Source organism: Avibacterium sp. 21-586 (genome assembly GCF_026226775.1).
Lineage (GTDB): Bacteria > Pseudomonadota > Gammaproteobacteria > Enterobacterales > Pasteurellaceae > Avibacterium.
Map to the genome: position 1 here is coordinate 1 of NZ_JAKKOD010000001.1, position 57,671 is coordinate 57,671.

Below are 57,671 nucleotides of genomic sequence, written 5' to 3' on the forward strand. Positions count from 1 at the left end.
TATGCGTGCCGCTCTTTTTGATGCAAAATAGTCGAAAATTTGACCGCACTTTAGGTAATAAAATGAACAAACAATTAGAACTGATTAAATCATCGATCAAATCCATTCCAAATTATCCGAAAGAAGGCATTATCTTTCGCGATATTACAAGCCTTGTCGAAACCCCTGCGGCGTTCAAGGCGACCATTGATTTAATCGTGGCACAATACAAAGACAAAGGCATCACTAAAGTGATTGGTACAGAAAGCCGTGGCTTTATTTTTGGCGCGCCAGTGGCATTAGCATTAGATATACCTTTTGTATTAGTGCGTAAACCGGGGAAATTGCCGCGTGAAACTATCGCGCAATCCTATCAGTTAGAATATGGGCAAGACACCTTAGAAATTCACACAGACTCCATTCAATCAGGTGATAACGTATTGGTTATTGATGATTTATTAGCCACGGGCGGCACAGTAGAAGCCACCGTGAAGTTGGTTGAACGTCTTGGTGGTGAAGTGAAAAATGCGGCGTTCGTGATTAATTTGCCAGAATTGGGCGGCGAACAACGCTTACGTAATTTAGCGGTAACCCCGTTCTCATTAGTGAATTTTGAAGGCCACTAATTATCCTAAGCGAGCAAGGAATGAGTTATCAAGTTTTAGCAAGAAAATGGCGGCCGCAAAAGTTCTCCAATGTGGTAGGGCAAAAACCTGTTCTTACCGCACTTGCTAACGGATTAAATGAAAATCGCTTACACCACGCCTATCTTTTTTCCGGTACGCGTGGTGTGGGGAAAACCTCCATTGCTCGTTTATTCGCGAAAGGGTTAAACTGTGTTGAAGGCGTAACTGCCAACCCTTGTGGTGTTTGCGAACATTGTAAAGCCATTGAAGAAGGGCGCTTTATCGATCTTATTGAAATTGATGCTGCTTCACGCACCAAGGTGGAAGACACCCGTGAATTGCTCGACAATGTGCAATACAAACCTGTGCAAGGGCGTTATAAAATCTATTTGATTGACGAAGTGCATATGCTTTCTCGTCATTCTTTCAATGCCTTGCTGAAAACCCTTGAAGAACCGCCTGAATATGTAAAATTCCTGCTGGCAACCACTGATCCGCAGAAATTGCCGATCACTATTTTGTCTCGCTGTATTCAATTTCATCTTAAAGCGCTCAATCAGCAACAAATCGCTGATCATTTGTCCTTTATTTTGCAGCAAGAAAAGATCCCCTTCGAACCATTAGCCATTGAAAAATTAGCCAAAGCGGCACAAGGTAGTATCCGCGATAGCCTAAGTTTAACCGATCAAGCCATTGCAATGAGCAACGGCAATATAACCCTTGATGCGGTAAATACAATGCTCGGCTTGCTTGATGACAGTCAGTCCATTGATATTTTGTACGCGTTACAGCAGGGCAACGGCGAAGCCTTAATGAAAGCCATTCAAGCGGTGGCGGAAAAAGGCAGTGATTGGAATGAATTACTAAAAGCGGTGGCTGAAAATCTGCATAAAATTGCGATGTGCCAATTATTACCACAAGCGCAAATGAGTGATGAAAGCCACATCGGCTTTTTGGCAAAACATCTTCCACCAGAAGATGTGCAGTTTTTTTATCAGATTATTTTAAACGGACAAAAAGAGCTTGCCTTCGCACCGAATCAGCGAATGGGCGTGGAAATGATTTTATTGCGCGCCTTAGCTTTCCACCCTAAATTAATTCAAGCGGCTCCGACTATGCAGCCTGTGGAACAAGCGAATGAGCGCAATCATACTGCGCAAAGTGCGGGGCAAAATCCGGCAAAATTGGTGGAAATGCCTGTTGTATCACAACAGATCAAAGCAAATTCACTGCCAGAAACTAAAACAATGCCCTCTGCTAGACAGCCAGTTCGTTCCACACAAAGTCATTCATCTTCGCCAGTAAGCGATTCTACTTTCGATATGCTTGATGCGCTAGATCAGCTTTCTAAGCCTACAACGAGCGAAAAAAAAAACACTAACGCCAATAACGCGAAGTTAGCTTCAGAGCCGACGCTTTCCCATTCGCAAGAGATCAGCTTGCCTGTGGTAGAGCACAAATTTACTCAGCAAAAAAATACGGCACGAGCTACTCATAAGGCTGTTTCTCAATCCGCTATTTCTCAACCCACGCCTCAATTAGCAACAGACATTTCCCCAACGACTGCACCAGTGGCTGAAAGTGCGGAGCTAAATCAGCCAGATTTTTCTGCCGATGTTGATCAGGAAGATGAGCTCAATTTGCCAGAAAATTACCGTTGGAGTTGGAGCAATCCCGTCATGGCGGAAGAGCAGGATACCGCTAGTCCATCAGAAATCCGCAAAGCTATTTTGGAAAACAGCACACCAGAATTAAAAGCAAAAGTACTAGCAATGGCAAAAGCACAGGATAAATGGACGGAAATTATTGAACAAACAGGTGTTTCAGGGTTAGCTAAACAAATGGCGATGAATAGCTTTATTATGCATCAAGATGAAAATAAAATGGTTTTAGCTTTACGTTCGCCTCATCAATATCTCAATGAAGAAACTACGCGAAGCGAATTGCAAGAGGCGCTAAGTCATTTTTATCAAAAAAAGATTGACATTATTATTGAAACGAGCGATGACCTAAATCGGCTCACGTCAATGGAGCATCGGAAACAAATTTATCTCAAACTAAAAGCAGAAGCACAGGACGCTCTACAACAAGATCCTAAATTACAACGTCTATGTGAGGAATTTAATGGTGTGTTAGAGATAGAAAGCATTAGACCAGTATAAATTGCGCTAATATTTGGGGATGTATTAGATTAGCAGTTATGTTAGTCTATAAAAGTGAAGATAATTCATTGTAAAATCAAGAATTTTATACAGAGAAAACTGCTAGAATTTTTTTGCGTGACGTGACAGCTCGTTCTGTAGCAAATTTGCAGGGTACTAAATTAGGGTTAATCTAATACTGTAGTGGTACACTAATTTTACAATCCTAGATAGGTGGTAAACTATCATAAAAAGAGGACACTAAAAGGAAAAGAGTATTTAACCTTGCTTACAAAGTAGCCCAGTAAAATTAATCAGTGAGCAAGATTCTTCTGCTGCCTAAGCTTGTTTGGAATTAGGTATAGACAAAACGGTATTGCGTCATTGGATAAAACAAACCCAAGCAGAAAAATAAGGCTATCTATTACCTAGGTCTAAGCCCTGTTACCAGAGCAACGACGGATACGAGAGCTTGAACAACGAATTAAAATACTTGAAGAGGATAAAGAAATTCTAAAAGGCTACTGCAATTTTTATGTCACTCGAGCACAAGGCTACCAAGCGGTAAAGACATTAAAATCGTATGGAATAAAACGTGTTTGTACTCGATTTGCTCTTTCTGAACGAGCTTATTATACCCAGAGAAAGCGACAAGTTAAGCCCAATAAACATTTAGGCTTGGTGGTAGAGATAAAGAGCACTTATTCTTCATTAGATGAAGCTGAGGAATATATTAAACGTTATGTGTTTTACTATAACAGGGTGAGATCACCGCATAGCAATAATCAAGGATTACCGCCAATTTTAGCGGAAAAACCCATCAAGAATCACTAATTTAGTGGAACAATACAATAAATTTATCTCTAATTGTTCCCTCGTTTTCGCCCAAAAGCAGGCGAGGGAACAATGAGGGAACAATCATTAAAAACTAAGGTGAACAACAAAAAAAGTTAAATGATTGATTTTATTGAATTGTCAAAACAGAAAAAACACAGAAAACACTAAAAAACAAAGAATTGGTGGAGCTGGGGGGAGTTGAACCCCCGTCCGAAATTACTCTACCTTCAGCACTACACGTTTAGTCTAGTCTTTAATTTCACTTAACCACTGCGGACAGACACGCGATAGCTAAGCTAGCTTGGTTTAATTTAACGTTTCGATCCTCAAGCGGGGGCGTCCACGCGATCTCGTTTGGGTTTGACTCCTCTTTATCCCCGTCTTACGAGCGAAAGCTGGGGAGAGAAGGCTATGAGCAGGTTATTAAGCTGCTAAAGCGTATTGTTCGTCGTTTGCGACTATTTTTTTGCGGTTTATTTACGAGGCCAACCGCACCTCGACGTGCACCTTGGGCTTCGCTAATCCCGTCGAATCCAGAATCAGCCCCAAAACTTGGTTATTCTAGCAAGAAGTGCGGTAAAATTCAAAATAGTTTTATGGTGATGTGTGTTTATTTATTTGGATTTTAAATGATTTAGGCTAGAAATTATTAAAAAAGTCAAAATTGTCTACTTTCTATCTTTCATCTCAAATTATCATTGTCTGCAGACATAATCCTACGATGAGCAATAAAGTGAAAAGCAATACGTTTTTGCAGTTTATTATCAGAGCAAAAAAATTTAGGCATTAAAGAATGCCTAAATTTTTGTATCAATATCAAAAGCTCTTATCAAACAACAAATTGATATTTTTACTTTGGTAGGCATACATTGAAGGAATATTACTTACTTGTTTCTTCCAACTAAATTGTAATTTAGGGGTAATGCCCCATAAATGCCAATCTCGTTTCCATAGCATTAATTGGGTTTAGTAAATTTTGTCAGAGCGTATTTTCCCTAAGGGCAATATGCCACCTAATTTGGCTTCCGCTTTGTATTGGCGTTGCACAAAAGAAAAAGATAAGCGTGAGGAAATACCTTTTCCCCATTCTTGCCCCTAGCCATTTAGGGCGACCACCTGCCTGAAAGTTTTGTAGTGGTACACTAATTTTACAATCCTAGATAGGTGGTAAACTATCACAAAAAGAGGACACTAAAATGAGAAGAACATTTAGCCCAGATTACAAAGTGGCCGCAGTAAAATTAGTCACCGAGCAAGGTTACTCTATTGCCCAAGCCTGTTTAGAATTAGGCATAGGCGAAACAGCCCTGCGTCGTTGGATAAAACAAGTCCAAGCAGAAAAACAAGGCTATGTATTACCAGGAACTAAGCCACTTTCACCCGAGCAACAACGGATACGAGAGCTTGAGCGACGCATTAAAATACTTGAAGAGGATAAAGAAATCCTAAAAAAGGCTACAGTGATTTTCATGTCACTCGAGCGCAACGCTATCAAGCGGTGAAGACATTAAAATCATATGGAATAAAACGTGTTTGTGCTCTATTTTCTCTTTCAGAACGAGCTTATTATGCTCAGAGAAAGCAAAAAGCTAAGCCCAATAAGCATTTAGGCTTGGCGGTAGAGATAAAGGCGTTATTTGATGAAAGTCGGGGTTCAGCAGGAAAGCGGACTTTAAAGGTGAGATTAAAAAGTAAGGGGATTGAGGTAGGATTAGCCTTAATTCGAAAGCTGATGAAACAACAGGGATTGGTCAGTAAACAGCCACAAAAACGTTGGCGTCAAGGTACATTAGAGAAAGCGTCCACATTGTTTCATAATGTGTTAAATCGGCAATTTAATCCAACCCCAGAGACAACGGTATTATGTGGTGATACAACTTATCTAAAGGTACAGGGGGAGTGGCATTATTTGGCAGTGGTAATGAATTTAGCGCACCGTCAAGTAGTAGGTTGGCGATTACAGAAACAGCATGATTCAATGTTAGTGGTTGGCTCCTTAAATCATGCAATGCTAACAACGGAGAGAACGAGGAGGATGTTGTTTCACTCAGACCAAGGCAGTATTTATGGGAGTGAGTTGTTTATACAATGTGTGAAACAGCATGGTTTGATACAAAGTATGAGTCGCCGAGGAAATTGTTGGGATAATGCGCCGCTGGAACGTTGGTTTAGAAGTTTTAAATATGAATGGATGTTAAAGGGCGGTTATTCTTCCTTAGATGAAGCTAAGGAAGATATTAAACGTTATGTGTTTTACTATAACAGGGTGAGACCGCATAGCTATAATCAAGGATTACCGCCAATTTTAGCGAAAAAAACCTATCAGGGACTGCTAATTTAGTGGATCACTACAATCTTTTAGAGAAAAAATTTGATCTTTATTAAGATTTAAGCAAAAAAGAGAAGGAGGAAGAGGAAAATTTTGTAAAAAATGACCGCACTTTTTATAGGAACAAAAAAAAGCGGAAATAATTCCGCTTTCTTGATTGAATGGTAGATAAGATTAAATTTGCTCTTATAACGCTAAATAACCGCGACATCTACTGCTGAAGGACCACGTTGCGATTCTTGTACATTGTACTCGACTTTGTCACCTTCATTTAAACTGCGGTAGTTATTTCCAATAATTCCTGAAAAATGAACGAAAAGGTCTTTTCCGCCATTTGACGGAGTGATGAAGCCAAAACCTTTATCAGAGTTAAACCATTTTACTAAGCCATGTAATTTAGACATATTGTCTTCCTTATTTTTAAATTTTAAATTTGTATGCTTGAATCAAGCGCTAATGCTAATAACGAGAACTTAAATTGAGATGGGTATTAAGAAAAACTTCAAGGAACAAATTTAGAACTTGTAATGAGGAATAACTGTAATAACTAACTTCTATTAAACTGCTGTCTAGCTGATAAGCATTAGAACACGGTTATTATATTAACGCAAGGTTTTATTTCATTTTTATCAAAATATTTTATTTCTAAATTATTGTGTGCTCCACCTTTCCCAGAGGTTTAAAGGAGAAGTGGAGCAATATCATTTGGAAAATAGAACAGATATAAAAATTAAAAGAACACAATATGTATCCTTAACTTGTTCCCCCTACCGTAATTTTTTCAATTTTTAATGCAGGTTGACCTACACCAACGGGAACGCTTTGGCCTTCTTTGCCGCATACACCAATACCGTGATCGATTTCTACTCTGTCGGCCACCATTGAGATATTTTGCATCACTTCAATTCCGCTACCGATTAAGGTTGCACCTTTTACTGGTTTGGTGATTTTGCCCTTTTCGATTAAATAAGCTTCAGAGGTTGAGAACACAAATTTACCTGAAGTGATGTCAACTTGACCACCGCCAAAGTGCGGTGCAAAAATGCCACGATCGACGGAAGCAATAAGATCGTCGAATTGGCTTTTACCTTCTAGCATATAAGTATTGGTCATTCTTGGCATTGGTAAATGGGCATAACTTTCACGGCGGCCATTGCCCGTAGGCGCAACACCCATTAAACGCGCATTCATTTTGTCTTGCATATAACCTTGTAAAATGCCGTCTTTAATCAATACGTTGCATTGGCTTGGCACGCCTTCATCATCAATTGTGAGCGAGCCTCGGCGATTTAGCAAGGTGCCGTCATCAACAATAGTGCAAAGCGGTGAAGTTACTAGCTCGCCCACTTTGCCTGTAAATAAGGAACTTTCTTTACGATTGAAGTCCCCTTCTAAGCCGTGTCCAACCGCCTCGTGTAATAGCACGCCCGGCCACCCCGCACCAAGCACAACAGGCATTAATCCAGCAGGGGCTGGGATCGCATTAAGATTCACCAAAGCTTGTCGCACCGCTTCTTTTGCAAACGCCACTGCGCGCATTTCGCCATTGTCTATCTCAAAAAACCAATTTAATCCAAAGCGTCCGCCGCAGCCAGCGCTACCACGCTCACGCTTGCCATTTTCTTCCACCAAGACATAAATAGATAAGCGCACTAAAGGCCGAATATCTGCGGCTAATGTGCCATCAGTGGCGGCAATCAGCACTTCTTCATAAATTGCGCTTAAACTGGCGGAAACTTTGGTAACACGCGGATCAGCCGAACGTGCAGTGCGATCCACCAGATGCAATAATTCAATTTTCTTTTCTTTACTTAGGCTTTCCAGTGGATTAATCGCCGCATAGCGTTGCACCGCAGAAACTGTTGTAAACGGCTGTGGCAAAATAAAACTTTGCTGCATAGGCTGCGCAATGCCTTTCACTGCATTGGCACATTGCTGTAAGCTCGCCAAGTTGATTTGATCTGCATAGGCAAAGCCTGTTTTCTCGCCACTCACCGCACGCACGCCTACGCCGCGATCAATATGAAAACCGCCTTCTTTAATAATACCGTCTTCCAATACCCAGCTTTCATCTTGGCTCAGCTGAAAATATAAATCCGCATAATCAATATTGCGGTGATCCATTAGGTTAAACACATTCAATAAATCTTGCGTTGCCAACTGGCTCGGTGCAAGTAGGGATTGAGTTACTTTATTTAGCATTGTTTTCTCTTATCAATAATAAGGGGCGAACAAGCCTGTTCACCCTAATTAAAAAATTTCTAAAATTCAGACCGCACTTTGATTTGTCTTAATTTGTTTGCAAACAAAGTGCGGTGCTTTTTGGTGAAATTCTACATTACCACCACATCAAATTGTTCTTGGTGGTAGTATACTTCAGTTTTTATTTGGATTTGTTTACCGACAAACACTTCTAATTCAGCCACAAGGCCGTGGCTTTCTTCGTTGATCAGATAATCTGCCACCGCTCTGGAAGCATACACTACAAATTTTTCACTATCAAACAGGTGGTGTACGCGGATAATTTCACGCATAATTTCGTAGCAAATGGTTTCTACGGTTTTTATTCGTCCACGTCCGCTACATTCTGGGCATTCATCACATAAAACGTGCTCTAAACTCTCGCGGGTGCGTTTGCGCGTCATTTCCACTAAACCAAGTTGGGTAAAGCCGTTTACACTGGTTTTTACGCGATCTTTCGCGAGCGCTTCTTGTAAGGATTCCAGCACACGAGTTTGATGTTCTTCTTTTTGCATATCGATAAAATCAATGATGATAATGCCACCTAGATTGCGTAGCTGAAGCTGTTGGGCAATGGCTTTGGTTGCTTCAATATTAGTATTGAAAATGGTTTCTTCAAGGTTTCGATGCCCCACGAATGCACCAGTATTGATGTCAATGGTGGTCATTGCTTCCGTTTGTTCGATAATGAGATAACCACCTGATTTGAGATTAACACGTTTGTCTAATGCGGTATGAATAGCATTTTCCACGCCATAGACGTCAAACAAGGGTTGCTTTCCTGAGTGAAGGACCAGCTTGTCCATTAAATTCGGGATAAATTCTTCCGTAAATTGTTTCAGTTCATCAAAGCAAAGATGAGAATCAATGCGGATTTTTTCTAGATCTACCCCGATAAAATCGCGCAAAATACGTTGTGGTAAGGCTAATTCACCGTAAAGCATTGAACGAGTTGGATATTTTGCGCGGCGCTCCATTACTTTGCGCCATAGGCGTTTTAAAAATTCTGCATCTTGCAACAAATCCTCTTCGCTTGCGCCTTCTGCCGCAGTACGAATAATAAAGCCGCCTAACTCATCGCAAAAAGGCAATACTAGATCTTTTAATCGGGCACGTTCTTCTTCACTTTCAATTCGTTGCGATACGCCGACGTGGCTGTTTTCTGGCATAAATACGAGATAGCGAGAGGGGAGGGTGATATCTGTTGTCAGCCTTGCACCTTTGGTGCCAAGGGGATCTTTGACCACTTGCACGACAATATCTTGCCCTTCACGCACAAGTTCGGCAATATCTTTCACGATAAATTGTTTTTTCTCGTTTTCATCTACACATTCTGTGTGCGAAACAATGTCAGATGCGTGCAAAAATGCCGCTTTTTCCAAGCCAATATCCACAAAAGCTGATTGCATTCCGGGCAACACACGCGTTACGCGCCCTTTATAAATATTGCCAACAATGCCCCGTTTGGCTTGGCGTTCGATATGTACTTCTTTCAAAATCCCAGTATCCACAAGGGCGATGCGAGTTTCGCTTGGCGTTACATTAACTAATAATTCTACCGTTTCCATATTAATCTTATTTATTTATTTTTCTGCTGGTTAGTCTAGCGAAAAGGGAAATAGAATAACAGTACCAAATCAGGTAAAATATGACCTTTCTCAAATTTTAACCATTTCTTTTGGAATGTTCAGTTTATAAATTATGATCGATTTTCGTCCTTTTTATCAACAAATTGCAACCAGCTCGCTTTCAGCTTGGCTGGAAACACTGCCCGCTCAACTTAAACAGTGGGAAAAGCAAACCCACGGCGATTATGCCAAATGGGCAAAAATTGTAGATTTTCTGCCTGATTTGCACGCCAATCAGATTAATTTAAAAAGTGCGGTGCAATCTGAGGGCGATTTTGAACTCAGTGCAGGCGAGCGTCAGCGTATTATTTATCATCTCAAGCAATTAATGCCTTGGCGCAAAGGGCCTTATCATCTTTATAGCATTCATATTGATTGCGAATGGCGTTCTGATTTCAAATGGGAGCGCGTACTGCCTCACCTTGCGCCACTCAAAGATCGCGTGATTTTAGATGTGGGCTGCGGCAGTGGCTACCATATGTGGCGAATGGTGGGGGAAGGGGCAAAAATGGTGGTGGGCATTGATCCTACAGAATTATTTTTATGTCAGTTTGAAGCGGTGCGTAAATTGCTGAATAATGATCGCCGCGCCAATTTAATCCCCCTTGGGATTGAACAAATGCAACCGTTAGGCGTGTTTGATACTGTGTTTTCAATGGGGGTGCTGTATCATCGCAAATCGCCTTTTGAACATTTTACGCAATTGAAAAATCAGCTAAGAGCAGGCGGTGAATTAGTGCTTGAAACCTTAGTTATTGATGGTGATGAAAACACGGTGCTTGTGCCGCAAGATCGCTACGCCAAAATGAAAAACGTGTATTTTATCCCTTCGGTCAACGCCTTGATTTTATGGCTAGAAAAAAGCGGATTTCACAATGTGCGCTGTGTAGATGTGGCCGTAACCAATCTTGAAGAACAACGTAAAACCGAATGGCTAGAAAATGAAAGCTTAATTGATTTTCTTGATCCACAAGATCATCGCAAAACCATTGAAGGCTATCCTGCGCCTAAAAGAGCGGTGATTTTAGCAAATAAATAATTAGAAAAAACACCGCATTTTTATCTAGTTATAAGCAATATAGAATAAAAATGGGAGCAAAATCAGCTGCTCCCATTCCATTGATTCTTGATCTTTATACTTCTTGCTGTGCTTTCACTGCAGCGACCGCCACCATATTGATAATACGGCGAACAGAAGACGCTGAGGTTAAAATATGCGCAGTTTTATTTACGCCCATTAAGATTGGTCCAATGGTGATTGGTGTTGCTGTGCCTTGTAGCAAGTTAAGGCTGATTCGCGCTGCTTCCATTGTTGGCATAATTAGTAAGTTTGCTGCGCCTTTTAACGGGCTATCTGGCATTACGTCTTTGCGTAAACTTTCGGAAAGCGCAATGTCGCAGTGCATTTCACCGTCAATGATTAATTCTGGCGCTTTTTCACGTACAAGTTTTAACACTTCACGCATTTTCACTGCATTTTCATCATTGAAGCTGCCATAGTTAGAATGGGAAACCAATGCCACTTGTGGCTCGATACCAAAACGGCGAACTTCTGCCGCAGACATTAAGGTGATTTCTGCTAATTCTTCCGCTGTTGGATTTGGATTAACGAACGTATCGGCGATAAACAAGTTGCCTGTTGGTAACACCAAACCATTGACAGTAGCGGGAATTGCACCTGCTTTCACACCAGTAAAATCTTTGATTGCCCCTAAATGAGAAGCATAAGGTCCAACCAATCCACATAGCATTGCATCTGCTTTGCCAAGTTCTAATAACACGGTGCCAAGTGCGGTTGGATTATGCAACATTTTACGTTTTGCGCCTGATGGTGTCATTCCTTGGCGTTTTAGCTTGTCGTGATAACGTTGCCAGCATTCGTCATAGTAAGGATTGTTTTCAATGTCGATAATGTCAAAATCACGTCCAATTTCAAGATGCAAACCAAGTTTTTTGATTTTTTCTTCGATGATGTGCGTACGCCCTAACAAAACAGGTTGTGCAATGCCTAAAGTGGCAATTTCTTGCACGGCGTGAAGTACGCGCGTTTCTTCGCCGTCTGTTAGTAAGACGCGTTTTTTGTCTTGTTTTGCTTGGGCGAACACCGGTTTCATAAATAAATTCGTTTTGTAAACGAATTGAGTGAGTTTTTCTAAATAGGCATCAAAATCTTCAATCGGACGAGTTGCCACACCGCTATCCATCGCCGCTTTCGCGACCGCAGGGGCAATTTTCACAATAAGACGTGGATCGAACGGTTTTGGAATTAAGTAATCCGGCCCAAAAGAAATTTCTGCACCACCATAGGCAGAAGTAACCACTTCGCTTTGCTCAGCCAAGGCGAGATCCGCAATAGCATACACCGCAGCTAATTTCATTTCTTCATTAATGGTGGTGGCGCTCACATCTAATGCACCACGGAAAATGAATGGGAAACAAAGCACGTTATTTACTTGGTTTGGATAGTCTGAACGGCCTGTACAAACAATCGCATCAGGGCGAACTTCTTTGGCAAGTGGCGGTAAAATTTCAGGTTCTGGGTTCGCCAAGGCAAGAATCAGCGGATTTGGTGCCATCATTTTAACCATTTCTTGGGTTAATGCCCCTGCGGCGGAACAGCCAAGGAAAATATCACAATTCGGCATTGCGTCTGCTAAGGTGCGCGTGCCGTTATCTTCAATGGCGTAAAGCTTTTTGGTTTCGTCCATTCGTTCATCACGACCGTTGAAAATCACGCCTTTAGAATCGCACACGGTGATGTGTTCTTTTTTCATTCCAAGAGAAACCAGCAAGTTCAAGCAAGCAATAGAGGCCGCGCCTGCGCCTGATGCCACTAATTTTACGTCTTCAATTTTTTTATTTACAATGCGTAAACCGTTGATCACCGCGGCGGCTGAAATAATGGCTGTGCCGTGCTGATCATCGTGGAATACCGGAATATTCATTCGTTCACGCAATTTTTGTTCAATGTAAAAACACTCAGGGGCCTTGATGTCTTCTAGGTTAATACCGCCGAAAGTTGGCTCAAGTGCGGCGATAATTTCTACTAATTTATCAGGATCTTTTTCATCAATTTCAATGTCAAACACATCTACGCCAGCAAACTTTTTAAATAGCACGCCTTTCCCTTCCATTACGGGTTTGCCTGCTAATGCGCCGATATTGCCTAAACCTAGCACCGCTGTTCCATTAGAAATTACCGCAACAAGATTACCGCGAGACGTGTATTTATATGCGTTGGCAGGATCTTTTTCAATTTCTAAACAAGGCTCAGCCACCCCCGGTGAATAGGCTAAAGCGAGATCACGCTGCGTGGCGAGAGATTTGGTTGGGGTAACTTCAATTTTTCCCGGTTTTGGAAATTCGTGGAAATCAAGCGCCGCTTGGCGTAATTGTGCGTCCATAAAACAGTCCTTATAACAATTTGAAAAGGTTGTGAGAGTAATTCAATACTCTATTATAGGCAAAAAAATCAGAAAATCTGTGATTTACAACACATTATTTACAATTCATTCACAAAATCAACCGCACTTTTGTTTTCGCTCTAACTAGGGTTTTATGCCGAGATGTTGTACAATATTTCGTTTTTATTAATGAGAAAATCACGCAATGAGATTAGATAAATTTTTAGCCGAACAAACAGGGCTAACGCGCACTCAAGCCAATAAAGCGCTACGTCAAAGTGCGGTGCAAATTAATGGAAAAATTGAGAAAAACGGTGCAACCAAAGTGAGTGCAGAAGATGAGATTTACTTTGATGGTGAACGCCTTAGTTGGTTTGAAGCAGGGCATTACATTATGCTGAATAAACCACAAGGCTATGTTTGTTCCAATGATGACGGCGATTACCCTACAATTTATCAATTCTTTGATTATCCCCTTGCTGGTAAATTGCACAGTGCGGGGCGGTTAGATGTGGATACTACAGGACTGGTGTTGCTTACCGATGATGGGCAGTGGTCGCATCGCATTACGTCACCAAAGCATCATTGCGAGAAAACCTATTTGGTTACCCTTGCCGATCCTGTAGAAAATCATTATCAACAAGCCTGCGCTGAAGGCATTTTATTGCGTGGTGAAAAACACCTCACTAAGTCGGCAAAACTTGAGATTATTGATGATTACAATGTGAATCTTACCCTAAGCGAAGGGCGTTATCATCAAGTAAAACGAATGTTTGCTGCTTTAGGCAACAAAGTGATTGGGCTGCACCGCTGGAAAATTGGCGATGTAGTGCTAGATGAACAATTGGAAGAGGGGGAATACCGCCCTTTAAGCGCAGAAGAATTAAACGCATTAAAATAAGGATAGCATTTTGAGCGAAAAAACGATTCATAAACCCAGCTTTATTTTTATTTTGACCCTTGGGCTACTTTCAATGTTGCCACCGCTTGGAGTAGATATGTATTTGCCTGCCTTTTTGCGAATGTCGCAAGATTTGCACGTTAGCCCGGAACAAATTCAGCATACCCTAACCTTTTTCGCTTACGGTATGGCGGCAGGGCAGCTTTTCTGGGGGCCGGTGGGCGATAGCTATGGGCGTAAACCCATTATTCTGCTAGGTGTAATTGTCAGTGCTATTACCGCGTTAATTCTCACGACAATTAATCAAATTGGCAGTTTTACCGTGTTACGCTTTATGCAAGGTTTTTTTGGTGCCGCACCAGTGGTACTTGTTGGTGCGTTGTTGCGCGATCTTTTCAGCAAAAATCAACTTTCGCGCACAATGTCCACAATCACCCTTGTGTTTATGATAGCTCCACTTGTTGCGCCAATTATCGGTGGTTATTTGGTTACTTATTTCCATTGGCACTCTATTTTTTATGTGATTGCAGTAATGGGGGCATTGAGTACCTTGTTGGTGTTTTTCATTATTCCTGAAACCCATAAAAAAGAAAATCGTATTCCCTTACGTTTAAACATTGTAGTGCGCAATTTTGTGAATTTATGGCAGAAAAAAGAAGTGCTAGGTTATATGTTTATGAGCGCCTTTGGCTTTGGTGGCTTGTTTGCTTTCTTAACCGCAGGATCGATTGTGTATATCGGCATTTATGGTATTTCCGAGCAAAACTTTGGCTATTTCTTTATGCTGAATATTAGTGTGATGACCTTAGGGTCATTTTTAAACGGGCGTTTAGTTACCAAAGTAGGTGCAGAAAAAATGCTGCAAACAGGTTTGATCATTCAATTTATTGCGGCGATTTGGCTATTATTAGTGGTGTTTTTCGATCTGGGTTTTTGGTCAATAGCGATTGGTGTGGCACTGTTTGTTGGGCAGAATTCGCTCATCAGCTCAAATGCAATGGCATCCATTTTAGAAAAATTCCCTGCAATGGCTGGTACGGCGAATTCAATGGTGGGCAGCGTACGTTTCGGCACGGGCGCTTGTGTTGGATCGCTTGTTGCATTAATGAAAATTAACAGTGCCGCGCCAATGCTTTTAACGATGGTTGGTTGCTCATTTTTAGCGGTAAGCTGCTATTATTTCTTAACCTATAAACGCCTATAATTTCGTTTTTTCCGTTAGCTCTGAAAGAATAGAACAATCAGGGCTATCATTTCCTTGGCAAGAACAATGCCAGCGTTGCAATAAATCTAACATTTTTTGTAAGCTCGCAATTTTATCTTTTAGCTCTGTAATATGTTGTTCTGTAATGGCTTTTACTTCGCGACTAGTACGATTAGGATCCTGATTTAGCCTTAACAATTCACGAATTTGTTGTAATGAAAATCCCACTTTACGCGCATTACTGATAAAACACAGCTGATTTAAATCCTGCTCAGAATAAAAACGATAACCTGATAAGGTACGTTGTGGCTCTGGCAATAATCCCGCTTTTTCATAATCTCTAATTTGCTTGCTAGAGAGTCTAGCTTTTTCAGCTGCTTGACTGATATTCATACTATATATCTTTCTATTTGGTCAAAAATAAATAAGTCATATTACATAATGGTTTTGTTTACTACTTTTTTATCAAGAGACTGTAGATTTTACTTATCTATATTTTCTATCATAGCTTCTATGAGTGTTATATCCCAAATAAAATAAAAAATATTGTAAGACAACGATAATAAATAGGTGAGATACACCACCTATTTATTATTCACTTAATACTTTTTTGAATAAAATGTCATTTTCTGTATAAATGTGTTCTTGCAGGTCATCGCAAAATTCCTGAATACCTTGATAAAGGTTACGCCAAGAACAGCAAGCATCAGGTGGTGGCGTCATATTATTTGTGAGAGAACGTAGTACTTCAATCGTGGCATTATGTTCATCATGTTCAAATTCCATTACCTGAATTGGCATTCTTGCCATCATATAATTTCCAGCTTGAATCATAGGGAACAAAATTTGTTCTTCTTTCATCATATGACTGGATAGGTCTGCGTAGGTATTTTTCAAGGCATTAGCCAAACCTTTCGGGCAATCGGTGAGATTACTATGGCGTTCTTCTACTTTTTCTGCGAGAGGAATAAGTTCCTCTAACTGTTCTCGATGACGTTGATGAAAACGTGATAAAATATGTGAGATAGTGTCAGAATAACTGGCATCTTTCCATTTTTCTTCGGCTGATTTCATTCTATTTTCTAAAGACATAGCTTAACCTTCATTTTAGTAGTTAAAATCTGAGTTAAATAGTAAGGTATTTATATCAAAAACCAAAATAGTTTTAGAAAAAAACGTAAAATTTATGATCTATATCAGATTTAGTTTAGTGAAATTGAATAAAGATAAATACTGGCTTTGATGCTTTTCTTCAGTATTTTGCAAAATATTGTAAACCATTTTTCTTTTATTTTGACATAATATCAAAATCAACGTGGATAGTAGCAAGATGATTGTTTTAACAAGCTGTGCTAGGTAACTGAAAAATTACCCATTTAGGATAAAATACCCTTAATCAGAAAAAAGAGATTAGTTTACTTATCTAGCTTAGTTCATAAAAAATGTAGAAGCTCAAAAGTGAGCTTCTACATCTTAGTTTAAAACGCATATAGCTACATTGCATCTTCTTCAATGAATAAATCACGGTCTTTTGTTTCAACGGTATTATAGGTTGTAAATACAGTAATCATCATTAACAGGCTCATAAAGGCAGCTACTGCTTGCCAGCCACCGAAATAAGCAAGAATAATTGATGAGAACATTGGTACTAATCCACCACCAATAGCTCCGATCTCACGAGCAACAGTTAATGCACTGTAACGATAGCGAGAGCCAAAAATTTCTGGTAATTGGGGGCTTTGTACTCCCATGGCACCTTCTGCTGGAAACCAGAAACAGAAAATCATAATTAAGCCGATTAGAATTGGTTCACCTGTATTTGCCATCATAAAGGCAAAGAATGGGAAAATGCACATTATGATAGAGTAAATTAATCCTGCTTTACGGCGTCCGATTTTATCAGAAAGCCATCCACCGAACAGCCCGCCAAAAATCCCAACTACTGCTCCAATTGCTGTTGCAGTTGAGAAAATAGCCCCTCCATCTGAGCGAACATAGTTTACAATATAGCCGCCTAGAAATGCTTGATACATAAATGAATGTCCAACACAAGGGAAAGTGAAACCAAAAACACGTAGCATATTTTTACGCGAATGTTTCCACGCTTGTACCAGCGGCATAGCTTGTTTTGCTCGTTCTTTGAATTCTTTCTGTTTCTCAATAAAAACTGGTGATTCATGTAATTTTAAGCGCATCCAAATAGCAAAAGCCGTGACAAAAATAGTTAATAAAAATGGAATACGCCAACCCCAAGTAATTAAATCATTACGATTAAGGCTGATAAGAATTATGGTCCATACTAAACCACCTACAACGGTACCAGCACTTGCACCAGCCCATACATAGCTTGCTGTAATACCACGTTTACCGATAGGTGCTATTTCAGTCAGGTAGGTTGTACCAGAAGTATATTCAGCACCAACCGCAGCACCTTGTATACAACGACAGATGATCAAAAGTATTGGTGCCCAAATGCCAATGCTGTCATAAGATGGAATCAAACCAATACTAAATGTAGCTAATCCCATTAATAATACAGTTGTTGATAATACCCATTTGCGCCCACGAGTTTCCCCTAGATGAGAAAAAATTAATCCACCGATTGGTCGAACTAAAAAGCCCACACCGTAAATACCGAAAGCGGAGATTAAACCAATAATGGGAGAAACGTTAGGAAAGAAAACTTGACCAAAACATAATGCTGAAGCGAGAGAGAAGAGCGTCATTTCCATCTGATCGAGAGAGGTGCCGATGGCTGCACCAAATTTAGCTCGCCAAAGTTGTTTATTGAATTCTGACGATGAGACGTTTACTGCATTTTGATTATTCATATTTACCTCCTATTAGTCCGTATGAATAATAAAATATAGAGTGTGGGTAAAAGATTACCCACACCTAAGCAATGTCTATGGCTGTTTACCAATATATGCTAAGATACCACCATCAACGTATAAAATATGACCGTTAATGAAGTTTGATGCGTCAGAAGATAAGAACACTGCCGCACCCGCTAAATCTTCTGGGGTTCCCCAGCGAGCAGCAGGGGTTTTGGCGATGATAAACTGATCGAATGGGTGGCGTGAGCCGTCAGGTTGTTTTTCACGTAATGGCGCAGTTTGTGGTGTTGCGATATAGCCTGGACCAATACCATTACATTGAATGTTAGCTTCACCAAATTCTGAACAGATATTTTTGGTAAGCATTTTTAAGCCACCTTTTGCAGAGGCGTACCCTACAACAGTTTCACGACCTAATTCGCTCATCATTGAGCAGATATTGATGATTTTACCGTGTCCTTTTTTAATCATTGAAGGTAATACGGCTTTTGACATAATGAATGGACCAGTGAGATCGATATCGATGATTTTACGATAGTCCGCTGCGCTAGTTTCTAACATAGGAATGCGTTGGATGATACCGGCGTTATTTACTAAAATATCAATCACGCCAACTTCTTTTTCAATTTTTTCGATGTGTTCCTTAACTGCAACTTCATTGGTTACATCGAATAAGTAGCCATAAGCTTCAATCCCAGCGTCTTTGTAAGCAGCAAGGCCTTTTTTCAGGTTTTCTTCGCTTACATCATTGAATACAATTTTAGCTCCTGCTTGACTTAATGCTGAAGCAATGGCAAAACCGATACCATATGAGGCACCTGTTACTAAGGCGATTTTACCTTTTAATGAGAATTGTTCTAAAATGTTTGACATAGTTGCTCCTTAAACTCCTTAAATTAGGTTGTCATTGAAATGTATTATTTAGACAAGCTTATTTTAAAATTATTAAACCGTTATTTCAATTTTATTATAGCTGATTATGAGAAATAGAATGTGATGTAGCTCACATTTTTATTAATTGCACTCAATTTTTTATGCCTTATGGCATTTTTGACAGCCTGTTTGAACGAATAATCAACAGTTTCATCTTTATCTCTGTGTTTATCTTTGTGGTGAGCTTGATGTTTTATCACTCTTTAGCAGATGTAAATAATATATTTATTAATAAAGTGCGGTAATTTTTTGAAAAAAATTTAATAATATATGTTTTTTTGATTTTCTATTCTATTTTTTATCCTAATTATTCTCTCTTTATATAAAATCCATTAGAATGTAGCCTTTCATTATGAGGAGAAGTTTATGATTGAGCAAATTATCAGCAATGTAGAACACGCCTTGATGTGGTTTGTGGATACATTCGATGGCCCTATTTGGGATATTACAGTGATTACTTTGTTAGGGGTAGGTATTTTCTTTACACTAACGACAGGATTGGTTCAGTTACGTTTATTTCCACAAAGTCTACGTGAAATGTGGTTTGGTCGAGCCTCTACCGGTGATTCTTTAACACCATTTCAGGCATTTGCTACAGGATTAGCCAGTCGCGTAGGAGTAGGCAACATTGGTGGGGTTGCTACAGCGATTGCGCTTGGCGGTGAAGGTGCGGTTTTCTGGATGTGGGTAACAGCATTGATAGGAATGTCCAGTGCAGTGGCAGAATCCTCCCTTGCTCAATTGTATAAATTGAAAGATCAAGACGGAGTAAGTCGTGGGGGGCCTGCTTATTATATTGTACAGGGCTTAAAATCTCGCTGGTTGGCAGCGTGTTTTGCGATAGCGTTGATCTTTACTTTCGGTTTTGCCTTTAATGCAGTGCAATCAAATTCGATTGTTGAAGCGACAGGAAATGCGTGGAAATGGAACCCTACTTATGTAGGAATTGGCTTGGTAATTTTAACTGCCTTGATTATTTTTGGAGGCGTTAAGCGAATTGGAAAGGTCTCAGCTCGAGTTGTACCAATGATGGCGCTATTTTATTTAATTATGGCGGTAATCATTATGGGAATGAATATTGAAATGATCCCAACCGTGCTTTCTAATATTGTTCATAGTGCCTTTTCTTTTGATGCGATGGCTGGTGGTATGTTCGGGGCGATCTTTTCTAAAGCAATGCTAATGGGAATTAAGCGTGGTTTATTCTCGAATGAAGCAGGTATGGGTTCTGCACCAAATGCTGCGGCTTCTGCGGATGTTAAGCACCCAGTAAGCCAAGGGTTGATCCAAATGCTTGGTGTGTTTGTGGATACTATCATTGTGTGTTCTTGTACCGCAATCATCATATTGCTGTCAGACAACTACGGCGGTGAAACACTGAAAAGCATTTCTCTCACGCAAAATGCGCTACAATATCACGTTGGTGAGTTTGGTTTGCATTTCCTTGCATTCATCTTATTGCTCTTTGCATTTTCTTCGATCATTGGTAATTATGCCTATGCAGAAAGCAATATCCGTTTTCTGAAAAACCGCCCAGTGGTAGTGTTTATTTTCCGTTTAGTCGTGCTATTTTTCGTGTACTTTGGTGCGGTAAATTCAGGCAATGTCGTATGGAGCTTTGCGGATACCGTGATGGCGGTAATGGCATTGATTAACTTGGTCTCTATTGTGTTGCTTTCACCGATTGTTTGGACGTTATTAAAAGATTATCAACGCCAAATTAAAGCAGGTATCCGTGAGCCAGAATTTAAAATTGAAGAGCATCCAGAGCTACTTAAACGTGGCGTGAATCCAGATGTTTGGAAATGATGATTGAGTAAAAATGAGGTTGTTTGATGTCGTCACAAAATAGTGAATTTCAAGAAATGGTGCAAGCCTTGCTTAAACAGCATAAAGGTGAGCGAATTGTGAGTTTTGATTATGACAATCAGCGCTATTGGCTCAAACAACCTGAGCAACTCAAAGGTGTGTGGCGTTTACTCAAACCGCAACCGCAAAAGGCCTTTCAAAATGAATTGAAAACCTTACAATTTTTAGCCGAAAAAAATGCTCCAGTGCCACAATTAATGGCATTTGGTGAAGATTTTTTAGTGCTAAAAGATGCAGGCAAAACCATCAGTTATTGGGTGGATAGGCCTGATCTCAGCTCAGATCAAAAATTGGCGATTTTAGCAGACGGTGCAAAAGCCTTAACGGATCTGCATAAGAAAGGCTTAGTTCACGGTCGCCCAGCCTTGCGTGATATGGCGTGGCACGAAGGTAAGATACAGTTTATTGATTTTGAATCTCGTTCCAATCATACTAATCTAAATTGGCAAAAAGTACGAGATAGCTTGATTTTTATCCATAGCCTTGGGCGTTCAGATTGCATTTCTGATGAGCAAATGCGTTTGACGGTAGAAAAATACCAACAATATTGTGAACCTGAAATTTGGCAACAAACGCAATCCTTTATTGCGAAAAACCGCTGGCTATATTATTTATTGCTGCCTTTCAAACCCATTGCAAGAATGGATTTAATCGCTATTTATCGTCTGTTTGAAAACACGCCAAACAAGTAAGTGCGGTGCTTTTTTTGTAAGTTTTTGTGATAAAACCTTGCTATTTTTTTTTCTATGCGTATAATACGCCACATATTTCGGACGCGGGGTGGAGCAGCTTGGTAGCTCGTCGGGCTCATAACCCGAAGGTCGTTGGTTCAAATCCAGCCCCCGCAACCAATTCATAACAAGTTCAGTAAAAAGAACCCCAATTTTGGGGTTTTTTTATACGAGCAATTTAGATGTAGAACTGGGCTGATTAGCCCTTTTTTTACGTCCTAAGTTTGATTAAGGGGGTTGTTTTGGCAACTTTAGAAGAGAAATTATCAGATTTATTAAAAAGTTCTATTGAAGATTTAGGTTGTGAACTTTGGGGGATTGAATGTCTGCGTACTGGTCGTTTTTTAACCGTGCGTATTTATATCGATAAAGAAGGTGGTGTGGGCGTGGATGATTGTGCAGATGTAAGCCGTCAAGTCAGTGCCATTTTAGATGTGGAAGATCCGATTGCGGATAAATATAACCTTGAAGTGTCTTCACCAGGCGTCGATCGTCCATTATTTACCCTTGAACAATATCAACGTTATATTGGCGAAGAAATTGTGGTGCATTTGCGTATTCCTGTGTTGGAACGCCGCAAATGGCAAGGTAAATTAGAAAGCATTGAAAATGATATGATCACCTTGCTTGTAGATGGACAACCGCAAGTATTGGTATTTGGCAACATTCAAAAAGCCAATGTGGTAGCAAAATTTTAATTTTAGATAGGAAGAATAAAAATGAGTAAAGAGATTTTATTGGCGGCAGAAGCCGTATCAAATGAAAAATTATTACCACGCGAAAAGATTTTTGAAGCATTAGAAAGTGCCATTGCCCTTTCTACCAAAAAGAAATACGAGCAAGAAATTGATGTGCGTGTGGTGATCGATCCAAAAACAGGTGAGTTTGACACCTTCCGCCGTTGGTTAGTGGTGGACGAAGTCACTAACCCGACCAAAGAAATCACCCTTGAAGCGGCACAATTTGAAGATCCAAATGTGCAAGTAGGGGATTATGTAGAAGATCAAATTGAATCCGTGGCATTTGACCGTATTACAATGCAAACAGCACGCCAAGTGATTAGTAGTAAAATCCGTGAAGCTGAGCGTAACAAAATCGTTGAGCAATTTCGCTCTAATGAAGGCGAAATTGTGACGGGAACCGTGAAAAAAGTAAACCGTGAAAATATTATTTTAGATTTAGGTCAGCAAGCAGAAGCGGTGATTTTGCGTGAGGATATGTTACCGCGCGAGAATTTCCGTCCAGGTGATCGTGTGCGTGGCGTGTTATATCGCGTTAGCCCTGAAAGTAAAGGCGCACAACTTTTTGTTACTCGTGCAAAACCTGAAATGATCATTGAGCTTTTCCGCATTGAAGTGCCAGAAATTGGTGAAGAGCTAATTGAAATTAAAGGTGCAGCCCGTGACCCAGGTTCGCGTGCGAAAATTGCAGTGAAAAGTAATGATAAACGTATTGATCCCGTAGGGGCTTGTGTGGGTATGCGTGGCGCGCGTGTGCAAGCTATCACCAATGAATTAGGTGGTGAGCGTGTGGACATCGTATTATGGGACGATAATCCTGCACAATTTGTGATTAATGCAATGGCGCCAGCCGATGTCACGTCTATCGTGGTTGATGAAGATAATCATTCTATGGATATTGCCGTTGAAGCAGAAAACTTGCCACAAGCCATCGGACGCAATGGTCAAAACGTGCGTTTAGCTAAACAGCTTACAGGCTGGGCGTTAAATGTAATGACCACTGAAGAGCTGAATGAAAAACATCAAGCTGAAGATAACAAAGTGTTGAAACTCTTTATGAACGCTTTAGAAATTGACGAAGAATTTGCGCAAATTCTCGTTGAAGAAGGCTTCACTAATTTAGAAGAGTTAGCCTATGTACCAGTGAGCGAACTTACCGCTATTGATGGCTTAGAAGATGAAGATTTAGTGGAAGAATTGCAAACCCGCGCGAAAGATGCGCTAACAGCCGCCGCATTGGCGGAAGAAGAAGCGTTAAAACAAGCGCATATTGAAGATAAGCTACTCAATCTTGAAGGAATGAACCGTCATCTTGCGTTCAAACTAGCAGAAAAACAAATCACCACCTTAGAACAATTAGCGGAGCAAGGTGTTGATGATTTAGCCGATATTGAAGAATTAAGCGCTGAGCAAGCAGCGGATTTAATTATGGCAGCACGCAACATTTGTTGGTTCAGCGAAGAATAAAAAGGGGTGTAAAATTATGGTAGATGAAGTAAAAAAATCGGATGCACCGAAAAAATTAAGCATACAGCGCCGTACTAAAACCACGGCAAGCACTACAACCAGTACAGGTAAAAACAAAACTGTACAAGTGGAAGTGCGTAAAAAACGTACCGTGCCAACGGAAGCAGCCATTCGTGCTGAAGAAGAAGCTCGTTTAAAAGCAAAACAAGAAGCAGAAAAGAGAGCGGCTGAAGAAAAAGCAAAGAAAGACGCTGAAAAAGCTAAACAAGAAGCAGAAAAAGCAGAATTGGCAAAACGTCAAGCTGAACAAAAAGCGAAAGAAAAAGCAGAAAAATCAGCAAAAGAAACCGCCAACAAAGCGGTTGATGAAGAAAAAGAACGCTTGAAAGCTGAAGAAGCCGAGCTACGCCGTAAAGCGGACGAATTAGCGCGTCAAAAAGCAGAAGAGCAAGCACGTAAAGCCGCAGAAGAAGCCAAACGCTATGCTGATCTAGTCAGTGTTGATGAAAAAAATGAACCCTCTGAAGATTACTCAGATTATCATCTCACTTCAAGCTATGCCCGTGAAGCCGAAGATGAAGAAGCACGCCGCAATGAAAATCGTGGCCGTGGCAAAAATAAAGTTGCCAAAGCGAAAAAAGGCGGACGCGAAGACGATAGCAATAAAAGCGAGCGCGAATCAAATCGCCGCAACCAAAAAGATTTCAAAGGTGGAAAAGGCTTTAAAGGTAAACAAGGTAAAAAAGGCAGCAGCTTACAGCAAGGCTTTACTAAGCCAGCAGCGCCAGTAAACCGTGATGTGGTGATTGGTGAAACCATTACCGTGGCGGAGTTGGCGAATAAAATGGCGGTGAAAGCCACCGAAATCATCAAAACAATGATGAAAATGGGCGAAATGGTGACGATTAACCAAGTGATCGACCAAGAAACCGCACAGCTTGTTGCCGAAGAAATGGGGCACAAAGTGATCCTGCGTAAAGAAAATGAGCTTGAAGAATCCGTATTAGGCGATCGCGATGTGAATGCAGAAAAAGTAAATCGTGCGCCAGTGGTAACCATTATGGGGCACGTTGACCACGGTAAAACCTCTTTACTTGACTACATTCGTAAAGCGAAAGTGGCAGCAGGCGAAGCAGGCGGGATTACCCAACACATTGGTGCATACCATGTGGAAACTGATGACGGCAAAATGATCACCTTCCTGGATACACCGGGACACGCGGCCTTTACTTCAATGCGTGCGCGTGGTGCAAAAGCCACAGATATCGTGGTGCTTGTTGTAGCGGCCGATGACGGTGTGATGCCACAAACCATTGAGGCGATCCAACACGCGAAAGCGGCGGGTGTGCCAATTGTGGTAGCTGTGAACAAAATTGATAAGCCTGAAGCCAATCCAGATCGTGTAGAGCAAGAATTATTGCAACACGAAGTGATCGCCGAGAAATTTGGTGGAGATACGCAATTCGTTTATGTTTCTGCGAAAAAAGGGACTGGGGTGGATGAGCTACTTGAAGCCATCTTGTTACAATCTGAAGTGTTAGAACTCAGTGCGGTGAAAGATGGAATGGCAACAGGTGTGGTGATTGAATCTTACCTTGATAAAGGGCGTGGTCCTGTGGCAACGATCTTAGTTCAATCAGGGACATTACACCGTGGTGATATTGTACTTTGTGGTTTTGAATACGGTCGAGTGCGGGCAATGCGTGATGAAAATGGTAAAGATATAGCCGAGGCTGGTCCGTCAATCCCAGTGGAAGTGCTAGGTTTATCGGGCGTGCCTTCGGCAGGTGATGAAGCCACCGTAGTTCGTGATGAGAAAAAGGCTCGTGAAGTGGCATTGTACCGTCAAGGTAAATTCCGTGAAGTGAAATTGGCTCGTCAGCAAAAAGCTAAATTGGAAAATATGTTCAGTAATATGACAGAAGGTGATGTGGCAGAATTGAACGTTATTGTGAAAGCAGATGTTCAAGGCTCAGTAGAAGCTATTGTTCAAGCCTTACAAGAGCTTTCAACAGCAGAAGTAAAAGTGAATGTGGTAGGTTCAGGGGTTGGTGGAATTACCGAAACAGATGCTACATTGGCTGCAGCCTCGAATGCTATTATCGTGGGCTTTAACGTTCGTGCCGATGCTTCTGCGCGCCGTATTATTGAAAATGAAAACATTGATTTACGTTATTATTCAATTATTTATGAGCTACTTAACGAAATCAAAGCAGCGATGAGCGGTATGCTCCAACCTGAATTCAAGCAAGAAATTATCGGTCTTGCGGAAGTGCGTGATGTGTTCCGCCATCCGAAATTCGGTGCTATCGCAGGTTGTATGGTGACTGAGGGCGTGGTGAAACGTAATAACCCAATCCGTGTATTACGCGACAACGTGGTAATCTTTGAAGGGGAATTGGAATCGCTCCGCCGCTTTAAAGATGACGTGGCCGAAGTGCGTAGTGGTATGGAATGTGGTATTGGCGTGAAAAACTACAACGATGTTAAAGTCGGCGACCAAATCGAAGTCTTTGAAGTGGTTGAAATTAAACGCTCAATTTAATGGCAAAAAGTGCGGTGTTTTTTGACCGCACTTTTCCTTATTAATAAAAAATTAATCACACAAATGTAAATAGGATAGGATTTTCGCCGTAGGCTAAGTGCTGCGCGATCACATCATTATCCTGTTTTTATTTATAGGAAAATAAAATGGCAAGAGAATTTAAACGCTCAGATCGCGTTGCACAAGAATTACAAAAAGAAATTGCGGTGATTTTGCAACGCGAAGTGAAAGATCCACGTATTGGAATGGTTACGGTATCTGATGTCGAAGTGTCACCAGATTTAGCTTACGCAAAAGTATTTGTTACCTTCTTATTTGATCAAGATGACAGCGTTATCGAAAGCGGAATGAAAGGGCTGGAAAAAGCTTCACCTTACATTCGTTCTTTACTGGCTAAAGCAATGCGTTTGCGCATCGTGCCAGAGTTACGCTTTGTGTATGACAAATCCTTAGTGGAAGGGATGAGGATGTCAAACCTTGTGAGCGAAGTGATTCGTGATGATGAAAAACGCTACCAAGGTGATGCAGAGAGCCAAAATAATAGCAAAGAAAACAATGAGTAAGGCAAAAAGCAATGGCCGCCATATTCACGGCATTTTTTTATTAGATAAACCGCAAGGAGCGAGTTCTAACCAAATTATGCAACAAGTGAAACGGCTTTTTCAGGCAAATAAAGCTGGCCATACTGGTGCGCTAGATCCGCTTGCCACAGGAATGTTGCCCATTTGTTTAGGTGAAGCCACCAAGTTTTCGCAATATTTGCTGGATTCTGATAAGCGTTATTTGGTTACGGCAAAATTGGGCGAACGCACCGACACTTCTGACGCAGACGGACAAGTGGTTGAGCGCCGAGAAGTGCGGTCAGAAATTTCGCAAATTTTAACCGCACTTGAGCAATTTCGTGGTGAAATTATGCAAGTGCCAACTATGTTTTCAGCTCTAAAACATCAGGGAAAACCGCTTTATGAATATGCCCGTGCAGGGATCACGGTGGAACGTGAAGCCCGTCCAATTACCATTTTTGAGCTGAAATTTATTGATTATCAAGCGCCTTATTTAACCTTGGAAGTGCATTGTTCAAAAGGCACTTATATTCGTACATTAATTGATGATTTAGGTGAAGTGCTAGGCTGTGGTGCGCACGTTACGATGTTGCGCCGTCTTGCTGTGGCTGATTATCCACAACAAGCAATGATGCGTTTAGCGGATCTCCAAGTCTTAAGCGAACAGCAAGATTTAAGCCTGTTAGATCAGCATTTATTGCCAATGGACAGTGCAGTGAAATCTCTGCCTGCGTTGGCGTTAAGTGCCGAACAAAGTCGAGCCGTTGGGTTTGGGCAACGCGTGAAGTTTGATAATCCACAAGGCATTTATGGTCAAGTACGGTTGTTTTCTGCCGAAAATCAATTTCTTGGTGTGGCAGAAGTGGATAAAAACAACGTTATCCGACCAAGCAGAATGGTGGCGCTGAGTTTGGTGTAAACTCGCAAAGAAAAATAGGCGGAAAGTTTCCGCCTATTTTTTCATTAGTAAAATTCAGATTGGATTGATTACGCTTTTTTCAAAAACTCAGATTTTAATGAAAAATTTTGTCCATCAATTTTACAATCTACATCGTGATCACCATTCACTAAACGAATGTTTTTTGCTTTTGTGCCTTTTTTCAGGACAATAGAAGACCCTTTTACTTTTAAATCTTTGATTAATATTACGCTATCGCCATCTTGTAATGGGTTACCATTGCTATCTTTAACCACGCTTTCTTCATTTTCACTTTCATTTTGTTCCTCGTAAGACCATTCATAAGTACAATCGGGGCAAATGAAATTGATACCATCGTGATAAACATATTCCCCTTGGCATTTAGGGCAGATGAGTTGTTCCATTGTTTTTCCTTTATTGATTAAGTTAGTTGAGAGTATAGCAAAAAAATGAGCAAAATTCAGTGAGCATATTTGCTTATGGCGAGATTTTTAGTAGACTCAGTCCTTTTATAAAGAAGGATAAAATAATGAAAAAAATCACCGCACTTTTAGCTAGTATTCTGCTTTTCACAAGCACGGTAAGCTATGCTCATAATATCCAATTAAATACTGATTTACCTAATGTAATCGTTTCGCAAAAAGGCGAATTAATAATTAAGAATCAAGACATTAGCTATCAACCTTGGCAAGCGAGCCAGTTAAAAGGCAAGGTTCGGGTGTTACAGCATATTGCAGGGCGCAGTGCAGTGAAGGAAAAAAACTTGCCATTAATGGAGGCGATCAAAAAGCAAAAATTTAATTCTGAACTTTATCAAACTACCAATATTATTAATTCTGATGATGCGATATTTGGCACAGGTGCTTTCGTGGTAAGTAGTGTTAAAGAGGCAAAAGTACAAAATCCTTATAGCCAAGTGGTACTTGATGAAAAAGGTATGGTCAAAAATACTTGGCATTTAAAAGAAAAAGAAAGCCTTATTATTGTACTAGATCGTAATGGTAAGGTTAAATTTGTACAAGAAGGAAAATTGTCTTCAGAACAAATTCAACAGATTATTAGGCTAATACAAAGTTTAATTAAAAAATAGTGCTGGAAAACTACTGCACTTTTAAATATCAAAATGATAAATAAAAGCATTTATGCTATACTTATACTACTAATAAAATCACCGCAAAGAATGAGTTATGCAAAATATTATTATCACTGTTGATGGACCTAGTGGCGCCGGTAAAGGCACGCTATGTTATGCCTTGGCGCAAAAGCTAGGCTTTGCCTTATTAGACAGCGGTGCGATTTATCGTGTTACCGCATTGGCAGCGTTAAAAAAGCAAGTGCTATTAGATGATGAAGTGGCTTTAGCAAATTTAGCTCGCTATCTAGATGTCACATTTTTACCTCAAGATAATGAAGTTAAAATTATTTTAGAAGGGCAAGATGTGAGTCGCCAAATTCGTACGCAAGAAGTGGCAGAGGCAGCCTCTAAGGTAGCGGTATTCCCGCAAGTTCGTGCTGCATTATTGCAATTACAGCAAAGTTTCGCCAACGAAAAAGGACTTATTGCTGATGGGCGTGATATGGGAACCGTGGTTTTCCCTGATGCACAAGTCAAGTTATTTTTAGATGCTAGCGCGGAAGAAAGAGCCAAAAGACGCTATAAACAGTTGCAAATTAAGGGAATTAGTGGTAACTTTGCACAGATTTTAGCCGAGATAGAAGAGCGTGATTTTCGCGATAGAAATCGCCCAATCGCCCCTTTAAAACCCGCTGACGATGCATTGTTGTTAGACAGCACGGAATTAAGTATAGAAGAAGTGATTGCTCAGGCCCTCAATTATATTCGCCAGAAGGTTGATCTTTAAGGCTAAAATTGTTTTCATCAGTTTATTCAAGGATGGATAAACATTTATTATCAGCCCCACTTTTTATGGATATAAAGTGGACGTTATTAACTAAATTTAGAAGATTAATTATGTCAGAATCTTTTGCTCAACTCTTTGAAGAATCATTAAAAGACCTTGAAACTCGTTTAGGTTCAATCGTTAACGGTACTGTTGTTGCTATTGAAAAAGGCTTCGTATATGTAGATGCAGGTTTAAAATCTGAAGCGCGTATCCCAGCTGAAGAATTCCAAAATGCACAAGGTGAATTAGACGTTAAAGTTGGCGACGTGGTAAACGTTGCGTTAGACGCTGTTGAAGATGGTTTCGGTGAAACTAAATTATCTCGTGAAAAAGCAGTACGTCACGAATCTTGGATCGAATTAGAGAAAGCTTACGAAGATCAAGCAACTGTTATCGGTTTAATCAACGGTAAAGTGAAAGGTGGTTTCACAGTTGAGTTAAACGGTGTTCGTGCATTCTTACCTGGTTCATTAGTAGATACTCGCCCTGTACGTGACGCAGATCACTTATTAGGTAAAGAATTAGAGTTCAAAGTAATCAAATTAGATCAAAAACGTAACAACGTAGTTGTTTCTCGTCGCGCTGTAATCGAATCTGAAAACAGCCAAGATCGTGAAGAAATCTTAGCTAACCTAGCGGAAGGCGCAGAAGTTAAAGGTACAGTTAAAAACTTAACTGATTACGGTGCGTTCGTTGATTTAGGTGGCGTTGATGGTTTATTACACATTACAGATATGGCTTGGAAACGTGTTAAACACCCAAGCGAAATCGTGAATGTAGGTGATGAAATCACAGTTAAAGTATTAAAATTTGATAAAGATCGCACGCGTGTCTCTTTAGGCTTAAAACAATTAGGTCAAGATCCTTGGATTGCGATCGCAGAAAATCACCCAGTTGGTAGTAAATTAACGGGTAAAGTAACTAACTTAACTGATTACGGTTGTTTTGTTGAAATTTTAGAAGGCGTTGAAGGTTTAGTTCACGTTTCTGAAATGGATTGGACAAACAAAAACATTCACCCATCTAAAGTGGTTAGCTTAGGTGATACTGTTGAAGTAATGGTATTAGAAATCGATGAAGATCGTCGTCGTATTTCTTTAGGTTTAAAACAATGCAAACCTAACCCATGGTTACAATTTGCTGAAACACAAAATAAAGGTGATAAAGTTACTGGTAAAATCAAGTCAATCACTGATTTCGGTATCTTCATCGGTCTTGAAGGTGGTATTGATGGTTTAGTTCACTTATCTGACATTTCTTGGAATGTACCTGGTGAAGAAGCGGTTCGTAACTACAAAAAAGGTGACGAAGTTTCTGCAGTAGTGTTACAAGTGGATTCAGCAAAAGAGCGCATCTCTTTAGGTATCAAACAACTTGAAGATGATCCATTCAATAACTTCATCGCAGCAAATAAAAAAGGTGCTATCGTAAGTGCTAAAGTTGTTGAAGCCGATTCGAAAGGTGCTAAAGTTGAATTAGACGGCGGTGTTGAAGGTTATATCCGTGCAGCTGATTTAACAAGCGAAGTTGCAGCAGGTGATGTTGTTGAAGCGAAATACACTGGTGTAGATCGTAAAGCGCGTTTAGTTCACTTATCAGTGAAAGCAAAAGATCAGGCTGAAGAAGCGGCTGCAGTTGCAAGTGTGAATAAAGAAGAAGTTGTTATTCCAAACGCAATGGCTGAAGCATTCAAAGCTGCTAAAGGTGAATAATTTTAGTTCCCTTTAAAGTTGGCGTGGGGAAACTCACGCTAACTTCTTGATAGTTAGGAGAATATTATGACTAAATCAGAACTCATTGAAACATTAGTTCAACAACACCCTTCCATTTCAGTTAAAGACGTAGAAAATGCAGTAAAAGAAATTTTAGAGCAAATTGCACAGACCTTAGAAAATGGAGAGCGTGTTGAAGTTCGTGGATTTGGCAGTTTTTCACTACATTTCCGTCAGCCTCGAGTAGGGCGTAACCCTAAAACCGGTGCAAAAGTTGAATTAGACGCGAAATCTGTACCGCACTTTAAAGCAGGTAAAGATCTTAGAATGCGTGTAGATGCTCAAGCATAATAGTCAGCTAACTAAACGGCACCTTCTGTGTCGTTTTTTGTATTTATTTAAATCTTTTGGAGTGCGTAATGATTAAATATATTTTGGGTTTTATTATTTTACTTGCCGTTGTGCTTGTTGCCATCACTATTGGGGCGAATAATGATCAAGTCATTACCTTTAATTATATTGTTGCTCAAAGCGAATTACAGCTTTCTACTTTAGTAGCTATTTTATTTGGTTTTGGTTTGCTGTTAGGTTGGTTTATAACTGGTTTTTTTTATCTCAAATTAAAATTAAAAAATATGGGATTGGCACGCAAGGTAAAACGCCTTTCCTCACAAATTACTGAATTAACATCAAGCCGAGATAAGGCTCCACAATAATGCTTGAACTGCTTTTTCTACTGCTTCCTATTGCTGCAGCTTATGGGTGGTATATGGGGCATCGTAGTGCGAAAAAGGATCAGGAAGAAATCACCAACAAATTATCCCGTGATTATGTAACAGGGGTGAATTTGCTTCTTTCTAATCAGCAAGAAAAAGCAGTGGATTTGTTCTTGGATATCCTACAAAAACAAGAGCAAGAAAATGAAATTGAACAAAGTTCACAATTTGAAGCTGAACTTACCTTAGGAAATTTATTCCGTTCACGTGGCGAGGTGGATCGAGCATTGCGAATTCACCAAGCCTTAGATCGTAGTCCTAATTATAGTTTTGAACAGAAACTGCTTGCGAAGCAACAGCTTGCGCGAGATTTTATGACTATTGGTTTTTTTGATCGGGCTGAAGCGCTGTATATTCTTTTGGTTGATGAACCTGATTTTGCTGAAAATGCGTTACAGCAACTGGCAGTTATTTACCATAAAATGAAAGAATGGAAAAAAGCCATTAATGTAGCGGAAAAACTTGCCAAAATTTCACCGCACTTTGATCCTATCCCCTTGGCGCATTATTATTGTGAATATGCACAGAGCCTAGATGCTGAGCAAAAAAAAATGGCCACTGCACTTTTACTACAAGCTTTAACTGTCTATCCAAACTGTATCAGAGCCTCATTATTGTTGGCACAAAATGAAATGCTGCAATTGGATTATCAAAGTGCGGTAAAAAATTTAGAAAATGTTTTGCAGCAAAATCCAGCTTATATTGGTGAGGTACTATCTACTTTAAAATATTGCTATGAAGAATTAAATCAGCAAGATAATTTTGAGCTTTTTCTCATTAAAGCGAGCCAAGTGTGTAAAAGCAGTGCTGTTGATCTTGCCTTAGCTGATTTTATTGCAGAAAAAGATGGCTGTGTTGCTGCACAAACCAAACTTTATCAACAGCTTAATGAAAACCCAACAACTATTGTTTTTCATCGCTTTATCCAATATCAAATTGAAAGCGCAGAAGATGGGCGGGGCAAAGAAAGCCTGATTTTGCTATCAAAAATGGTGGGTGAGCGGATTAAACAAGGTTTTGATTATCGTTGTGCTAATTGTGGTTACCAAACGAATAAACTCATTTGGTGCTGTCCTTCCTGTCGTCAATGGGAAAGCATCAAACCAACGCCAGATACAGAATATAACTAACTAACGAGGAAGAGAAAATGAGCAGTAAAGTGATTGTTGCCCTAGATTATGAAAAAGAAGAGCAGGCGCTTGCTTTGGTGGATCAACTTGACCCAAGCCAATGTCGTTTAAAAGTGGGAAAAGAAATGTTTACCACACTGGGCACAAATTTTATCAAACAGCTACATAGCCGTAATTTTGATGTTTTTCTTGATCTCAAATTTCACGATATTCCTAACACTGTGGCAAGAGCGGTGCGTTCCGCAGCAGATTTAGGCGTTTGGATGGTGGATTTACACGCCAGTGGCGGCTTACGAATGATGGAAGAAGCCAAAAATATTCTTGAGCCTTATGGAAAAGAGGCACCCATTTTAATTGGCGTTACCGTGCTAACCAGTATGGAAGATCTTGATCTGCTACAAATTGGCATTAATGCTTCGCCAATGGAGCAAGTGATTCGTCTTGCCAATTTAACCCAAAGAGCAGGGCTTGACGGTGTGGTTTGCTCCCCACAAGAAGTAGAAATTTTGCGTGCACATTGTGGCAAAGATTTCAAATTGATTACCCCAGGTATTCGTCCTATCGGCTCTGATTTCGGTGATCAACGCCGTGTAATGACACCAGCTGCCGCAATTCAAGCCGGTTCTGATTATTTAGTTATCGGCCGCCCAATTACGCAAGCGGAAAATCCTGCAGAAGTGTTGCGTGCGATCAATGTTTCTATTGCGGGGTAATATGTCAGAAAGCACCTTAGTTTATTCCACCGAAATAGGTAGAATCAAAGCTGAAAAATCACAATCCTCACGTCCTAAAGGTGATGGTATTGTCCGTATTGAGCGCCAAGTGAGCGGAAGAAAGGGCAGTGGCGTTAGCGTAATAAAAGGCTTAGATTTGCCCGATGATGAATTGAAAAAATTGGCAGCAGAACTAAAAAAACGCTGCGGTTGTGGTGGTTCTGTCAAAAATGGTATGATTGAAATCCAAGGTGAGAAACGAGATTTACTCAAACAATTATTAGAGCAAAAAGGCTTTACCGTGAAACTGGCTGGCGGCTAAAACAAAGTGTGTAAACAAGCAGTAATAAAAAGTGCGGTAAAAAAGTTGAGGAATTTTTACCGCACTTTTGCTTTTTAGCACACCTAAAAATAGGTGGTTGTATTCTGCTTTCTTATATTAATGTTCCCTTGTTTTAAAGAATGCCACATCAGGATAACGCTCTTGAGCAAGGTTAAGATTGACCATTGTTGGTGCAATATAAGTGAGATTATCCCCCCCATCTAGGGCGAGATTTTGTTCATTTTTGCGTTTAAATTCTTCAAATTTCTTCGCATCATCACATTCCACCCAACGTGCGGTGGCAACATTTACGGTTTCGTAAATGGCTTCCACGTTATATTCCGATTTTAAGCGCGCAACTACCACATCAAACTGTAGCACCCCAACCGCACCAACAATTAAATCATTATTGGTTAATGGGCGGAAAACTTGCACCGCACCTTCTTCAGAAAGCTGTACCAAACCTTTGAGCAATTGCTTTTGTTTGAGCGGATCTTTAAGACGAATGCGGCGGAATAATTCTGGCGCAAAGTTTGGAATACCGGTGAATTTTAATTCTTCGCCTTGAGTAAAGGTATCACCAATTTGGATTGTTCCGTGGTTATGCAAACCGATAATATCACCGGCATAGGCTTCCTCTGCGTGGGTGCGATCGCCAGCCATAAAGGTGAGTGCATCAGAAATCACCACATCTTTGCTAATACGAACGTGGCGCAGTTTCATTCCTTTTTCATATTTGCCTGAAACAATACGCATAAACGCAACACGGTCGCGATGTTTAGGATCCATATTGGCTTGGATTTTAAACACAAATCCGGTCAATTTTTCTTCACTGCTTTCTACAATGCGCGTATCCGCTTGGCGAGCTTGTGGTGCGGGCGCCCATTGGGTTAAGCCATCAAGAAAATGATCAACACCAAAGTTACCCAACGCTGTTCCAAAGAACACGGGGGTTAGCTCTCCGCTTAAAAAGAGTGACAGATCAAATTCGTTAGATGCCCCTTTCACCAGCTCTAATTCATCACGTAATTGTTGCGCCAAATCTGAACCTACGGCGTCATCTAACTCAGGATTATCAAGGCCTTTCACCACGCGCACTTCCTGAATGGTATGCCCTTGTCCTGTTTGGTAAAGATAGGTTTCATCTTTGTATAAATGATACACGCCTTTGAAAAGCTTTCCGCAACCAATTGGCCAAGTGATTGGCGCACAATGGATATTTAACACGCTTTCCACTTCGTCCAATAATTCCATTGGATCACGAATATCACGGTCTAACTTATTCATAAAAGTGAGAATTGGCGTGTCGCGCAGACGGGTAACTTCCATCAATTTAATAGTACGTTCTTCCACCCCTTTTGCGCTGTCAATGACCATTAAACAGCTATCTACCGCAGTTAACGTGCGGTAAGTATCTTCCGAGAAATCTTCGTGTCCAGGGGTGTCAAGCAAATTCACCAAACATTCGTTGTAAGGAAATTGCATTACAGAGGTGGTAATGGAAATTCCCCGTTGTTTTTCCATTTCCATCCAGTCGGATTTGGCGTGCTGTGCTGAGCCTTTTCCTTTTACTGAGCCTGCTTTTTGAATGGCGTTACCGTACAGCAACACTTTTTCCGTAATGGTTGTTTTACCCGCATCGGGGTGGGAAATAATCGCAAAGGTTCTGCGCTTATTAACTTGTTGTGGATAATCGTTCAAAGACATTGTTCTCTAAGTATATCATCAAAAAATGGGCTCTATTTTCCCTGATATTTAGCCTATTCTCAATCTTTTATTTTGTCTTTGCACGATTTTTCAATGAATAAAAAAAATTAAGCAATCGTTTGCTTAAAAAAGAGAAAAGTGCGGTACAATATGCAGCAGTTTTTTCACGAATTAAAAAGAGGGTAAAATGAGCGAGCTAAGTTTAAAAAAAATCTATTCGGGCAAAGTGCGCGATCTCTATGAAATTGACGACAAACGAATGCTGATGGTCGCCACAGATCGTTTATCTGCATTTGATGTGATTTTAGATGATCCCATTCCGCGCAAGGGTGAAATTCTTACCCAAATTTCCAATTTTTGGTTTAACAAACTAGTCTCAATTATGCCGAATCATTTCACTGGTGATACGGTATACGATGTGTTGCCGAAAGCAGAAGCCGATTTAGTTAAAGATCGCGCGGTTGTTTGTAAACGCTTAACGCCGATTAAAATTGAATCTATCGTGCGCGGCTATCTTACAGGAAGTGGCCTAAAAGACTACTTACAAACAGGCACGATTTGTGGCTTGGAATTACCAAAAGGCTTGCAAGAGGCAAGCAAATTACCCGAACCCATTTTTACCCCGTCAAGTAAAGAAGAAGTGGGTAACCACGATATTAATATCAGTTATGCAGAATGTGAACGATTAATTGGTGCAGAACTGGCTGCCCAAGTGAAAGAAAAAGCGCTCGCCCTTTATAACGCTGCGGCAGAATATGCACTGACTAAAGGCATCATTATTTGCGATACCAAGTTTGAATTTGGCTTAGATGAAAACGGCACGCTCACCTTAATGGACGAAGTGCTAACGCCAGATTCTAGCCGTTTCTGGTCGGTGGATACCTACCAAGAAGGCGTCAATCCCCCGTCTTTCGATAAACAATTTATCCGCGATTGGCTTGAAAGCAGCGGTTGGAATAAAGAACCTCCAGCGCCAAAAGTTCCTGCTGAAGTGATCCAAAAAACCGTGGATAAATACCAAGAAGCGTTGGATTTATTAATCGAATAGCCTAAAGAAGCAGTTAAAAATAGGAGATATTTTTGACCGCACTTTTAAATTTTTGCATAATGTGTTTTTCTTATAGGAAGGACACATTATGTCAGAAAATCAATCCAGACTTACATCTTTTATTATTTGTTTTTTACCCCTATTATTCTTAATCTCAATAGATAGCTTTGCTCTTTATCTAGAAGGGATATCTAATGCGATTTCTCATTTTAGCCTTGCCGTTTTTTGTGCTCAATTTCTTGTAGTTTTAGTATGCTATAAAGGTGAACTTTGTAATGGGCAGCGTTCTCGTTTAATTAATGTGAATAACTATTTCCTGATCTACTGGCTATTCTGGCTTATTATTAGTTTATTTTCTAATTATCATTATGTGCTTACAGATATGATTTGTTTGTGTGGAATAGGTTCTACGCTGGCGATTTATTTTCAATCTGGAGAGTATCAATCCCGTCGTTCAATTTTATTCTTTGCAATTTTATTTATTGCCTTAGGTCTTTTTGTTTGTGCATTTGTTTTTTGGCAATTACCTTGGGTTGCTTTATTATCTTATTCGCCATTTGTACAACTATTATTAGGAATTATTATGGCAAATCTCGTTTTGGTTATCAGTAATAGTCGACTACATATATTCATGTCGTTGTTGCCTTTGATGATGATAATTGGCTTGTTTTTAAGTAGTGTTTTTTCTGTACTATTAATTTATTTAGCTATAAAAAATGAAGTTTTCTTTTCTAATCAATTAGCTTTACTCCTATATTTTTTATTGCATCTTGTATTAGTGATAATAATTGCGATCCCTATTATGACTAAATCAAAATTTAGTTATCAAACACTCTTATTAGCATTTTTTATTACATTAAGTTTACCTGTTTGGGCCAATTTTTCCTTTCTACCATAAATTAAAATATCTCTGATTATTAACGTGTAATATATTGACCAAAAAAAAGCCGATCTTAACAATCGGCTTAAATCTATAACGTTATATGAATTAACCTATCACTTGTGGCAAGTAACCCGCTTGAATTAAAAATGGTACATTCATAATTAATATACCTAATAACAGTGCGATGAGTAAGCCTACATTTCCTCCAATTACACGATATGGCATATCAGGATAACGTTTTCTTGCAAGCCATACCATACCTACTGGTAATACCAATCCATAGAAAGTAAACATTTGACCAGCATATCCAAGTGCAGCAATAAAACCATCAGGGTAAAATAGTGCGAATGCTAGAGGCGGGCCAAAAGTGAGTAACCCCAGCTGGATACGATTAGCTTTAATATTTATGCGAGTTAATAGATCATCTAGACAATCGAATAAAGATAATGCGACACCTAAGAAAGAGGTAACTAAGGCAAGGGTAGAGAATGTTCTAACTGCACCACTGATTAATGAACTATCTGTTGCTTGGAAAGTAGCATTGACTAAGCCATTAAGTGTTGGATCGGTATTGATGATTTGTACAAACTCTGATTGAGGAAAAACGCCATGTGTTGCCATCTGCCATAAAATGTAAGCAATCAATGGGATAGCTGTACCACCGATAATAGCAATACGTAAACGACGAATATCTCCATCTAAGTATTTATTAATACTTGGGATAATAACATGAAAGCCAAATGACGTGAAAAATACAGGGCTTGCAGAGATAATCAAGAAATCTTTCAACGGCATTGCAAGTAAGTGATCTGTGGTCACTAATGGCAACATCATGCCTAAAACAAGGACGAAAGCGAATAACTTAATGATAAATAACAGTCTTGTTAATGCATCTACAGCGCCTGTACTAATGACAATGAAGATACCTAAAATCACCGTGAATAAGACAATTGATATAGCGGTAGCGTGATCACCTAAAAATGGTAGTACTCCTGCGAGTAATGAGCCCCCCCCTGTTACATAGGCGGAAAGAATGGCATACATAAAAATCACAAGAGACAGTGTGGCAAGTATTCGTCCTGTGATTCCGAAATATTGTTCTGCCAGTGTTGCAATACCCGCATCTTTGCGTTCTGCTTTTTGATAGACCTCAACAAACAATAGAGCACTATAAGAAAGCAAAATCCAAAGGATAAATAATAATGTAAGCGTGTAACTGAACCCCATTTCTGCAGATGTGAGAGGCATAGCCAGCATACCTGCACCTATTGTCGTTCCAGCAACAAGCAAGGCACTTCCAAATGTTTTGTTTTTCATAATGTTTTCCTAGCTAAAATAAAAGGTGAGTAGATTTTACCGCACTTTTTTATAAATGTAATCATATTTTTACAGGGTGTTTTTATTTGTTTACAAAATATATTTAGGGTAACTTAATGAAGCAATCATCAGAAAAAAAGAGTATAACTATTCCCGATAAAATCCGCCTAATCTCTCTTTTTCTGTGATAAAATCCGTGCCTATTTAGGATAATATCAACCATAGGATAGATTATGAAAATATTAGAAGGCGTGATTGCTGCACCAAATGCTAAAGTTGCAGTGGTGATTGCTCGTTTTAACAGCTTTATTAATGAAAGCTTATTAGAAGGTGCGTTAGATGCCTTAAAACGTGTTGGGCAAGTCAAAGATGAAAACATCACCTTAGTACGCGCACCAGGGGCATATGAATTGCCATTAGTAGCGCGCCGTTTAGCGGAAAGCAAAAAATATGATGCGATTGTGGCATTAGGCACAGTGATTCGTGGTGGAACAGCGCATTTTGAATATGTGGCAGGTGAAGCAAGCAGTGGCTTAGGTCAAGTGGCAATGCAAGCGGAAATCCCAGTGGCATTTGGCGTACTAACCACTGAAAATATTGAACAAGCCATTGAACGCGCAGGCACAAAAGCGGGCAATAAAGGCGCAGAAGCAGCATTAGTCGCTTTAGAAATGATCAACTTATTAGCACAAATTGATAACGTATAATGGCTGAACTTGCAATGAACGATAAAGTAAAGAAACCAAGCCAGCGCCGCCGTGCTAGAGAATGTGCGGTGCAAGCCCTTTATTCTTGGTATGTGTCGCAAAATCCCATTGAAGAAGTGGAATTAGCGTTTATTACCGAACAGGATATGCAAGGCGTCGATATCCCTTATTTCCGTAAATTATTGCGTCAAACGGCAGAAAATATAGATGCAGTAGAAGCGACTATGACTCCTTATTTGGATCGTCGCCTTGAGGAATTAGATCCTATCGAGCGTGCGATTTTACGTTTAGCGGTGTATGAGCTGAAATTCGAGCTAGACGTGCCTTATAAAGTGGTCATTAATGAAGCTATTGAAGTGGCAAAAGTATTCGGGGCAGATGACAGCCACCGTTATGTGAATGGTGTATTAGATAAAGTTGCACCTGCATTATCGCGTAAATAATCATTTCAGGGAAGGAAGCCAATGAGTGACGGCGAATTTGATTTAATTAAACGCTATTTTAATGCATCTAAGCGCCCTTCCCGTAAAGATGTGATTGTAGCGATTGGTGATGATTGTGCAATTACCGAACATCGGCAAAATCAACGCATTGCTATTACAACGGATACAATGGTGGAAAATACCCATTTTCTGCCTTCCATTTCTCCTGCAGATTTAGCGTATAAAGCCGTAGCCACGAATTTAAGCGATCTAGCCGCAATGGGGGCTGAACCAGCCTGGTTTTCCCTTGCTTTGACCTTACCACATATTGATCACCAATGGCTGGAAGAATTTAGCCAAAGTTTTTTTGAGGTGCTAGATCACTACAATGTAGATCTGATTGGTGGCGATACGACCAAAGGTGCGTTACACGTCATTAGTATCACCGCACAAGGCATTATCCCCAAAGGAAAAGCATTATGTCGCCACAGTGCTAATGTGGGCGATTGGGTTTATGTGTCTGGTACGCTTGGCGATAGCGCGGGCGGATTGGCATTATTGCTGAATTCTGAAGAAAGAAAAACAACTACGCAAACGCAAAGTGCGGTACAAAATGGTGCAGATTTTGAGCGTGATTACTTAATTCAACGCCACCTTCGCCCAACACCCCGAGTGTTGCTTGGCTTGGAATTAGCCGTGTCAGCCCTTGCCAGTTCTGCTATTGATATTTCAGATGGTTTGATTGCCGATCTGGGACATATTTTAGAACGTAGCCAATGTAGTGCGGTGATAAATTTGGATAAATTGCCGTTGTCCCATGCCTTGATTAACACGTTCGGGCGCGCTCAAGCAGAGCAGTTTGCCTTAACTGGCGGTGAAGATTATGAGCTATGTTTTACCGTGCCAGATCGTCAGCGCGAAAAACTAGATCAGCATTTAAAACACATTGGTGTGGATTATACTTGTATCGGACAGCTCCGTGCGTTACGCCAAAATGGCAAAAAACGCCTTGTTTTTCAACGTGATGGGCAAGAAGTGGACGTGGCACATACAGGCGGTTTCGATCATTTCCAATAGAAAAATTATGCAAAATACAGCCCAACAAGATCCCCGTAGCCGACTTTCTTTAACCAATCCCGTGCATTTACTGGCAGTCGGGTTTGGTTCAGGTCTGCTTCGCCCCGCCCCCGGTACTTGGGGAAGTTTAGCCGCTACGCTAATTGGTGTGGCAATCTTGCAGATTATGCCATTAAAAATTTTCCTTTTTTTCACCGCACTTTGTTTTGTGGCTGGTTGCTTTATTTGCCAGAAAACCGCTGATGATATGGGCGTTCACGATCACGGTGCGATTGTGTGGGACGAATTTGTTGGCATTTTTATGGTGCTTGCGGTGTTGCCTGAAATTAACATAGTATGGTGTGCAATTGGTTTTGTGATATTTCGTCTTTTCGATATTTTGAAGCCTTATCCGATACGCTATTTCGATCGTAAATTGAAAAGTGGCTTTGGCATTATGATAGATGATGTGTTGGCGGCAATTTATAGCATCATCACGATTTATTTGTTGTTGTATGTTCTGTTAGAGGTTTTTTTGTAATGTGGACAGTGTTATTTGTTAATTTTGTCGGCTTACTTAGCCCAGGCCCTGATTTTTTTTATGTCAGCCGCAAGGCAGCAAGCGAAAGTCATCGTAATGCTGTTGGCGGTGCATTAGGCATTGCATTAGGGATCTTATTTTGGTCAGCTGTGGTGATTTTTGGCTTAGCGTTGATTAACCGCACCAATAATTTAGTGCAATATATCATTATGTGCCTAGGTGGCAGCTATCTCGCTTACTGCGGAATCAAAATGCTACGCGTCACCCAAAATGCACAATTAAGCGATCCTAATCAACAAAAAATAAAACAAACCTCATTTTTAAGTGAAGTGATGAAAGGGTTATTCATCAATATCAGCAATGCCAAAGTGATCGTATTTTTCAGCAGTGTGCTGTCTGGTTTTATGACTAGTTTTTCTAACACAACAGAAATTGTACTTATCATTGTGCTTCTGGCCTTGGAAAGTTTTCTCTATTTTGTGCTGATTGGCTTTTTCTTTTCGCGCAAAATCGTGCGCGATTTTTACAACCGCTACAATCGTTATATTGACAATTTTGCCGGTTTAGTTTTCCTATTTTTCGGTGGTGAACTGATTTATTCAGGATTAACAACCATTATTGAACTCACCTCGTAACAGGAGTAGAAAATGACATTAAAAATTGCCGTGGTAGGTGCAGGTGGCCGTATGGGACGCCAATTAATTCAAGCCGTGCATAGCGCAGAAGGCGTGGAATTAGGCGCTGCTTTTGAACGCAAAGGCTCATCATTAGTCGGCGCAGATGCGGGTGAATTAGCCGGCGTTGGACAACTTGGCGTGAAAGTTTCTGATGATTTAAACGCAGAAAAAGATCATTTCGATTTAATCATTGATTTCACTCGCCCTGAAGGTACGTTAGCGCACCTTGAGTTTTGCCTGCAAAATCAGAAAAAAATGGTGATTGGCACAACCGGTTTTGATGATACAGGCAAGGCCACGATCAAAGCTGCTTCAGAAAAAATTGGTATCGTGTTTGCGTCTAACTTCAGCGTGGGCGTAAACCTCGTGTTTAAATTATTAGAAAAAGCCGCCAAAGTGATGGGTGATTATTGCGACATTGAAATCATCGAAGCGCACCATCGCCACAAAGTGGACGCACCCTCAGGCACCGCCTTATCAATGGGCGAACATATTGCGAAAACCCTCGGACGCGATCTCAAAACCCACGGCGTATTCTGCCGCGATGGCATCACAGGCGAACGCAAACGTGATGAAATCGGCTTTGCCACCATTCGCGCCAGCGATGTAGTGGGCGAGCATAGCGTATGGTTTGCCGATATTGGCGAACGTGTCGAAATCGCTCACAAGGCTTCAAGCCGAATGACCTTCGCCAACGGTGCCGTACGTGCGGCTAAATGGCTTGAGGACAAAGAAAAGGGCTTGTTTGATATGACAGATGTGCTGAGTTTAAATGAGCTTTAAGGTTTGTTGAATTAAAAGTACGGTGGGAATTTTTGGATTTTTAGAAAGTACAAAGAAAATTCCCTTATCTCAGCCACAGAGTGGTTGTGTTACCTAACTACCTATGGCTCGCAATGGGATGCTCACGCACTTTATTTGTATTTTTGCTTTTTAGCGGAATACAGTTGCTACGAGATATGAAGGTGTATCATAACTTCCCCGTGTAAATTGCCTTTATTTTTAACAAATTTTTAGAAAAGTAACGCCTGAACGCAGCGTTGCGAGTATGGGCTTACTTTTCGTTAAGAAAATTTGTTAAAAATGAAGATAAGCAATTTAGTCGGGTGCTTTTTTCTTTGCCTACTTTCTTTTGAGCAAGCAAAAGAAAGTAGGTCTCCAACGGCGAAACCCGTTATTTATCTCAAAGAAAAAAGCAATTTAACGCAGAAAAAAGAGAATTTTACTCAAATACTATTATCTCAATATCCCACTTTAAAAAATGAAAATTACCCTATTAAAACAAAAAATCATCCTTGAACACCATAATGAAATGCCCTTGCTCCAAAAATTAGAAATCAATGGCATTTATCCCGAATATCAGTGCCGTTCAGGGTATTGCGGTGCTTGTCGTACAAAAATAAAAAAGGGTAAAGTCCGCTATAATGAGTCCCCACTTGCTTTTGTGAATGATAATGAAGTGCTACTTTGCTGCTGCCAAGTGGAAAGTGATTTGGAGTTGGAGTTATGAGGTGGGGACTTTTTACAAACTTAAAGTGTAATTTAAAAAACAAAGAAAAAAATAATCGCACTTTTAGTTATTTAAAAGTGCGGTCAGAATTTTCCATAAATTTCTTACAGATCAAAATCCCCAAAATCGCTGGTATCAACTTTAGAGTCAATTTGACCTACAAGATAAGAACTTACTTCCACTTCTTGTGGAGCGACTTGTACATTGTCAGACACCAACCAGGCGTTGATCCAAGGGATTGGGTTTGAGCGTGCTTCAAATGGCAATGGTAAGCCGACTGCTTGCATACGGATATTAGTGATGTATTCCACATATTGTACCAAAATGTCTTTATTTAGGCCGATCATTGAGCCGTCTTTAAATAAATAATCAGCCCATTCTTTTTCTTGTTCTGCTGCGGCTAAGAACAGATCATAGGCTTCTTGTTTGCATTCTTCAGCGATTTCAGCCATTTCAGGATCATCTTGTCCTGCTGCCATAATGTTTAGAATGTGCTGAGTGCCAGTTAAATGCAAGGCTTCATCGCGGGCGATAAATTTGATGATTTTCGCGTTACCTTCCATGAGTTTACGTTCAGCAAAGGCGAAAGAGCAGGCGAAAGACACATAGAAACGAATCGCTTCTAAGGCATTTACGCTCATTAAGCAAAGGTAAAGTTGTTTTTTCAGATTGCGCAGGGTGACTACGCATTCTTTGCCGTCTACGGTGTAAGTGCCTTCACCATAAAGGTTGTACAGTTGGCTGTCTCGGATTAAATCATCATAATAGGCGGAAATATCTTTTGCACGTTTGATGATTTCTTCGTTGGTAACAATATCATCAAAAACAATTGAGGGATCATTGACGATATTACGAATAATATGCGTATAGGAACGGCTGTGAATGGTTTCAGAGAATGTCCACGTTTCGATCCAAGTTTCGAGTTCAGGAATCGAAACGAGCGGTAATAAGGCAACATTTGGGCTACGACCTTGAATGGAATCAAGTAGAGTTTGATATTTTAAGTTACTGATAAAAATATGTTTTTCGTGTTCGGGCAGGGCAGCGTAGTCAATGCGATCTTGTGATACGTCGACTTCTTCAGGACGCCAGAAGAACGAAAGTTGTTTTTCAATCAGTTTTTCAAAGGTTTCATATTTTTGTTGATCGTAACGTGCAACGTTTACATTTTGCCCGAAGAACATTGGTTCTTTAAGCTGATCGTTTTTGGTTTGTGAGAAAGTGGTATATGCCATAATTATTCCTTAAAATGTTACTAAAATAAGACGTATTCTGGCGAAAAATACGATTTATTTTATTAATTTGCTGAGATTTAGAAAGATTTATTAGGGTTTTAACAAAAGTGCGGTAGAAATTTAGTCAATTTTTTACCGCACTTTGTATTCGTTAATTAGATTTTACACGCCCCACCAGCACAATCGTCATTGAGATCTTCTTGTGCATCTTCTGCACCATCACGCGTGTTTTGGTAGTAAAGGGTTTTCACGCCGTATTTGTAAGCGGTTAATAAATCTTTTAACAACACTTTCATTGGCACTTTACCGTCTTCAAAACGTTGCGGATCATAGTTGGTGTTGGCAGAAATCGATTGGTCGATAAATTTTTGCATAATGCCAACCAGATGCAAGTAACCGTCGTTATTTGGAATGTCCCATAATAATTCGTAGTTTTCACTTAAGTTTTCATAATCGGGTACAACCTGTTTTAGGATACCGTCTTTTGAGGCTTTAACGCTAACGTGGCCACGCGGTGGTTCAATACCATTAGTCGCATTAGAAATTTGCGATGAGGTTTCTGATGGCATCAGTGCTGTCAAGGTTGAGTTGCGTAAGCCGAAGGCTTTAATGTCTTGACGTAGGCTTTCCCAATCGTAATGTAATGGCTCTTGCGTGAGCGTATCGATATCTTTCTTATAAGTATCAATCGGTAAAATACCTTGTGCGTAAGTGGTTTGGTTGAAATACTCACAAGCGCCTATTTCTTTGGCTAGGTTCATTGAAGCTTTTAATAAATAGTATTGAATGGCTTCGAAAGTGCGGTGCGTGAGATCGTTAGCACTACCGTCTGAATAACGCACACCATTTTTGGCTAAATAATAAGCGAAGTTGATCACCCCAATGCCTAAAGAACGGCGTGCAAGAGAGCTACGTTTTGCCGCAATTACAGGGTAATCTTGGTAATCTAATAGGGCATCTAGCGCACGTACAGCGAGATCGGCAAGCCCATCGAGTTCATCAAGGCTTTCAATCGCGCCTAAGTTGAAGGCAGAAAGCGTACAGAGCGCAATTTCCCCTTCTTCATCGTGGATATGAGAAAGCGGCTTAGTTGGCAATGCAATTTCTAAACAAAGGTTAGATTGGCGCACAGGTGCGACGCTTGGATCAAATGGCGAGTGCGTATTACAGTGATCCACATTCTGAATATAGATGCGCCCTGTTGAAGCACGTTCTTGCATTAATAGCGAGAACAGCTCAACGGCTTTCACGCTGCGCTTACGAATGTTTGGATCTTGCTCATATTGCGTGTAAAGACGCTCAAATTCATCTTGATCAGCGAAGAATGCTTCGTATAACCCCGGCACATCAGAAGGGCTAAACAAGGTGATCTCGCCGCCTTTGATTAAGCGTTGATACATTAATTTGTTAAGCTGAACGCCATAATCCATATGGCGAACACGATTATCTTCTACACCACGGTTATTTTTTAACACTAACAGGCTTTCCACTTCTAAGTGCCAAATCGGATAATAAACCGTTGCCGCACCACCACGCACGCCACCTTGCGAACAAGATTTCACCGCAGTTTGGAAGTATTTATAGAATGGAATACAGCCCGTATGGAACGCTTCACCACCACGGATTTGGCTACCTAAGGCACGAATTGCCCCAGCATTTACCCCAATTCCCGCACGTTGTGAAACATATTTCACAATGGCAGAAGCCGTGGCGTTAATCGAATCTAAACTATCGCCACATTCAATTAATACACAAGAACTGAACTGGCGCGTTGGTGTACGCACCCCAGCCATAATGGGGGTAGGCAGAGAAATTTTAAATGTTGATGTGGCATCATAGAAACGGCGTACATAGTCTAAGCGCGTTTCTTTTGGATAGTTTGAGAACAGGCTCGCCGCCACCAAAATATACAAGAACTGGGCTGATTCATAAATTTCACCCGTTACACGGTTTTGTACTAAATATTTGCCTTCAAGCTGTTTTACTGCCGCGTAAGAGAAGGTCATATCACGCCAGTGATCTAAAAAGCCGTCCATTTCGTCCCATTCTTCACGGCTATAATCGGTTAGCAAGGCTTGATCATATTTGCCTAAACGCACTAATTTCTTAACGTGATCATACAAACGTGGTGGATCAAAATGCCCATAGGCTTTTTTACGCAAATGGAAAACCGCAAGGCGAGCAGCCAAATATTGATAATCAGGTGTATCTTTGCTGATTAAATCTGCCGCTGCTTTAATAATGGTTTCGTGAATATCCGAAGTGCGAATGCCTTCATAAAATTGAATGTGGGAACGCAATTCCACTTGAGAAACAGAAACGTTATCCAATCCTTCCGCAGCCCAAGTAATTACGCGGTGAATTTTATCTAAATCGATGGGTTCTTGTTTTCCGTCACGTTTGGTGACCATCATAGCTTTGTCCATAGAAGTGATTCCAACTGGTTGTGTTATGTGCAAAAGCACAAGATATAGTGGATTATTAAAAACGCAATACAAGATAATGTGTTCTTAACAAAACTGCAAGCACTAAATTTTTGCTTATTTTAGGCAAAATTCTTGACAGAAACTAAGTTATTTATAAATAAGAAAAAATCTCAATAAGGAAAATTCGGTAACAGGTACTACCAATTTGGGGTATGACCACTAGCGTCTTTACCAGAATAAATAGGCTCTAAATGAATGTTTAAAATTTGCTTAGATAGGAAGCCAATAAAAATTCTCACAAAATTTTGACCGCACTTTCATTTCCTATGATGAAAGAATTAGTTGAACATTTTAGTTAAAAAAATGGCCCCATCTTGAGTAAGTTGGGGCTATTTTTATTTGATATAGTGGGGGAGAAAAGCGTTTAAGCCAAAACTTGTCCAATAATACTTCGTGTTTCTTCTTTCACTTCTGTGAGTTGTACTTGGATTTTATCGCCGATTTTATAGGTTTTTTCGCCTTTGATATAAAGGGCGATTTCGTCTGGGTTTACCTGCATTTCTTCCTTGTTATTGTGAATGGTGGAAGCGGGGATAAACATTGATGCACCATTTTCTAACAATAACACACGTAAGCCACCGCGCATGACATCTTGGATTTCTGCTTCAAATTGGGGTTTGTTTTCCATTTTGTCGGCTAAATAACGGCAGTATAGCCAGTCGGCAATATCTCGTTCAATTAAACGGTTTTGACGGCGTGCTTCTTGTAAGCGTTGCAACACATCGTCTGCTGGTCTGTGATATTGCTGAGTAGTTAGGCTCGCTTTGATTAAACGGTGATTGACCATATCCGAATATTTACGGATTGGTGATGTCCAAGTGGCGTAGCCTTCCAGCCCTAAACCAAAGTGAGGGGCAAGATCCGCTTTAAATTCCGCAAAGGTGAGATAGCGGCGCAGGCGCAGTTCAAGATAATCTCCTTCAATGGGTTCAATATCGTGGCGCATACGGCAGTAGCCTTCAAGGGTTGCCAAGTTTTCGCTAGAATAACGCTCTTTGAGTTCCGCTTCATTTTCTTCATTAGCTAATTGTGAAAGCAGAAATTGTTGTGCAGCCGCAAGATTTTTTTGATCAAAACCGCTGTGTGTGTTGAAAATACCACATTGTGCCGTTTCATTGAGATATTGCGCGGCACAAATATTGGCTAAGATCATTGATTCTTCGACGATTTGGTTCGCAATGCGGCGATATTCTGCCACAATCTCTGCTACTTTGCCGTTTTCTGCTAATTTAAAACTGTAATCCGGTTTTTCTTTAAATAATAAAGAATGGGTTTTACGCCATTGAATACGCGCAAGGGTGAATTGGTGTAGCAAATCAATTTGATTTTTCGTGGCAGGATCTTCTGGTTGCCACGCATTTTCTTGTTGTTCTAAATAATCTGAAACCTTGTTATATGCTAACTTCGCCTTAGATTGTACATTGGCGGATTGGAAAACGGGTTTATTGCGAATGTTGCCTTGTTGATCAATTTCAATGGTGCAAACCAATGCAGGGCGCACTTCATTTTCCATTAGGGAACAAAGGTCATCAGAAAGCTCACGCGGCAACATTGGAATGTTGAAACCCGGCAGATAATTGGTGAAACAACGCTGTTTAGCTTCTTGTTCAATCAGTGAATTTTCATCAATGTAAGCGGTAGGATCGGCAATCGCCACCACTAATTTCCAGCCAACGGTTTGGCCATTTTCTTCCAAAGTTTCGATATAAAGCGCATCGTCCATATCTTGCGTGCTTTCACTATCGATAGTCACGAAATGAAGTGCGGTCAAATCTTCACGAGTTTGTTGATCGAGCATTGTGTAGCTTTCTTGCCCTTGAACAGGGTAGCGCGATTGCTGATGGCGCGCGAGCGTTACCCACCAAGGGGCAAATTCATCGTCTTTTTGACAAATGAATTGTGTGATTTGGGCGAACAAAAAGCGATCATCGCGTAGTGGGTGAGTTTTTAATTCTGCTACCACCCAATCGCCTTCTTGCAGATCTTCTGTTACCGCTTTGGCTTTATTTGCGCCAATAGGTTGATTGAGCTGTGGATGATCCACCAATACTTGCAATTTTTTGTCTTTATTAAACCGCACTTTGGCGATAAAACGGGTTAGCATTGGCTCGAGCAGTTCTTCTGGTTCGGCCTGTTCTTTATCGCCAATGGTTTCAATGCGCGCTTTGATTTTATCGCCGTGCATCACTTTTTTCATTGCAGCAGGGGGAATGAAATAGCTTTTTTTCTCTGTTTCTAAAAAGCCGAATGCCTTATCTGAACCGCGCACCACGCCTTCAACCACGGGTTTGCTATCACGAATTTGCTGTTTTAATTGGGAAAGTAAGGGGTTATTTTGAAACATAATTATTTTTTCTTAATAAACGACAAAAGGCAGACGCATTGGTCTGCCTTATTTTTGTAAAAGTTAAAATTATTCCGCACCTAATTCACTCATTGCGGTAATGCTGAAACCTGCATCAACGTGCAACACTTCGCCTGTTACCCCTGAAGCTAAATCAGAACATAAGAAAGCCGCTGAATTACCTACATCTTCAATGGTTACTGTACGGCGTAATGGCGCAGTATTTTCAAAGGTTGCCAACATTTTCTTGAAGTTTTTAATGCCAGATGCCGCAAGCGTACGGATTGGGCCAGCTGAAATCGCGTTTACACGGATACCATCTTTACCTAAATCTGCTGCCATCACACGGGTGCTAGCTTCAAGAGAGGCTTTCGCTAAACACATCACGTTATAGTTTGGAATTGCACGCTCCGCGCCTAAGTAGGTGAGTGTTACCAAGCCTGAATTTGGATTAAGCATAGGGCGCGCTGCTTGTGCCATTGCGACAAAGCTGTATGCGCTGATATCGTGAGCAATGCGGAAACCTTCGCGTGTTGCGGCGTTTACATAATCGCCATCTAACTGATCACCAGGTGCGAACGCAATGGCGTGTACGAAACCATCAAATTTTTCCCAATGTTTGCTTAATTCCGCAAAACAGTGAGTGATATTTTCATCGCTTGCCACATCAAGGGGAAGAATGATGTCTGAACCAAATTCTTTGGCAAATTCTTCTACGCGTGGTTTTAATTTATCGTTTAAATAAGTGAAAGCCAATTCTGCGCCCTCACGTTTCATTGCAGTCGCAATCCCATAAGCAATAGAACGATTGCTTGCTAAACCTGTGATTAAAATACGTTTACCAGTTAAGAAACCCATTTTTTATTCCTATTTATGATGAAAAAATTATGCATAGTATAAGGGAAAAGTGGCACTTATACAAAGCTGACCTGAAAATTCGCAAAATTTACACCGCACTTTGCTTTCCTATTTTTTATGCGGGATTGTAAATATCTTTAAACTCCACGTCAAAACCGTGATTTTCTGCGAGCCATTCCCCTAAGGCTTTCACGCCGTAACGCTCGGTGCAATGGTGGCCTGCGGCGAAGAAATTAATGCCTTGTTCACACGCAGAATGAATGGTTTGCTCGGAAACTTCACCCGTAATGTACGCATCAAGCCCTTGTTGCGCGGCAATATCAATATAGCCTTGCCCACCGCCAGTGCAAATGCCTACACTGCGGATTAAGTGCGGTGCATTTTCACCACAAAAAAGGGGCTTACGCTGTAATTGTTGTTCAATGCGTTGCGCTAATGCTTCACCGCTGATCGGCGTTTTCAACTTGCCATAAACGGGAATACTGAATTTTCCTTGCTCCAACGGTTGCAGATCTTCAATACCCAGCAATGCAGCAAGCTGTGCGTTATTGCCCAGCTCAGGGTGAACATCAAGGGGCAAATGATAGGCATAAAGATTAATATTATTTTGCAATAATGCCTTGATGCGCTTGCCTTTCATTCCCCGAATACAGGGATTTTCACTTTTCCAAAAATAACCGTGGTGAACCAAAATGGCATCGGCATTTTGCGCAATGGCATAATCAATCAAGGCTTGGCTTGCGGTTACACCAGTAATGATTTTTTTCACCTGCTCTTTGCCTTCCACTTGCAATCCATTTGGTGCATAGTCGGCAATCGCATCAGAATCCAGTTTTTGATTAATTAGTTGTTCGAGTGCTAATTTGTTCATTCTTCTAATAAATTATAATAAAAAGAAAGATAACCAGTGGCTATCTTTCTTTGTTGAGTTTTTTTATCCTTTGTGTTTCATTGCTGGGAATAAAATCACATCACGGATTGATGGGGCGTTAGCGAAAAGCATTGCTAAACGGTCGATTCCTAAGCCTTCGCCTGCGGTTGGCGGTAAGCCGTGTTCAAGTGCGGTAACAAAATCGTCATCTTTGAACATCGCTTCATCATCGCCTGCTTCTTTTGCTGCAACCTGTGCATCAAAGCGTTCAGCTTGATCTTCTGCATCGTTAAGCTCTGAGAAACCGTTACCAATTTCGCGTCCACCGATAAATAATTCAAAACGATCGGTAACTTCTGGGTTTTCATCATTACGGCGTGCTAATGGTGAAATTTCCGCAGGGTGAGCCATTAGGAACGTTGGCTGGATTAAGTGATGTTCAGCCACTTCTTCAAAAATTGCATTGACGATAGAGCCTAAGCCCCAAGATTTTTGTACTTCAATGCCTAGCTTAGTAGCTAATGTTTTGGCGCGATCTAAATCATACAGATCTTCTTTCACAATGCCTTTATCTGCACCGTATTTCAAAATCGCATCGTGCATTGTAATACGCTCGAATGGCTTGCCAAAATCAAATTCATATTCGCCATAAGGGACGATAGTGGTGCCTAAAATATCCAAGGCTAGCTTGCGTAACAACTCTTCGGTGTTATCCATTAAGTCGTGATAATCCGCATAGGCTTGGTAGTATTCAATCATCGTAAATTCAGGATTATGACGCACAGAAACCCCTTCATTACGGAAGTTACGGTTTAGCTCAAAGACACGCTCAAAGCCACCGACAACAAGGCGTTTGAGATAAAGTTCTGGCGCAATACGCAGATACATATCAATATCTAAAGCATTGTGATGAGTTACAAACGGACGCGCTGCCGCACCGCCGGGGATCACTTGCAACATTGGGGTTTCTACTTCAATAAAGCCTTTGCTGATGAAATATTCACGCATTCCTGCAATCACTTTTGAACGGATAATAAAAGTGCGGCGAGATTCTTCGTTAGAAATGAGATCCAAATAACGTTGGCGATAACGCATTTCTTGATCTGCAAGACCGTGGAATTTATCTGGCAACGGACGTAATGCTTTGGTTAAAAGCTGCACTTCGCTAGCGCGCACGGTAAGCTCATTGGTTTTGGTTTTGAATAGTATCCCTTTCACGCCCACAATATCGCCCAAATCCCAGTTGCCCACATCATCGGCATAAACGCCCTCAGGTAAGTTGTCGCGAGCAATATAAAGCTGGATACGACCACTCATATCTTGCAAGGTAACGAAAGTGGCTTTCCCCATAATTCGGCGCGTCATAATACGTCCTGCCACTTTCACTTCCACACCTTGTTCTTTCAAGGCTTCGCTATCAATCTCATCATATTGTTGATGTAAATCCTGCGCAAGGGCATCACGGCGGAAAGTATTTGGAAACGCATTGCCTTTTTTACGCAATGCGGCTAATTTTTCACGGCGAACCAACATTTCACCGTTTAAATCTAATTCTTGGGTTTGTTCTGTCATTTTGTTTTACCTTTAAATTTCAGTGATTATTTTATTGTTCTATTATAGCCCGGCCTTCAAACTCGCCTCAATAAATCTGTCCAAATCACCGTCTAGCACGGCTTGGGTGTTGCGGTTTTCTACGCCAGTACGCAGATCTTTTATGCGTGAATCATCAAGCACATAAGAACGAATTTGGCTGCCCCAGCCAATGTCGGATTTGTTATCTTCCATTGCTTGCTTTTCGGCGTTTTGCTTTTGCAATTCTAACTCGTAAAGTTTGGCTTTAAGCTGTTTCATCGCCTGATCTTTATTTTTATGCTGCGAACGATCATTTTGACATTGCACCACAATACCGCTTGGAATATGAGTAATTCGCACCGCACTTTCGGTTTTATTCACGTGCTGACCGCCCGCACCTGATGCACGATACACATCAATACGCAAATCCGCTGGATTGATTTCAATATCAATATTGTCATCAATTTCAGGATAAACAAAGGCAGCGCTGAAAGAGGTGTGGCGGCGATTGTTTGAGTCAAAAGGGCTTTTACGCACTAAGCGGTGAATCCCGGTTTCGGTGCGTAGCCAACCAAATGCGTATTCGCCAGAAATGCGAATAGTGGCAGATTTTATGCCAGCGACATCACCGTCTGAAACTTCCATTAATTCGGTTTTAAAGCCTTTGCTTTCCGCCCAACGCAAGTACATTCGCAACAGCATTTCTGTCCAGTCTTGCGCTTCTGTACCACCTGAGCCTGCTTGTAGATCTACATAGCAATCCGCTGCATCATTTGCACCGCTAAACATACGGCGAAACTCAAGCGCGGCTAATTTTTGTTCTAATTCATCTAATTCTGCGACGGCTTCGTTGAAGGTATCTTCATCTTCTGCGTCAATGGCAAGTTCTAACAAACCATCCACATCATCCAAGCCTTGCTCTAAATTTTTAATGGTATCTACCACCGCTTCTAAGCTGGCACGCTCTTTGCCGAGTGCTTGTGCTTTTTCTGGCTCGCTCCATACATCAGGCTGTTCAAGTTCAGCATTGACTTCTTCTAAACGTTCGACTTTGCTATCGAAGTCAAAGATACCCCCTAAGGGTTGCTGTACGTTCAGCGAGGTCGGCAATTTTATTTTTGATTGGGTTAATTTCAAACATAAATTCAGTTCTATTTCATTTTTGATACAAGGAGAAAATTATATGTTATTTTCGCACAATTGGGTAGGTCAATTATGTTGAAAGCCTTTTCCTATTAGCTTGTTGGCAAGCGTTGTGATAGAATTCGCTTTTCTCAAGAAACGACATCAGGAAGGAAAAATGAAGAAAATTATTACCGCACTTTCGTTCGCTGCGTTATCCGTCTATGCTGTGGCAAGTGATGCGCAAATTGAAGCGCAATTAAAAAAACTTGGCGTATCACAAATGGAAATTAAAGCCTCACCAATTAAAGGGATAAAAACCGTGGTCAGTGATGAAGGAATTTTCTATGCATCAGAAGACGGTAAATATGTGTTACAAGGGCAGTTATATGAGCTGACTGATAAAGGTGCGGTTGATTTGACGGGGAGATTTTTGCTAGATAAATTAAATAGTTATAAAAATGAAATGATAGTTTATCCCGCAAAAAATGAAAAGTATGTAGTTACTATATTTATGGATATTACTTGTCATTATTGCCACTTATTGCACGAGCAAATTAGCCAATATAATGATTTAGGTATTACTATTCGTTATCTTGCTTTCCCACGTGGAGGGATAAATAATAATACTGCAAAACAAATGGAAGCCATTTGGCAGGCAAAAGATCCAGTACAAGCCTTAAATGAAGCTGAAAAAGGCAACTTGCCGAAGACGTTGAAAAATGCTGATATAGTGAAAAAACACTATGAATTAGGTGTACAATTTGGTGTGCGTGGCACACCGAGTATTGTTACGCCTAAAGGCGAGCTTATTGGTGGTTATTTACCGCCAAAAGAATTATTACGGGCTTTGCAAGAAGAATAAGTGCGGTAGTTTTTTTAGATTTTTGTAGGGGCGAACCAATGTGTTCGCCCAAAAAATAGATAGAAATAAGCTAAGCATATAACTCGGATATATGAACAAAACAATTCAACGCCGCCCGATTACTACAGAACAGCCGATTAGCGATCACCCTTTGCTTGATCGCCTTTACCGTGCGCGTCAAATCAAAAATCCGCAACAATTAGACCGCACTTTGAAAGCGATGCTTTCGCCACACGCCTTATTTGGTATGGATAAGGCAGCGGAATTATTGGCACAAGCGCGTATGACGCAAAAAAATATGGTGATTGTCGGGGATTTTGATGCCGATGGCGCAACCAGTACGGCATTAGCTGTGACGGCGTTGCGTCAGCTTGGTTTCCAACAGGTGGATTATCTTGTGCCAAACCGTTTTGAGCAAGGTTATGGCTTAAGTGTGGAAGTGGCAAAGCAGGCGCTAGAAAAAAATGTGGAAGTGCTAATCACGGTGGATAACGGGATTTCTTCCTTTGAAGGCGTGGCATTTTTGAAAGAGCAAGGCGTGCAAGTAGTGGTGACGGATCATCATTTACCTAGCGAAATTCTGCCTGAAGCTGATGCCATTGTGAATCCGAATTTAGCGCAATGTGATTTCCCTTCTAAATCCTTAGCTGGCGTGGGCGTGGCGTTTTATGTGATGTTGGCGTTGCGTGCCAAATTACGCGAAAAAGGCTTATTTGATAGCAAAACCCAGCCTAATTTCACTGAATTGCTTGATTTAGTGGCACTTGGCACAATTGCTGATGTGGTTCCGCTTGATCAAAATAACCGCATTTTAGCTTATCAAGGTTTACAGCGTATTCGTGCTGGGCGCTGTCGCTATGGAATTCAAGCCTTGGCGGAAGTGGCAAATCGCGATATGAGTCGTTTCAGTGCATCGGATTTAGGCTTTTCCATCGCACCACGTTTAAATGCTGCGGGGCGTTTGGATAATATGTCGGTTGGCGTGGAATTGTTATTGGCAGAAGATATGCCTACTGCGCGCGCTTTGGCGTTAGAGCTAGACGGCTTAAACCAAACACGCAAAGAAATTGAGCAAGGAATGAAATTAGAAGCGCTAGAAATTTGCCGAAAATTGACCGCACTTACCCCGCCATTACCCACAGGCATTGTGCTTTATCAAGCGGATTGGCACCAAGGCGTGCTGGGGATTTTAGCCTCAAGATTGAAAGATCAATTTCATCGCCCCGTGATTGCCTTTGCGCAAGATCAAGCTGGTATTCTGAAAGGTTCGGCGCGTTCCATTGAAGGTTTGCATATTCGTGATGTGCTGGAACGCTTACATTCTCGTCATCCAGAAATGATCCTAAAATTTGGTGGTCACGCAATGGCAGCAGGGCTAAGCATTCAAGAAAAAAAATTTAGCGATTTCCAACGGCTCTTTAATGAAGTCGTGACGGAATGTTTAGATGAGAAAGATCTGCAAGGCGTGGTCTGGACAGACGGCGAACTGAATACGCAATTTATGAATTTAGATACGGTAGAATTACTTAAACAAGCCGGCCCTTGGGGACAAGCCTTTCCTGAACCTGTGTTTGACGGCGAGTTTAAGCTGTTACAACAGCGTTTAGTGGGGGGAGTTCATCTTAAAATGATGGTTGAACCGAAAAATGGTGGGCCATTACTCGATGCCATTGCGTTTAACGTGGACACCCGTTATTATCCTGACCTTTCGTTAAAAAAGGTGAAATTAGCGTATAAATTGGACGTAAATGAGTATCGCGGACAACGCAATATTCAATTGTTGGTGGATTATATTGAACCTTTGGCAGAGTAGCAGTAATCTGATGTGGCGATTAATTTTCTTTATCATACAGCTTGGCTTTTTGGGTATGCAAACGGCAAGAGCAGAAGGAGATGTAGCTCCCACTTTACAAATTAATCAATTTGAAGATGGACGAGATTATTTTTCTTATGAAGAGCCCTTAGCTATTCCTACTCGTGCTGATCACAAAATCTTGTT

General features: G+C 40.7%; 52 protein-coding genes, 1 tRNA gene, 1 other RNA gene and 1 pseudogene (1 of these 55 running past the window's edge). 35 read left to right on the plus strand and 20 right to left on the minus strand.

What is annotated here, in order from left to right:
* Positions 1 to 62 precede the first annotated feature (62 nt).
* Together apt and dnaX are read left to right on the plus strand one after the other, a co-directional pair.
* Positions 63 to 605, plus strand: a complete 543-nt coding sequence (gene apt, locus L5B71_RS00005) for an adenine phosphoribosyltransferase (protein ID WP_265757748.1) — start codon at positions 63 to 65, stop codon at positions 603 to 605.
* Between the two features lie 20 nt (positions 606 to 625).
* Positions 626 to 2,767 (plus strand): DNA polymerase III subunit gamma/tau, encoded by a 2,142-nt coding sequence (gene dnaX, locus L5B71_RS00010; RefSeq protein ID WP_265756209.1) that lies wholly within the window; start codon positions 626 to 628, stop codon positions 2,765 to 2,767.
* A 996-nt stretch (positions 2,768 to 3,763) separates the two neighbouring features.
* Here the strand turns inward: dnaX and ssrA are convergent.
* Positions 3,764 to 4,130, minus strand: a transfer-messenger RNA (tmRNA) gene (gene ssrA, locus L5B71_RS00015).
* Between the two features lie 269 nt (positions 4,131 to 4,399).
* Positions 4,400 to 4,666: pseudogene (locus L5B71_RS00020) on the minus strand (surface lipoprotein assembly modifier); the annotation flags it as partial.
* A 113-nt stretch (positions 4,667 to 4,779) separates the two neighbouring features.
* Here L5B71_RS00020 and L5B71_RS00025 point away from each other — a divergent pair.
* Both L5B71_RS00025 and L5B71_RS00030 read left to right on the plus strand, forming a co-directional pair.
* Positions 4,780 to 5,085, plus strand: coding sequence for a transposase (locus L5B71_RS00025; RefSeq protein ID WP_265756211.1), 306 nt, complete (start codon positions 4,780 to 4,782; stop codon positions 5,083 to 5,085).
* Positions 5,082 to 5,924, plus strand: coding sequence for an IS3 family transposase (locus tag L5B71_RS00030; protein WP_265756212.1), 843 nt, complete (start codon positions 5,082 to 5,084; stop codon positions 5,922 to 5,924). The genes L5B71_RS00025 and L5B71_RS00030 overlap by 4 nt, the downstream gene beginning before the upstream one ends.
* Before the next feature lie 182 nt (positions 5,925 to 6,106).
* Here the strand turns inward: L5B71_RS00030 and cspE are convergent, their stop codons facing one another.
* The 3 genes from cspE to rng form a co-directional block, all read right to left on the minus strand.
* Positions 6,107 to 6,316, minus strand: coding sequence for a transcription antiterminator/RNA stability regulator CspE (cspE, locus tag L5B71_RS00035; RefSeq protein WP_265756214.1), 210 nt, complete (start codon positions 6,314 to 6,316; stop codon positions 6,107 to 6,109).
* Positions 6,317 to 6,665: 349 nt separating this feature from the next.
* The gene (gene tldD / locus L5B71_RS00040; protein WP_265756216.1) at positions 6,666 to 8,114 is read right to left on the minus strand and encodes a metalloprotease TldD; all 1,449 of its coding nucleotides are present in this window, start codon (positions 8,112 to 8,114) and stop codon (positions 6,666 to 6,668) included.
* A 131-nt stretch (positions 8,115 to 8,245) separates the two neighbouring features.
* Positions 8,246 to 9,721: a ribonuclease G gene (gene rng / locus L5B71_RS00045; protein WP_265756218.1), complete on the minus strand. Its 1,476-nt coding sequence runs from the start codon at positions 9,719 to 9,721 to the stop codon at positions 8,246 to 8,248.
* A gap of 133 nt (positions 9,722 to 9,854) precedes the next feature.
* On the opposite strand from rng, the gene cmoB reads away from it, so the two are divergent.
* Complete coding sequence (cmoB, locus tag L5B71_RS00050; RefSeq protein ID WP_265756221.1) at positions 9,855 to 10,820, plus strand: tRNA 5-methoxyuridine(34)/uridine 5-oxyacetic acid(34) synthase CmoB; 966 nt, start codon at positions 9,855 to 9,857, stop codon at positions 10,818 to 10,820.
* 94 nt (positions 10,821 to 10,914) lie between these two features.
* On the opposite strand, the gene L5B71_RS00055 is transcribed toward cmoB, so the two are convergent.
* On the minus strand, positions 10,915 to 13,185 hold the full coding sequence (locus tag L5B71_RS00055) for an NADP-dependent malic enzyme (RefSeq protein ID WP_265756223.1): 2,271 nt from the start codon (positions 13,183 to 13,185) through the stop codon (positions 10,915 to 10,917).
* Between the two features lie 205 nt (positions 13,186 to 13,390).
* On the opposite strand from L5B71_RS00055, the gene rsuA reads away from it, so the two are divergent.
* Entirely contained in the window at positions 13,391 to 14,086 is a 696-nt protein-coding gene (rsuA, locus tag L5B71_RS00060) for a 16S rRNA pseudouridine(516) synthase RsuA (RefSeq protein ID WP_265756225.1), read from the plus strand.
* A 7-nt stretch (positions 14,087 to 14,093) separates the two neighbouring features.
* The gene (locus L5B71_RS00065; protein ID WP_265757750.1) at positions 14,094 to 15,290 is read left to right on the plus strand and encodes a Bcr/CflA family multidrug efflux MFS transporter; all 1,197 of its coding nucleotides are present in this window, start codon (positions 14,094 to 14,096) and stop codon (positions 15,288 to 15,290) included.
* On the opposite strand, the gene cueR is transcribed toward L5B71_RS00065, so the two are convergent.
* From cueR to L5B71_RS00085, 4 genes are all read right to left on the minus strand, one after another.
* Complete coding sequence (gene cueR, locus L5B71_RS00070; RefSeq protein WP_265756227.1) at positions 15,285 to 15,683, minus strand: Cu(I)-responsive transcriptional regulator; 399 nt, start codon at positions 15,681 to 15,683, stop codon at positions 15,285 to 15,287. The genes L5B71_RS00065 and cueR overlap by 6 nt on opposite strands.
* A 198-nt stretch (positions 15,684 to 15,881) precedes the next feature.
* The gene (locus tag L5B71_RS00075) at positions 15,882 to 16,382 is read right to left on the minus strand and encodes a hemerythrin domain-containing protein (RefSeq protein ID WP_265756229.1); all 501 of its coding nucleotides are present in this window, start codon (positions 16,380 to 16,382) and stop codon (positions 15,882 to 15,884) included.
* 401 nt (positions 16,383 to 16,783) lie between these two features.
* Positions 16,784 to 18,121 carry an MFS transporter gene (locus tag L5B71_RS00080; RefSeq protein ID WP_265756232.1) on the minus strand — a complete coding sequence of 446 codons (1,338 nt, stop codon included), beginning with the start codon at positions 18,119 to 18,121 and terminating at the stop codon, positions 16,784 to 16,786.
* Between the two features lie 75 nt (positions 18,122 to 18,196).
* Positions 18,197 to 19,000 carry a gluconate 5-dehydrogenase gene (locus L5B71_RS00085; RefSeq protein ID WP_265756234.1) on the minus strand — a complete coding sequence of 268 codons (804 nt, stop codon included), beginning with the start codon at positions 18,998 to 19,000 and terminating at the stop codon, positions 18,197 to 18,199.
* Between the two features lie 426 nt (positions 19,001 to 19,426).
* Between L5B71_RS00085 and L5B71_RS00090 the strand changes: the two genes are divergently transcribed.
* From L5B71_RS00090 to truB, 8 genes are all read left to right on the plus strand, one after another.
* A complete protein-coding gene (locus L5B71_RS00090; protein WP_265756236.1) occupies positions 19,427 to 20,869 on the plus strand; it encodes an alanine/glycine:cation symporter family protein in 1,443 nt (480 codons plus the stop codon).
* Positions 20,870 to 20,892: 23 nt separating this feature from the next.
* Entirely contained in the window at positions 20,893 to 21,621 is a 729-nt protein-coding gene (locus tag L5B71_RS00095) for a phosphotransferase (RefSeq protein ID WP_442780727.1), read from the plus strand.
* 82 nt (positions 21,622 to 21,703) lie between these two features.
* A tRNA-Met gene (locus L5B71_RS00100) sits at positions 21,704 to 21,780 on the plus strand.
* Between the two features lie 122 nt (positions 21,781 to 21,902).
* On the plus strand, positions 21,903 to 22,358 hold the full coding sequence (gene rimP / locus L5B71_RS00105; protein WP_265756240.1) for a ribosome maturation factor RimP: 456 nt from the start codon (positions 21,903 to 21,905) through the stop codon (positions 22,356 to 22,358).
* A gap of 21 nt (positions 22,359 to 22,379) precedes the next feature.
* Positions 22,380 to 23,867, plus strand: coding sequence for a transcription termination factor NusA (gene nusA, locus L5B71_RS00110; protein ID WP_265756242.1), 1,488 nt, complete (start codon positions 22,380 to 22,382; stop codon positions 23,865 to 23,867).
* A 16-nt stretch (positions 23,868 to 23,883) separates the two neighbouring features.
* The gene (gene infB / locus L5B71_RS00115) at positions 23,884 to 26,412 is read left to right on the plus strand and encodes a translation initiation factor IF-2 (RefSeq protein ID WP_265756243.1); all 2,529 of its coding nucleotides are present in this window, start codon (positions 23,884 to 23,886) and stop codon (positions 26,410 to 26,412) included.
* A gap of 146 nt (positions 26,413 to 26,558) precedes the next feature.
* Positions 26,559 to 26,975, plus strand: a complete 417-nt coding sequence (gene rbfA, locus L5B71_RS00120; RefSeq protein ID WP_265756244.1) for a 30S ribosome-binding factor RbfA — start codon at positions 26,559 to 26,561, stop codon at positions 26,973 to 26,975.
* Entirely contained in the window at positions 26,968 to 27,894 is a 927-nt protein-coding gene (gene truB, locus L5B71_RS00125) for a tRNA pseudouridine(55) synthase TruB (RefSeq protein ID WP_265756246.1), read from the plus strand. The genes rbfA and truB overlap by 8 nt, the downstream gene beginning before the upstream one ends.
* Positions 27,895 to 27,962: 68 nt before the next feature.
* On the opposite strand, the gene L5B71_RS00130 is transcribed toward truB, so the two are convergent.
* Positions 27,963 to 28,298, minus strand: coding sequence for a zinc ribbon domain-containing protein YjdM (locus L5B71_RS00130; RefSeq protein WP_265756248.1), 336 nt, complete (start codon positions 28,296 to 28,298; stop codon positions 27,963 to 27,965).
* Positions 28,299 to 28,420: 122 nt separating this feature from the next.
* Between L5B71_RS00130 and L5B71_RS00135 the strand changes: the two genes are divergently transcribed.
* The 8 genes from L5B71_RS00135 to yciH all read left to right on the plus strand — a co-directional run bounded on the left by L5B71_RS00135 (position 28,421) and on the right by yciH (position 34,451).
* Positions 28,421 to 28,984 carry a YtfJ family protein gene (locus tag L5B71_RS00135; RefSeq protein ID WP_265757751.1) on the plus strand — a complete coding sequence of 188 codons (564 nt, stop codon included), beginning with the start codon at positions 28,421 to 28,423 and terminating at the stop codon, positions 28,982 to 28,984.
* Between the two features lie 97 nt (positions 28,985 to 29,081).
* Entirely contained in the window at positions 29,082 to 29,756 is a 675-nt protein-coding gene (cmk, locus tag L5B71_RS00140) for a (d)CMP kinase (protein WP_265756251.1), read from the plus strand.
* Between the two features lie 110 nt (positions 29,757 to 29,866).
* Positions 29,867 to 31,510, plus strand: coding sequence for a 30S ribosomal protein S1 (rpsA, locus tag L5B71_RS00145; RefSeq protein WP_265756253.1), 1,644 nt, complete (start codon positions 29,867 to 29,869; stop codon positions 31,508 to 31,510).
* A 66-nt stretch (positions 31,511 to 31,576) separates the two neighbouring features.
* On the plus strand, positions 31,577 to 31,861 hold the full coding sequence (locus L5B71_RS00150) for an integration host factor subunit beta (protein ID WP_103853141.1): 285 nt from the start codon (positions 31,577 to 31,579) through the stop codon (positions 31,859 to 31,861).
* A gap of 68 nt (positions 31,862 to 31,929) precedes the next feature.
* A complete protein-coding gene (locus L5B71_RS00155) occupies positions 31,930 to 32,226 on the plus strand; it encodes a LapA family protein (RefSeq protein ID WP_265756254.1) in 297 nt (98 codons plus the stop codon).
* A complete protein-coding gene (gene lapB / locus L5B71_RS00160) occupies positions 32,226 to 33,416 on the plus strand; it encodes a lipopolysaccharide assembly protein LapB (protein WP_265756256.1) in 1,191 nt (396 codons plus the stop codon). The genes L5B71_RS00155 and lapB overlap by 1 nt, the downstream gene beginning before the upstream one ends.
* A 17-nt stretch (positions 33,417 to 33,433) precedes the next feature.
* Positions 33,434 to 34,129 carry an orotidine-5'-phosphate decarboxylase gene (gene pyrF, locus L5B71_RS00165; protein ID WP_265756257.1) on the plus strand — a complete coding sequence of 232 codons (696 nt, stop codon included), beginning with the start codon at positions 33,434 to 33,436 and terminating at the stop codon, positions 34,127 to 34,129.
* 1 nt (position 34,130) lies between these two features.
* On the plus strand, positions 34,131 to 34,451 hold the full coding sequence (gene yciH, locus L5B71_RS00170) for a stress response translation initiation inhibitor YciH (protein WP_265756258.1): 321 nt from the start codon (positions 34,131 to 34,133) through the stop codon (positions 34,449 to 34,451).
* A gap of 117 nt (positions 34,452 to 34,568) precedes the next feature.
* Here the strand turns inward: yciH and prfC are convergent, their stop codons facing one another.
* Positions 34,569 to 36,158 carry a peptide chain release factor 3 gene (prfC, locus tag L5B71_RS00175; RefSeq protein ID WP_265756259.1) on the minus strand — a complete coding sequence of 530 codons (1,590 nt, stop codon included), beginning with the start codon at positions 36,156 to 36,158 and terminating at the stop codon, positions 34,569 to 34,571.
* Positions 36,159 to 36,345: 187 nt separating this feature from the next.
* Here prfC and L5B71_RS00180 point away from each other — a divergent pair, with 187 nt between their 5' ends.
* Both L5B71_RS00180 and L5B71_RS00185 read left to right on the plus strand, forming a co-directional pair.
* Positions 36,346 to 37,206 carry a phosphoribosylaminoimidazolesuccinocarboxamide synthase gene (locus L5B71_RS00180; protein ID WP_265756260.1) on the plus strand — a complete coding sequence of 287 codons (861 nt, stop codon included), beginning with the start codon at positions 36,346 to 36,348 and terminating at the stop codon, positions 37,204 to 37,206.
* An 88-nt stretch (positions 37,207 to 37,294) separates the two neighbouring features.
* Entirely contained in the window at positions 37,295 to 38,104 is an 810-nt protein-coding gene (locus L5B71_RS00185; RefSeq protein ID WP_265756261.1) for a hypothetical protein, read from the plus strand.
* 90 nt (positions 38,105 to 38,194) lie between these two features.
* On the opposite strand, the gene L5B71_RS00190 is transcribed toward L5B71_RS00185, so the two are convergent.
* Positions 38,195 to 39,406, minus strand: coding sequence for an aromatic amino acid transport family protein (locus tag L5B71_RS00190; RefSeq protein WP_265756262.1), 1,212 nt, complete (start codon positions 39,404 to 39,406; stop codon positions 38,195 to 38,197).
* Between the two features lie 233 nt (positions 39,407 to 39,639).
* On the opposite strand from L5B71_RS00190, the gene ribH reads away from it, so the two are divergent.
* The 7 genes from ribH to yfaE all read left to right on the plus strand — a co-directional run bounded on the left by ribH (position 39,640) and on the right by yfaE (position 44,319).
* Positions 39,640 to 40,113: a 6,7-dimethyl-8-ribityllumazine synthase gene (gene ribH, locus L5B71_RS00195; protein ID WP_265756263.1), complete on the plus strand. Its 474-nt coding sequence runs from the start codon at positions 39,640 to 39,642 to the stop codon at positions 40,111 to 40,113.
* 14 nt (positions 40,114 to 40,127) lie between these two features.
* A complete protein-coding gene (gene nusB / locus L5B71_RS00200; RefSeq protein ID WP_265757752.1) occupies positions 40,128 to 40,556 on the plus strand; it encodes a transcription antitermination factor NusB in 429 nt (142 codons plus the stop codon).
* Positions 40,557 to 40,577: 21 nt separating this feature from the next.
* Positions 40,578 to 41,612, plus strand: coding sequence for a thiamine-phosphate kinase (thiL, locus tag L5B71_RS00205; protein ID WP_265756264.1), 1,035 nt, complete (start codon positions 40,578 to 40,580; stop codon positions 41,610 to 41,612).
* A 7-nt stretch (positions 41,613 to 41,619) separates the two neighbouring features.
* Complete coding sequence (locus tag L5B71_RS00210; protein ID WP_265756265.1) at positions 41,620 to 42,132, plus strand: phosphatidylglycerophosphatase A family protein; 513 nt, start codon at positions 41,620 to 41,622, stop codon at positions 42,130 to 42,132.
* On the plus strand, positions 42,132 to 42,767 hold the full coding sequence (locus L5B71_RS00215) for a LysE family transporter (protein WP_265756267.1): 636 nt from the start codon (positions 42,132 to 42,134) through the stop codon (positions 42,765 to 42,767). Before L5B71_RS00210 ends, L5B71_RS00215 begins: the two co-directional genes overlap by 1 nt.
* Before the next feature lie 12 nt (positions 42,768 to 42,779).
* Positions 42,780 to 43,592 carry a 4-hydroxy-tetrahydrodipicolinate reductase gene (gene dapB / locus L5B71_RS00220; protein WP_265756268.1) on the plus strand — a complete coding sequence of 271 codons (813 nt, stop codon included), beginning with the start codon at positions 42,780 to 42,782 and terminating at the stop codon, positions 43,590 to 43,592.
* Positions 43,593 to 44,070: 478 nt separating this feature from the next.
* Positions 44,071 to 44,319 (plus strand): class I ribonucleotide reductase maintenance protein YfaE, encoded by a 249-nt coding sequence (gene yfaE, locus L5B71_RS00225; protein ID WP_265756270.1) that lies wholly within the window; start codon positions 44,071 to 44,073, stop codon positions 44,317 to 44,319.
* Between the two features lie 104 nt (positions 44,320 to 44,423).
* Here yfaE and nrdB read toward each other — a convergent pair whose 3' ends face one another.
* The 7 genes from nrdB to prfB form a co-directional block, all read right to left on the minus strand.
* The gene (gene nrdB, locus L5B71_RS00230) at positions 44,424 to 45,554 is read right to left on the minus strand and encodes a class Ia ribonucleoside-diphosphate reductase subunit beta (protein ID WP_265756273.1); all 1,131 of its coding nucleotides are present in this window, start codon (positions 45,552 to 45,554) and stop codon (positions 44,424 to 44,426) included.
* A 155-nt stretch (positions 45,555 to 45,709) separates the two neighbouring features.
* Positions 45,710 to 47,980: a class 1a ribonucleoside-diphosphate reductase subunit alpha gene (gene nrdA / locus L5B71_RS00235; protein ID WP_265756274.1), complete on the minus strand. Its 2,271-nt coding sequence runs from the start codon at positions 47,978 to 47,980 to the stop codon at positions 45,710 to 45,712.
* 424 nt (positions 47,981 to 48,404) lie between these two features.
* A complete protein-coding gene (gene rnb, locus L5B71_RS00240; RefSeq protein WP_265756276.1) occupies positions 48,405 to 50,384 on the minus strand; it encodes an exoribonuclease II in 1,980 nt (659 codons plus the stop codon).
* Between the two features lie 69 nt (positions 50,385 to 50,453).
* On the minus strand, positions 50,454 to 51,242 hold the full coding sequence (locus L5B71_RS00245; RefSeq protein ID WP_265756277.1) for an SDR family oxidoreductase: 789 nt from the start codon (positions 51,240 to 51,242) through the stop codon (positions 50,454 to 50,456).
* A gap of 115 nt (positions 51,243 to 51,357) precedes the next feature.
* Positions 51,358 to 52,113: a Nif3-like dinuclear metal center hexameric protein gene (locus tag L5B71_RS00250; protein WP_265756279.1), complete on the minus strand. Its 756-nt coding sequence runs from the start codon at positions 52,111 to 52,113 to the stop codon at positions 51,358 to 51,360.
* 63 nt (positions 52,114 to 52,176) lie between these two features.
* A complete protein-coding gene (gene lysS / locus L5B71_RS00255) occupies positions 52,177 to 53,685 on the minus strand; it encodes a lysine--tRNA ligase (RefSeq protein ID WP_265756280.1) in 1,509 nt (502 codons plus the stop codon).
* Between the two features lie 42 nt (positions 53,686 to 53,727).
* Positions 53,728 to 54,826 (minus strand): peptide chain release factor 2 gene (gene prfB, locus L5B71_RS00260; protein ID WP_265756282.1). Its coding sequence is split into 2 segments (ribosomal slippage): positions 53,728 to 54,750 and positions 54,752 to 54,826, totalling 1,098 coding nucleotides; the frame shifts between segments, so codons are not numbered across the junction.
* Between the two features lie 159 nt (positions 54,827 to 54,985).
* Between prfB and dsbC the strand changes: the two genes are divergently transcribed.
* The 3 genes from dsbC to L5B71_RS00275 form a co-directional block, all read left to right on the plus strand.
* On the plus strand, positions 54,986 to 55,672 hold the full coding sequence (dsbC, locus tag L5B71_RS00265) for a bifunctional protein-disulfide isomerase/oxidoreductase DsbC (protein ID WP_265756284.1): 687 nt from the start codon (positions 54,986 to 54,988) through the stop codon (positions 55,670 to 55,672).
* A 91-nt stretch (positions 55,673 to 55,763) separates the two neighbouring features.
* Positions 55,764 to 57,485 (plus strand): single-stranded-DNA-specific exonuclease RecJ, encoded by a 1,722-nt coding sequence (gene recJ / locus L5B71_RS00270; RefSeq protein WP_265756285.1) that lies wholly within the window; start codon positions 55,764 to 55,766, stop codon positions 57,483 to 57,485.
* A 10-nt stretch (positions 57,486 to 57,495) separates the two neighbouring features.
* A protein-coding gene (locus L5B71_RS00275) for a thiol:disulfide interchange protein DsbA/DsbL (RefSeq protein ID WP_265756286.1) crosses the window boundary here: on the plus strand, positions 57,496 to 57,671 show its beginning. The gene runs 493 nt beyond the window's last position; 176 of the gene's 669 nt are visible here — the first part of the coding sequence; the start codon lies at positions 57,496 to 57,498; its stop codon lies off the right edge, out of view.

Excerpts from the sequence above, each read along its gene's own strand:
- lysS (WP_265756280.1), bottom strand. The coding sequence starts at position 53,685 with ATGACAGAACAAACCCAAGAATTAGATTTAAACGGTGAAATGTTGGTT.
- lapB (WP_265756256.1), top strand. The coding sequence starts at position 32,226 with ATGCTTGAACTGCTTTTTCTACTGCTTCCTATTGCTGCAGCTTATGGG.
- cueR (WP_265756227.1), bottom strand. The coding sequence starts at position 15,683 with ATGAATATCAGTCAAGCAGCTGAAAAAGCTAGACTCTCTAGCAAGCAA.
- L5B71_RS00250 (WP_265756279.1), bottom strand. The coding sequence starts at position 52,113 with ATGAACAAATTAGCACTCGAACAACTAATTAATCAAAAACTGGATTCT.
- yfaE (WP_265756270.1), top strand. The coding sequence starts at position 44,071 with ATGAAAATTACCCTATTAAAACAAAAAATCATCCTTGAACACCATAAT.
- L5B71_RS00215 (WP_265756267.1), top strand. The coding sequence starts at position 42,132 with ATGTGGACAGTGTTATTTGTTAATTTTGTCGGCTTACTTAGCCCAGGC.
- L5B71_RS00245 (WP_265756277.1), bottom strand. The coding sequence starts at position 51,242 with ATGGGTTTCTTAACTGGTAAACGTATTTTAATCACAGGTTTAGCAAGC.
- L5B71_RS00150 (WP_103853141.1), top strand. The coding sequence starts at position 31,577 with ATGACTAAATCAGAACTCATTGAAACATTAGTTCAACAACACCCTTCC.
- truB (WP_265756246.1), top strand. The coding sequence starts at position 26,968 with ATGAGTAAGGCAAAAAGCAATGGCCGCCATATTCACGGCATTTTTTTA.
- dsbC (WP_265756284.1), top strand. The coding sequence starts at position 54,986 with ATGAAGAAAATTATTACCGCACTTTCGTTCGCTGCGTTATCCGTCTAT.
- L5B71_RS00085 (WP_265756234.1), bottom strand. The coding sequence starts at position 19,000 with ATGTCAAACATTTTAGAACAATTCTCATTAAAAGGTAAAATCGCCTTA.
- rsuA (WP_265756225.1), top strand. The coding sequence starts at position 13,391 with ATGAGATTAGATAAATTTTTAGCCGAACAAACAGGGCTAACGCGCACT.
- apt (WP_265757748.1), top strand. The coding sequence starts at position 63 with ATGAACAAACAATTAGAACTGATTAAATCATCGATCAAATCCATTCCA.
- L5B71_RS00055 (WP_265756223.1), bottom strand. The coding sequence starts at position 13,185 with ATGGACGCACAATTACGCCAAGCGGCGCTTGATTTCCACGAATTTCCA.
- L5B71_RS00180 (WP_265756260.1), top strand. The coding sequence starts at position 36,346 with ATGAGCGAGCTAAGTTTAAAAAAAATCTATTCGGGCAAAGTGCGCGAT.
- rbfA (WP_265756244.1), top strand. The coding sequence starts at position 26,559 with ATGGCAAGAGAATTTAAACGCTCAGATCGCGTTGCACAAGAATTACAA.
- dnaX (WP_265756209.1), top strand. The coding sequence starts at position 626 with ATGAGTTATCAAGTTTTAGCAAGAAAATGGCGGCCGCAAAAGTTCTCC.
- L5B71_RS00080 (WP_265756232.1), bottom strand. The coding sequence starts at position 18,121 with ATGAATAATCAAAATGCAGTAAACGTCTCATCGTCAGAATTCAATAAA.
- recJ (WP_265756285.1), top strand. The coding sequence starts at position 55,764 with ATGAACAAAACAATTCAACGCCGCCCGATTACTACAGAACAGCCGATT.
- thiL (WP_265756264.1), top strand. The coding sequence starts at position 40,578 with ATGAGTGACGGCGAATTTGATTTAATTAAACGCTATTTTAATGCATCT.
- L5B71_RS00210 (WP_265756265.1), top strand. The coding sequence starts at position 41,620 with ATGCAAAATACAGCCCAACAAGATCCCCGTAGCCGACTTTCTTTAACC.
- rpsA (WP_265756253.1), top strand. The coding sequence starts at position 29,867 with ATGTCAGAATCTTTTGCTCAACTCTTTGAAGAATCATTAAAAGACCTT.
- L5B71_RS00090 (WP_265756236.1), top strand. The coding sequence starts at position 19,427 with ATGATTGAGCAAATTATCAGCAATGTAGAACACGCCTTGATGTGGTTT.
- yciH (WP_265756258.1), top strand. The coding sequence starts at position 34,131 with ATGTCAGAAAGCACCTTAGTTTATTCCACCGAAATAGGTAGAATCAAA.
- L5B71_RS00025 (WP_265756211.1), top strand. The coding sequence starts at position 4,780 with ATGAGAAGAACATTTAGCCCAGATTACAAAGTGGCCGCAGTAAAATTA.
- nusA (WP_265756242.1), top strand. The coding sequence starts at position 22,380 with ATGAGTAAAGAGATTTTATTGGCGGCAGAAGCCGTATCAAATGAAAAA.
- infB (WP_265756243.1), top strand. The coding sequence starts at position 23,884 with ATGGTAGATGAAGTAAAAAAATCGGATGCACCGAAAAAATTAAGCATA.
- L5B71_RS00185 (WP_265756261.1), top strand. The coding sequence starts at position 37,295 with ATGTCAGAAAATCAATCCAGACTTACATCTTTTATTATTTGTTTTTTA.
- cmoB (WP_265756221.1), top strand. The coding sequence starts at position 9,855 with ATGATCGATTTTCGTCCTTTTTATCAACAAATTGCAACCAGCTCGCTT.
- rng (WP_265756218.1), bottom strand. The coding sequence starts at position 9,721 with ATGGAAACGGTAGAATTATTAGTTAATGTAACGCCAAGCGAAACTCGC.
- tldD (WP_265756216.1), bottom strand. The coding sequence starts at position 8,114 with ATGCTAAATAAAGTAACTCAATCCCTACTTGCACCGAGCCAGTTGGCA.
- L5B71_RS00075 (WP_265756229.1), bottom strand. The coding sequence starts at position 16,382 with ATGTCTTTAGAAAATAGAATGAAATCAGCCGAAGAAAAATGGAAAGAT.
- nrdA (WP_265756274.1), bottom strand. The coding sequence starts at position 47,980 with ATGGACAAAGCTATGATGGTCACCAAACGTGACGGAAAACAAGAACCC.
- ribH (WP_265756263.1), top strand. The coding sequence starts at position 39,640 with ATGAAAATATTAGAAGGCGTGATTGCTGCACCAAATGCTAAAGTTGCA.
- pyrF (WP_265756257.1), top strand. The coding sequence starts at position 33,434 with ATGAGCAGTAAAGTGATTGTTGCCCTAGATTATGAAAAAGAAGAGCAG.
- dapB (WP_265756268.1), top strand. The coding sequence starts at position 42,780 with ATGACATTAAAAATTGCCGTGGTAGGTGCAGGTGGCCGTATGGGACGC.
- L5B71_RS00155 (WP_265756254.1), top strand. The coding sequence starts at position 31,930 with ATGATTAAATATATTTTGGGTTTTATTATTTTACTTGCCGTTGTGCTT.
- nrdB (WP_265756273.1), bottom strand. The coding sequence starts at position 45,554 with ATGGCATATACCACTTTCTCACAAACCAAAAACGATCAGCTTAAAGAA.
- L5B71_RS00190 (WP_265756262.1), bottom strand. The coding sequence starts at position 39,406 with ATGAAAAACAAAACATTTGGAAGTGCCTTGCTTGTTGCTGGAACGACA.
- rnb (WP_265756276.1), bottom strand. The coding sequence starts at position 50,384 with ATGTTTCAAAATAACCCCTTACTTTCCCAATTAAAACAGCAAATTCGT.
- prfC (WP_265756259.1), bottom strand. The coding sequence starts at position 36,158 with ATGTCTTTGAACGATTATCCACAACAAGTTAATAAGCGCAGAACCTTT.
- cspE (WP_265756214.1), bottom strand. The coding sequence starts at position 6,316 with ATGTCTAAATTACATGGCTTAGTAAAATGGTTTAACTCTGATAAAGGT.
- nusB (WP_265757752.1), top strand. The coding sequence starts at position 40,128 with ATGAACGATAAAGTAAAGAAACCAAGCCAGCGCCGCCGTGCTAGAGAA.
- cmk (WP_265756251.1), top strand. The coding sequence starts at position 29,082 with ATGCAAAATATTATTATCACTGTTGATGGACCTAGTGGCGCCGGTAAA.
- L5B71_RS00130 (WP_265756248.1), bottom strand. The coding sequence starts at position 28,298 with ATGGAACAACTCATCTGCCCTAAATGCCAAGGGGAATATGTTTATCAC.